A 41,518-nucleotide genomic window follows, 5' to 3' on the forward strand; every position below is an offset into this window, starting at 1 on the left:
TGGGCAGATCTGTTGGCCATCACCGGGCAGTTTTACTGGCCACCAGCGGGCACATCAACTGGCCGCCCGTGGGCAGAAACCAATGGCCATTGACAGTCACGGTTTCTTCAGTCGGGAAGACGCCAGAGCAGGTGCCGCGACGCGTGCGTAAATAGTGACCGACCGTTTGTAGCGGCTGCTCCGGACTTGGGCTCTGCTGCGCAGGGGATTCCGGCCATTTTGTGCAAGGCGGCAAAACCGTGGGTGGAAAACCAGGGTGGAAACCGTCCCAACAGGCACATGTCCAACAAAAAATGATGCCCCCGCAGGACCCTGCGGAGACATCATTCTTGGCTAACCCGGTGACAACCCGTTACTCACACGCGACGCCGTCCTTGTCCCTGTCGAGTGCTGCACGGTATCCGGGCTGCCCGGCGTACAGCGGCGCGGCACCAGCCGCTTTCGCGGCCGCGCAATTGGCGTAGTAAGCCGCAGCCGGGGCGGGCGCAGGAACCACAGCCGGTGCCGGTGCAGGCGCCGGGGCGGGCGCAGGAACCACAACCGGTGCTGGAACCGCCGCCGGTGCAGGGGCTGCGGGTGCGGGCTCAGCTACCGTCGCGGGAACAGTTGCCGGAGTCGGCGTGGGCGCAGGTGCTGGGGCCTTTTCGTTGGTTGGCGCAGCCTGGTTCGGGCAATCCGCAAGGATCCGGGCCATGGCATCGTGCTCCGCCTGCGTTACCCAGAGGCTGTAGGTGGCCTTCACGGAAATCTGCCGCGCGACGTATTCACAGCGGAACGACTTGCTCGGCGGCAGCCAGGTGGCGGCGTCGCCGTCGCCCTTCTGCTGGTTGGTGGGACCGTCCGTGGCCTGCAGGTTCAAGGGATCGTTCGCCAGCGCGGTGCGTTGCTCGAGGCTGAGTTGCTGGGCTCCCTTTTGCCAAGCGTCGCTGAGTGCTACCACGTGGTCGATTTGCACGGCGGTGCTGGTGGCTGCACCCCGACGGAAGGCGATGGACTTGGCGGTATAGGGGTCCGCGAGCATCCCACTCTGGATTTTGCAGGGGACGCTGTTGGTGTAAGCCACCTGGGTGAGGTCACGCTTCAGTATGTCATTGCGGGTATCGCATCCGTTGCGGTCAACGTCAGCCCATGCTTGGCCAAACTGTGCGCGGTCGTAGCCCGTCTTCGGGGCACGACCCTTGATGGCGAGGGTTGCCAGGACGTCGAGGGCTTTGGAAGCGTAGGCGGGCTGGGCATGCGGAGCCTTGTAAGTGGCGCTGGCAGCGAGTTCAGTGGTGGTCTCCGGGTCCAGTGGCGCGACCGAATCAGATTCCGAGGCCGTTGGAGACGGAGTAGCGCTGGCGGAGGAGCTGGGTTCCACCAACTTCTGGGCTTCGGCAGCAGCCTGTGATGCCTCAAGGTTCTCCTTGGGCTTGGCCGGGCTCAGGGTAGCCCCCACGACGAACAGGACCAATGCGCCGGTCAGCACGATTGCCCCGGAACGACGACCACCGGGGATCAACGCCCAGGAACGCCGACCCGTGACGGCGACATAGATACCGGTCACCAGGGCAAAAAGCCCCAACATGATGAGCACTCCACCGAAGCCCGAGGCAACAGCGCTGATCACCAGGAAAAGCAAAGCAACAATGCCCACGCAAACGGTGGAGGTGGGCAGCCGGAATGAACCCGTTCCGGGCGGTGTGTGATTAGACAAGAAAAATCCCCATTTCGAACATCGGACCGTGAGTCGACGGCCGATAAAAAGCGCCTGTGGCTGGACGCCCTCGGGGATTCTAGTATCGAAATTACAAGATTGTGATTTGCCGCGGATTGTTACAGGAACTACAGGGGAGATCCGGACTGCGCGCGCAGCCTCGGAATCCAGCACTGGACGTTGGCCCGGTAGCGACGGAAGTCTTCCCCGAACCGTCCCTCCAGATCGGCCTCCTCAAGGGGACGTACGGCATAGTTCCACACCAGGGATCCCGCCGCCGCGTAGGTTATTACCATCCACGAGCCCAGCATCAGGCCAACCGCCACTCCCTGCCCGATCCCCGCTACGGCCATGGGGTTTCGCACCCATCGGTACGGTCCGGCAATCACCAAGCGGTTAGGCATCGCCGAGGGCAGCGGAGTCCCGCGCCCGAGCGTCGACATCGTGATGGCAGAGGACACACCGAGCGCACTCCCCAAAAGGAACACCGACGCCCCGACTGCCCCTACCCATGCTGGAAGCCCGGCCGTAACACCCCACCGCTGTTCCAGAAAAGCCAGAATCCAGGGGATCAAGCCAAGGAACAACCCCCAAAAGAACAGCAGTTGCAGCATGGTGCTGGCCACGTGGGGCACCGCGGTGACCCGCTCGCCGGCGGCGCGGAACGCGAACGGCCCTTTGAGGATCCACTCTGTTGGAACACGCCCAAAGATCATGAGACACGCGGCCACCAGCGACCCCGCGCTGGCGGCTCCCATGAGAAGGACGCCCCACCCAGCTTGCGTCGTGATGGTCGCGTACAGGGCAAGTACGACGGCGACAGTCACGGTCCAGCCAGCCGTCACCTTCACGGCTACCCGGCTTCCCAGCGCTGCCGCGGCAGAGGCGATGACGAACAGCGGCACGTCGAAGATGGCGACGAGTACCGGATCCAGCCCTCCCAGGGTGGTATCCCGAACCCAGATGGACCCGAAGACCAAGATCCACCAAGCCAAACCGGCCATGGATTGAAACGCGAAGTAGCATCGCCCCCAGGAAGCGTGGGATGCAGGAACCGTGCTCGGCATGAAAGTGATGCTACTGCAGTGTCCGGGTCCCGGTTCAGCGCGGGGCTCTACAGATTCGCCTCCGCGTAGACCCGGAGCGCGTCCCGTACGAACGCGGCTCCGGCTTCCCCACCGTAGTTGGCCGCAAAGCGCGGATCGGCAACGTACATCTCACCCAGCCCTATGACGTAGCCCTTCACGTCACCGCCGGGTGCAGCCGAGGGCGTTCCCGGGATACCTCGCAGCCATTCGACGTGCCGCCGTGCGAGATCCTGCGCCTCGGCACTGTCCGGAGCAACGCCCGAACCAGCGGCGGCGATCCAGTCGCTGCCCAGCTTCTGGGCCCTGTCTTTCCAAGCCTGCTTTTCTTCGGAGCTCATTCCCTGCCACCACGCGTCACTCGCGGCGTAGGCGTCCTTGCCCCATCGCTCCTCCACCTCGTCCTTGTACTGAGTGTGGTCGAAGCCGTCAAACATGTCCTGTGCCATGTACTTTCCATCCCCTGTCAATGTCGCAATGGTTTGCTGCACGGACGCGATCTGCCGTGCGAGCCGGTCCCGTTCCTGTCCCAGCCATTCCAGATGGCCGCTCAGGGCTTTGACGGTGTCCGTCTCCCGGGAAAGAACGTCCGATATCGCCGGCAAGCCCAGCCCGAGCTCCCGCAGGAGCAGGATGCGCTGGAGCTGAACCAGTGCCGGACCGTCGTAATAGCGGTAGCCATTGTGGGCGGTCCGGCTTGGCTTCAGCAGCCCGATGTCGTCGTAGTGACGCAGCGTGCGACTGGTTGTGCCTGCCATCTTGGCGATTTCCTGGATTGACCAGTCCATCCGTCCTCCGTCCTGTGCTTGTTCTTCGACAGTAGAGGTTGACGTTACGTCAAGGTCAAGGGGATGAATTCGGAACTAGTCAGCCAGGATCAGGTAGAGCGCACGACGTGTCTCGTCGAGCTTTTCGATGGCGGCCTGGCGCTGCTCGTCGGTGGCGGCGGAACGGAACTGGTGGATGACGCCCATGAGCTTTCCAACGCTCTGGTGGAAGGCTGCGCCAGTGGAGTCGGCCTCCGTGTTCCAGGCGTTGGACAGTTCTTCCTCGTGCTCGGCGATGTACGCGCGGCCGTCTTCTGTAAGGGTGAATTCGGTGCGACGACCCTCGCCGACGGCGACGATCAGCCCTTCATCGACCAACTGCTGCAGCGTGGGGTAGACCGAGCCGGGGCTGGGACGCCAGGCCCCGGAGGTCTTTTCGGCAATGGTCTTGATCAGTCCGTAGCCGTTCGAGGGAGCCTCTGCCAGGAGCGACAGAATTGCTGCCCGGACGTCGCCGCGGTTGCGACGCGGACCACCCGGGCCGAAGCCCCGTGGGCCGAACCCGCCGGGTCCGAAGCCTGGTCCAAAGCCGGGACCGAAGCCCGGACCAAAACCGCCTCCGCCGTGGCCGCCCGGGCCGCGCCGGCCCTTCCCTCGGTTGAATCGGCCGCGTCCGTGGGAGTCGGCGCCATGCTCGGGGAAGGAATTTTCGTGGTGTTCGTGGATGCCTTTCATAACAGCATCGTCCTTTCGATAGGTACCACCGATCGAGTATCGGCGATAGTTAACGATATATCGGTAACTATCGTGTCGTCAAGGGGCGTTGGGAGAGGGTTCGGCGGGAAGGGGGTGTTTGGTGGGAGAGGGCTCGGCGGGGAGGGGGTGTTTGGTGAGAGAAGGTTCGGCGGGAGGGGGTGTTTGGTGGGAAAGGGTTTGCGGGAAGGGGGTGTTTGGTGGGAGAGGGTTCGGCGGGAAGGGGGTGTTTGGTGAAAGAGCGCTGTTAAAGCCCGACGGCGGGTGCGGACTTCGCGTGAAGTCCGCACCCGCCGTCGTGATTAAGGCAGCGCTTCGGCCGGTGGTCGATCGGCAGTCAGCGAGCCGATTAGTGCGCCCGGGCGAGGGCTATTTCCACCAGGTATCGAAGATCGTGACCGGGACGGTCCGCTTGTGGCGGGTCCGGAGGTACTTCTGCTCAATGAGCTCGGCTGCGTCCTCGGCGATGTCGCGACCCTCCAGATAATCGTCGATCTGGTCGTAAGTGATGCCGAGCTCGTCCTCGTCGGTCCGGCCGGGCTTGCCGTCCAGGAGGTCGGCAGTGGGGACCTTTTCCCACACGCGGGAGGGGGCGCCCAGTTCAGCCAGGAGTTCGCGGTTCTGGCGCTTGTTGAGGCCGAACAGCGGGAGGATATCCGCGCCGCCGTCGCCGAACTTGGTGAAAAAGCCCGTCACTGACTCGGCGCCGTGGTCGGTGCCGATCACCAGGTAATTGTGTTCGCCGGCCAGGGCGTACTGGGCGATCATGCGGGCGCGGGCCTTGGTGTTGCCCTTGTGGAAGTCGGAGATCGCGGCACCGGTGGTCTTCTCGAACTCTTCCTCGAAGCCGTCCACGGCCTGGGAGATGTTGAAGGTCCACTCGGTCTTGGCCTTGATGAAGTCGAGCGCGGCCTGGGCGTCGTCCTCGTCGTGCTGGACGCCGTAGGGGAGTCGGACGGCAACAAAGTTGGCGTCAACGCCCGCGGCTTCAAGCTCCTCGACGGCCAACTGGGCAAGCCGGCCTGCCAGCGACGAATCGATGCCGCCGGAAATGCCGAGCACGAAGCCCTTGGTGCCCGTGGCCTTCAAGTATTCCTTCAGGAAGGCAACCCGTTTGCGAACCTCCTCTGCAGGATTGATCCGGGGCTGGACGCCCATTTCCTCAATGATCTTGGCCTGGAGTTCGCGCATGTGTTCAACACTAGCCAGCGCTGTTGTGACCGCTCAACCATATTGCCCCGCGCGGCCCAACTAAGTCGCAGATCAGGTCGTTCCCAGCGCTGGGAGCGGCGCGAACTGCGACTTAGTTGGGTGCAGCCCCGGTGGAGCCTCGGACGGTGAGATGCGTGGGCATGACCGAACGGCTCCGGCTGCCGCCGCCGGCCAGGGGATTGAGCTGGGCCAAAAGCATGGACACCGCCACTCGGCCGGCCTGTTCAATCGGCGAGCTCAACGTGGTCAGTGGCGGGTTGCAGAAGTCGGCACCGAAGATGTCGTCGCAGCCCACGATGCTCATGTCTTCCGGCACGCGGATACCCCGTTCGCGCAGGCGTTGCAGCATCCCGATGGCGATGAGGTCATTGAAGACAATGCACGCGGTAACGCCGCTGTGGACGGTGGCGTCTGCGGCCGCTGCCCCGGATTGGGTCTTCGGGGCGAACGGGCCAAGGAGGCGCATGTCGATCCCGCGGTCCTCCGCGGCTGCGGACAGGACGGCCCAGCGGCGGGAGCCTGATTGGGAGACGACGGGGCCGGAAAGGTAGGCCACGGACGTGTGCCCCAGCGAGATGAGGTGGTCCAGCGCCTGCGTCATGGCCGACGGCGTATCGATGATGACTGCCGGCACACCGTCCACGTCCCTGTTGACGGTGACCATGGGCATCCGCAGCGCCGCGTCGGAAAGAGCGGAGTCATTGAGCCTGGACGCGGCAACAATTACCCCGTCGGCGCTTTTCCGGAGTTGCTCCAGGGTGCTGGCCTCAACCTCGTCCGACTCCTCGGTGTCCACCAGGAGCTGCGTGTAGCCGGCGGCTTTGAGCTGGAGCTGCGTCCCGCGGATGAGGTCGAAGTAGAACGGGTTGGTGATGTCCGGGACCAGGACACCCACGGCCCCGGTCTTCCCGGAACTCAGTGCCTTCGCCTGGGAGTTCGGCGTGTAGTTAAGTTCGACGGCGGCAGCCTGGATCCGCTGCCGGGTGCGGACATTCACGCGGTCGGGATTGGTCAGGGCCCGTGAGACGGTTGACGCTGCGACGCCGCACAGCGCGGCAATGTCATGGATGGTGGCAGGACGGTCTGCTGCCACGGGTGGCGTCGCCATGGGCGTTCCTCTCTGAACAAAAGGATTCCGTGAGCGTGGAATCCTGCTGTGACCGCTGCCACAGTGTGGATCAACCGTGCCACACTTGCAAACTTTTGGCAATCGGTTGTCAATGGCGTGCCAAGCTAGCTAGACTCAAACGGACAAGACCCGCTGTGAACTGCATCACCGCGCACCAGCCCTGAGCTTGGGTGCCGCCCCATCAAGGAGAATTTGTGACTCAACCCAGCGCCGTGTGGAGCCTGTCAGGTTTCGGCGATGAAGTAGACCCCGACCCCGCCATCCAGGCCGCCGTGCTGCTCGCGCTCGGAGCGAGCCATATCGAGGTGCGCAGCGCCTGGGGGACCAACGTCTCGGAACTGCAGCCGGCCGACGTCGAGCGCCTCAAGGCGATCCTCGACGAAAAGGGCCTGAAAGTTTCGGCGGTGGCCAGCCCGATCGGAAAAGTGGACGTCAGCCTGCCCGTTGAGCACGAGGTGGAACGGCTCCGGCAGATCATCTCCGTGGCCAAGGGCCTGGACACCAAGTACGTCCGGATCTTCTCCTTCTACCGTGCTGAGGGCCAGAGCCAGCAAGACATCCGCGACGCCGTGATCGAACGTATGGCAGCGCTGGCCGCGGAAGCTGCAAGCGAGGGCATTGTGCTCCTCCACGAAAACGAAAAGGGTATCTACGGAGATACCCCGGAGCGTGTCCTGGACATCATGGAAGCCGTGAACTCGCCGGCGCTCCGGGTTGCCTGGGACAACGCCAACTTCGTCCAGGTGGGCGTCAAGCCCTATACCCAGGGCTATGCCATCCTGCGCCCGTACCTCGAGTACTTCCAGGTGAAGGATGCCCTGGCGTCCACGGGCGAGGTTGTACCTTCCGGCGAAGGTGACGGCGAATTGGACGAGACCATCGCCGCGCTGGCAGCAGATGGCTTCTCCGGTTTTGCCTCGCTTGAACCCCACCTCGCCCAGGCCCACGAGCTCGGAGGGTTCTCCGGACCGGTGGCATTCGGTGTTGCTGCCCGGGCGTTTGCCGGGCTCGCCGCCAAGAACGGCGTCAGCCTGGCCTGATGCCAGGGCGTCCGGCACCCGGCGCATTCGCTAGCCGTGGCGTCCGCCAACCTGGGCCCCTGGTGTGCACGGCACATAACACCGCCGCGCACACCAGGGCGGCCCAAAACCAACCCATTCCTTCGAAGGAGCAGGAACATGCCAACAGCGGCCGTCATCGGTTGTGGTGACGTATCGAGTGTCCATTTAGCGGCGCTGGCAACCATGGCTGATGCCGAATTGGTTGCGGTCTGCGATACCAATCCCGAACGTCTGGAAGCGGCGGCAGCTGCCCACGGCGTCCCCGGGTACGCGAGCCACCTCGACCTGCTCGAAAAGGTGCGTCCCGACGTCGTACATATCTGCACGCCACACCACCTCCACGCCTCAATAGCCGCCGACTGCCTTGAAGCCGGGGTGGGTGTCATCGTCGAGAAGCCGCTGGCGCACACTCTCGAAGAGGGGCGGCGCCTCATCGAGGTGGCGGAGCGGAGCACGGCGAAGATCGCCGTCTGCTTCCAGAACCGCTACAACGCGACGTCGCAAGCCATGCGGGAACTGCTCGACGGCGGCACGCTGGGCCAGGTGCTGGGAGCGTCGGCCACTGTGATGTGGCACCGTACGGGTGACTACTACCGCGACCGGCCGTGGCGTGGCACGTGGGCCGGAGGTGGTGGCGGGCTGATGATGAACCAGGCCATCCACACCGTGGACCTGCTGCAATGGCTGGTGGGTGACGTGGCGAAAGTTGAAGGCCATGCCTCCACCCGGGCGCTTGCCGGCGTGATCGAGGTGGAGGACACCACCGAGTTCGTGGCTGAGCATGAGAACGGGGCGCGCAGCGTCTTCTTCGCAACGCTGGCCAATGCCGTGAACGCACCCGTGACGCTGGACATCGTTACGGAGAACGCCACCCTTAGCCTCCGGGGCGAGCTGACCGTCACGTACGCCGACGGCAGGGTGGACGTGATTCCCGAGCGCACCCTGGAGTCCGGAGGCCGGGCTTATTGGGGTGTTTCCCATGAGCTGCTGATCCGGGACTTCTACGCCAAGCTCCACCATCCGGAGCCGTTCTGGATCAGCCCTGCCGAGGCGGCCAAGTCGCTGCGGATCGTGAAGGACGTCTATGCCCAGAGCTACCCGGACATGCTGGACCGGGTGGGCTGACCTTCCGCCTGACGCACCCAAGTAGGTCGCAGTTGTGCACGTTATGAGCCCCGTCAAAACGCGCACAACTGCGACCTACTTGGGTGTTCGCGCACTGACTCCAGAAAGCAGCTTGGCAACAACTTTAGAAACTTTTGACAATCGGTTGCCAAAAGCAGCCAAAGACCGTACTGTAAATCCCACACCCCAGAAATATGTGGCCCAGGCCACACCTTCTAAGCTCTGATCCGATCCCGTTCGCATCAGGCAAGACTCTTTAGGAGCCGACAATGAAGTTAGGTCCCAAGGCGGCAGCAGCTGCCCTTGTACTGAGTGCCTCTCTCGCGCTCACGGCCTGTGGCGGCGGTGGAGCCGGCGCCGGTTCGAACGCCGGCGGAACCACCGTCACGGCACTCACGTTGGGAACCCTCCGCGACCTTACCTCGTGGGACCCGGCCCAGGCCCACGTTGGCCACGCGCTGCAGCCCTACCAGGCGGCGTACGACTCGCTGATCCTTCGCGAACCGGACGGCAAGCTGAGCCCCATGCTGGCCACCGCGTGGAAGTACAACGACACCAACACCAAGCTCACCGTGGACCTCCGCACGGACGTCACCTTCAGCGACGGCGCCAAGTTTGACGCCGAAGCGGCCAAGGCCAACCTGGACCACTTCAAGAAGGCCAACGGTCCCCAGATGGCCCAGCTCAGCTCGGTATCCGACGTTGCCGTGGTTGACGCGGACACCATCGACATCAACCTCACCGCTCCCGAACCCGCCCTGGAGTTCTTCCTCAGCCAGGCCGCCGGCCTGATGGGCAGCCCCAAGGCCTTGGGCACCGACGCCATCAAGACCGTCCCCGTCGGCTCCGGCCCGTACGTGATGGACAAGGCAGCCTCCGTCAAGGATTCCCAGACGGTCTTCACTGCCCGTGAAGGCTACTGGAACAAGGACCTCCAGAAGTACAAGAAGCTGACGCTCAAGGTCCTGCTTGATCCGACGGCCCGCACCAACGCGCTGGTCTCCGGCCAGATCGATGCCACGCTCCTTGACCCCAAGAACGGCAAGCAGGCCGAGGGCGCCAAGATGAAGCTCGAAACCAACCAGGTTGACTGGTCCGGCCTCCTTCTCCTGGACCGCGACGGCACCAAGAATCCTGCTCTGGGCAACGTCAAGGTCCGCCAGGCCATTAACTACGCCTTCGACCGCAAGACCATCCTGGACCAGGTGATGCTCGGCCAGGGCACGCCCACCTCCCAGCCGTTCGGCAAGGACAGTGGTGCCTGGAGCGAAGAGTTGGAGAACTACTACAGCTACGATCCTGCCAAGGCCAAGCAGCTCCTGAAGGAGTCCGGCTTCGAGGGCAAGGTCAGCCTCGACGTTCCTACCCTTCCGGGCGCTGAAACCCTGATCTCCGTGCTCAAGCAGCAGCTGGCCGATGTGGGCATCACGCTGAACCCGGGCGCCGCCATCACCAACACCTTCACCGCGGACGTTGCAGCCCAGAAGTACCAGGCACTGTTCTTCAACCTCTTCCAGGGCGAGCCCACGGTTGCGATCGACCAGATCGTTTCCACGAAGGCCCTGTACAACCCGTTCAAGTCCACTACTCCTGAGCTTGAGGAGAAGATCCAGGCTGTACGCACCGCCGGTGACGCAGCTGGCGACAAGGCCAAGGAAGTCAACAAGTACGTAGTTGAGCAGGCCTGGTTCGCCCCGCTGTTCCGTGTGAACCAGATGTACTACCACAACGACAAGGTGAACGTGGTTCCCCAGGCCCAGCAGGCCGTTCCGTCCATCTACAACTACTCGCCTGCCAAGTAGGACCCCATGATCAAGTTCATTGCGAAAAGGCTGGGCAGCGGGGTGGTGGTGCTGTTCGTCGTCTCGGTGCTCACCTTTACCCTGCTGTACACAGCCAGCGGAAGCATTGCGCAAAACATCCTGGGCGACCAGGCAACCCCTGAACAAGTCGCCGCTAAGGAACACGAACTGGGACTCGACCAGCCCCTCTTCGTTCGCTATTTCGCCTGGTTGGGCGATGCCTTGAGCGGAAACCTCGGAGCCTCGTGGTTCACGTCCGAGCCGGTGGCCAACTCCCTGGCCACGCGGATCCCCGTGACCATGACCATGGTTTTCGCCGCAATGATCCTGATCGCCCTCTGCGCAGCACTGATTGGTGTTGCGGCAGCCGTAAAGCGCGGCTGGGTGGACAGGGTGGTCCAGATTGGCGCGATCATTGGCGACTCCATTCCGGGGTATGTGATCGGCGTGTTCCTGGTTACCATCCTGGCCATCCAGCTGGGCATGTTCCCCGCTACCAGCACCATCTCGCCTGAGGTAGGGCCTGAAGCGTGGATCGTCTCGATGACCTTGCCGGTCATCGCCCTCCTGATCAACGGCGTGACCGGCGGTGCCCAGCAGATCCGCAGTGCCGTCATCAAGCAGCTCGAACGCGACTACGTCCGCACCCTCCGCAGCCGTGGCATCGGCGAGCGGGAGATCCTGTTCAAGCACGTCCTGCGCAGTGCCGCCCCCGCCGGCTTGACGGTCCTGAGTCTCCAGCTGATCGGCATGCTGGGCGGCGTGGTGATCATCGAGCAGATCTTCGCCCTTCCGGGCATGGGTCCGCTCGCAGTTGCGGCCACTGGCCAGACTGACCTTCCCGTAGTCATGGGAGTGGTGATGTACACCGTGGTGGTGGTCATCGTGGTGAACCTCTTGGTGGACATCCTCAATGGTTGGCTCAACCCGAAAGTGCGTGTGTCATGAGCGATTCCATAAATTCAACAGCAGACCTTGCGGCCAACCCCGCAACAGGCCAAAGCGGCACCGTGGTCCGTTCCACCGTGATGCGCCGGCTCATCAAGAACCCCCTGGGCATCGCTGCCCTCGTCATCCTGACAACCATCGCGTTGCTGGCCATCTTCGCCCCTGTGCTGGCTCCGTTCGAAGAGAACTTCGCCAACATCAGCAAGACCCTGGCGGCCCCGGACTCCACCAACATCCTGGGAACGGACAGCGCAGGGCGGGACACGTGGAGCCGGTTGCTCTTCGGCGCCCAGCTGACCCTGCTTTCGGCCTTGCTCTGTGCAGGCGTGGCCATCGCCATCGGCCTCCCGGCAGGACTCATCGCCGGGTACTACGCCGGCAAGTTCGAGGCCGTATCCAACTGGGTGGTCAGCATCCTCATGAGCCTGCCCGGCCTGATCGTCCTGCTCACCATCCGTGCAGCGTTCGGCCCGTCCGTGTGGATCTCCATGATCGCTTTCGGCATCCTGATCAGCCCGTCCTATTTCAGGCTCACCAGGGCTGCCGTCCAGTCGGTGCGCAATGAGTTGTACGTCGACGCGGCCCGGGTTTCAGGCCTCTCCGACGTCCGGATTGTTGCCCGCCACATCTTCTCCGTGGTCCGCGCACCGATCATCATCCAGACCGCCGCGATCGCCGGTGTGGCCATCGCCATCCAGTCCGGCCTGGAATTCCTGGGCCTCGGCGATCCCACTAAGGCAACGTGGGGCGTCATGCTCTCCGAGGGCTTCAAGAACGTCTACCTGACGCCCACGCTCCTCCTCTGGCCGGCCCTCGCCATGGCTTTGACCATCGGCGGACTCGTCCTGCTGGGCAACGCCATCCGCGATGCCCTGGAAGACGGCGAAAAGATCAAGCACCGCAAGAAGCGCACCCCTGCTTCGGGCACAGCCGGCGCCAGCACGACGGCGGAACCCGCCAAGGCGCGCCCGTCGCGTAAGTCGGTTGCCGCCGTCGAGCTTGGAACCGAGCACCACCTGGTCAAGGTGACCAACCTCGGCGTCGGGTACCCGCAGGCGGATGGTTCCATCAAGAAGGTGGTGGACGATGTGTCCTTCCACGTGGACCGCGGCGAGATCCTGGGCATCGTGGGGGAGTCCGGTTCGGGCAAGTCGCAGACCGCATTCTCCATCCTGGGCCTGCTGCCGGACAACGCCCGGATCGTGGCCGGTTCCATCCAGTTCGACGGCAACTACACCGTGGCCCCGGGCGAGGACCGCGTCAGCCAGGAACGGTTGTCCAAGCTGCGCGGCAAGCGGATCTCCTACATTCCGCAGGAACCCATGAGCAACCTGGACCCCGCGTTCACCATCGGGTACCAACTGGTCACGCCCATGGTCCGCGTCCTGGGCATCTCCAAGGCGGAGGCCCGGACCCGGGCGCTCAAGCTGCTGACCGACGTGGGAATCGTCAACCCGGAGCGGACGTTCGCCGCCTACCCGCACGAAGTTTCCGGCGGTATGGCCCAGCGGGTGCTGATCGCAGGAGCGATCAGCTGCGAACCGGACCTGGTGATCGCCGATGAGCCCACCACAGCCCTGGACGTTACCGTGCAGGCCGACGTGCTGGACCTGCTGCGCGAGCTGCAGCAGCGGCTGAACATTGGCGTCATCCTGGTGACCCACAACTTCGGCGTTGTCGCCGACCTCTGCGACCGGGTGGCCGTGATGCAGAACGGCCGGCTCGTGGAGGAAGGGACCGTCCGGGACATCCTCCGGAACCCGAAAGAGAAGTACACGCAGACCCTGCTGGGGTCCATGCTTGAAGGTAAGACGCCCATGACCATGCTTGTCTCCCCGCCGGAGGGGCCCGTTTCCCACGCAGATTCCGGTACGGGCCGCGTAGCAGAGAAGGAGCCGGTGGCATGACTGCTTCCCAGAATCCAGGGCAGGAAGCCCCGCTGCTGTCCGTGGAAAACCTGGTGGTGGAGTACCCCAGCAAGAGGTTCCGCGCCAAGCCGTTCCGGGCGCTGACGGACATCAACATCACCATCGGCCAAGGTGAAACCCTGGGGCTGGTGGGGGAGTCCGGATCGGGCAAGACCACCCTTGGCCGGGCCGTGCTTGGCCTGGCTCCGGTCACGGCCGGGAAAGTCATTTTCGAAGGCAACGACATCAGCAACGCCTCCCGCAAGGAGCGGCGCACGCTGAGCAGGGACCTGCAGGTGGTCTTCCAGGACCCCTACACCTCGCTGAACCCGGCCTTGGAAATCGGCGACATCCTGGCCGAGCCGCTTGGCGTGCAGGGCATGGCAGCGGCTGAAGCGAAGAAGCGCGTGCGCGAGCTGCTCGACCAGGTGGGACTGCCGTCGGACGCGATCCACCGGCTCCCGCGGGAGTTCAGTGGAGGCCAGCGGCAGCGTGTGGCAATTGCCAGGGCCCTGGCGCTCTCTCCCAAACTGATCGTGTGCGACGAACCCGTCAGCGCCCTGGACCTGTCCACGCAGGCCCGCGTCCTGGATCTGTTCCTGCAGATCCAGAAGGACACCGGGGTCTCCTATCTGTTCGTTTCCCACGACCTCGACGTGGTGCGGCACATCAGCCACCGAGTCGCCGTCATGTACCGCGGAGAAATCGTGGAGCAGGGACCTGCGGAAACCGTCACCCGCGACCCCGAACATCCCTATACACAGCGGCTGTTGTTGGCTTCGCCGGTGCCTGATCCGGACCGCCAGGAACAACGCAGGGCCGACAGGCACCGCTTGCTCGAGCAGCAGCGCCAACAGACCGAACAGGCTGGCGCCGCGGCGTAATTGCCGCGCCTTGCCAGCACATCAAGAGGGCCTTAGCGGGCCGGAACCACGGAGGAAAACAGTGGCCAAGATAGGCGTACAGGCGATGATGCTCAAGGAGAGCTTCGCCGAAGTGGGAGCGTTCGAGACCCTGCGCAAGGTCAGCGCAATCGGCTACAACGCGGTGGAGGTCTCCCAGATCCCCATGACCCCGGAGAACGTGGACGAATTGGAGCGTGCCCGGACGGAACTGGGCATGGACATTGCTGCTTTGTCCGTAGCGGTGGAAGGCCGCAAGGGCTTCCCTGTGGAGTCCCTGGCCGAGAACTTCGACAAGATCGTGGATGACGCCAAGCGCCTGGACTCCACCCTGCTGCGCATCGGCATGCTGCCCTTCCCCGCCATGAAGTCTTTGGAAGCCGTGGTGGACTTCGCCAAGACGGCCAACGGGTATGCCGAGCGCCTGCAGGAGCACGGAATCAGCCTGTACTACCACAACCACCACGTGGAGTTCGCGAAGTTCGATGGCAAGTACATGCTGGACGTCATTGCCGACAATTCGCCCGCCATGGGCATGGAAATCGACGTGCACTGGGTCCAGCGCGGCGGTCTGGACCCGGTCCGGACCCTGCAAAAGTACGCCGGAAAGACTGCCATGGTGCACCTGAAGGACTACCGGATCGGGCAGATGCCCGAGTCGTCCTTCGCGCTTCTGGAGCAGGGCGATTTTGCCGGGTTCATGGCCGAGTTCAAGAACGTGGTCCAGTTCGCCGAGGTGGGTGAAGGCAATCTCGACTTCCCGTCTATCGTGCCCGCCGCCGTCGAGGCCGGGGCGCAGTACCTCCTGGTGGAGCAGGACGAACTCTACGGCCGCACGGTGTGGGACGCCCTCCAGACCTCACACGACAACCTGGTGGCCATGGGCCACGGCGACCTTTTCTAATTCTTCAACTGACGGAGATTGATTTCATGAGCAAGAAAGTACGCCTCGGCATCATCGGCCTGGGCCAGCAGGGCGGCGCCTACGCCAAGTTCATCAAGGACGGCATGGTCCCGAACATGGAAATCGGCGCCATCTGCGACACCGATCCGGCCAAGAAGGAACTCGCGGCTTCCCTTTACCCGGAAACACCGTTCTTTGACGACTACATCGCCCTGCTGGAAAGCGGTTCGGTGGATGCCGTGGTCACGTGCGTTCCGCACTACCTCCACCCCGAAATGGGCATTGAGTCCCTGAAGCGGGACATCCACGCCCTCGTGGAGAAGCCTGCCGGCGTCTACACCAAACAGGTCAAGGAACTCAACGAGTTCGCCGCCACCAAGCCGGAACTGACCTTCGGGATCATGTTCAACCAGCGCAACAATCCGCTGTACAAGAAGTTGAAGGAAATCGTCGACGGCGGCGAGATCGGCAGCATCCGCCGCACCAACTGGATCATCACCAACTGGTGGCGTCCGCAGGGCTACTACAACTCCAGTGAATGGCGTGCCACCTGGGGTGGCGAGGGCGGCGGCGTCCTGGTGAACCAGGCACCGCACCAGCTGGACCTGTGGCAGTGGATCTGTGGCGTTCCCAAGTCGGTGTACTCGAAGGTGGCGTACGGCTTCCGCCGTGACATCGCCGTCGAAGACGAGGTCACCGCCGTCGTGGATTATGGCGACGGCGCCACGGGCGTTTTCGTGACCGCCACCCACGACATCGTGGGAACCGACAGGTTCGAAATCCTGGGCGACCAGGGCAAGATCGTGGTGGAAGACAGCAAGACCGCCACCGTCACGCGCCTGGTCAAGCCTGAACGGGAGATCAGCGATTCCATGGGCATGGACGATGTCCGCAAGCTCTTCATGGGCCAGCTGAACCGCGAGGAGCTCTACTCCACCGAGGTCATCGAGTTCGAGTCCGTCTGGGGCGGCCAGCACGCAGGTGTCCTGGAGAACTTCGCCGCGAACATCCTGGACGGAACTCCGCTGCTCGCTCCGGGTTCCGACGGCATCAACGGCGTCCGCCTGGCCAACGCCATCCACCTCTCCAGCTGGACCGGCAAGGAAGTATCCCTGGACTTCGACGAGGACGAGTTCCTGCAGGAACTTAACAAGCGCGTCGCCGAAGAAGGCAAGTTCCCCGAACGCGCCTAACCCACCCCCTCCCGACGCTCTCTCACCGAATCCCCCTTCACGGTCGGCGCTCTCTCACTTTCCCCACGAAAGTGAGAGAGCGTCGGTCTTAATGGGGGAATCCGTGAGAGAGCGTCGGCCCTAATGGGGGAATCCGTGAGAGAGCGTCGGCGTGAAAGGGGCGGTAGGTGAGAGAGCATTTTGGCAACCGTCCAGCTTTTTGTTGCCATACGGCACTACGATGGTGCCGTGACTGAAGCGACGAACGCCGGAACCTCCACTGCACCCTCCAAGCGCGGCCGGGGAGAGAAGTCCTCGCCCACCATCTACGACATCGCCAAGCTTGCGGGAGTGAACCCCTCCACGGTTTCCCGCGCCCTCAGCAAGCCGGGCCGGGTCAGCGCCAAGACGCAGAAGATCATCGAGGACGCGGCCGAGCAGTTGAACTACCAGGTGAACCCCTTCGCCCGGGCGCTGCCGACGGGCCGGACGCAGACCATCGGCCTGATCGTCGCGGACATCACCAACCCCACGTTCTTCGACATCATCCGTGGCGCCGAGACCACGGGCGCGGCCCGGGATTACACGCTTGTCCTCGCGGAGTCGTCCGAGTCGCCCGAAACCGAAGTCACGGCGGCCCGGCGGCTGCTCGCTACCGTCGACGGGCTCATCCTTGCCAGCCCCCGGATGGACGACGACAACATCCGCTCGCTGGCCGGTGACAAGCCCGTCGTCGTGGTGAACCGGGACATCGACGGCGTGCCCTGCGTGGTCCCGGACGTCAACAAGGGCATCAGCGAGGCGGTGCGGAGCCTCGCCGCGAACGGTCATGAGCAGCTTGCCTACGTTGCCGGTCCGCCGCAATCCTGGATGACGGCCCGCCGTTGGGAGGGCGTTAAGGCCGCAGCGGAATGGTCCAAACTGACTGCCGTCCGCTTGGAGTCGAGCAAACCAACGGTCGACGGCGGCAGGCAGGTTGCGCGCGACGTGCTGGACAGCGGGGCCACCGCAGTCATCACCTACAACGACCTCATTGCCATCGGCTTGATGCAGGAGTTGCAGGCGGGCGGGATGCAGGTTCCCGACCAGATCAGCATTGTTGGGTTCGACGACATTTTCGGGGCGGATTTCACCACCCCCGCACTAACCACCGTGCGTTCACCGTTGCGGGAATGCGGTACCCGGGCCGTCACCATCCTCCTGGACCTGTTGCTGGGGCACGAGGCGCCGGCCCGGGCCGTCAGCGTCGAGACTGAGCTCGTGGTCCGGGGCTCCAGCGGCCGGCTGCTCAGCTAGCCCTTACTCCTCGTTGCATTGCCCAGTGCAACGACTTGGCAATTTTTGGCAACCGGTTGACAAAATGGCAACGTGAACCCGAAGATTGATCTATGTCACAGTCCCTTGCAGCCCACCCTGACCGGCTCCTGCCCGCAGATCCCGGGACGCGCAGCATCGCGCGGTCCTTGCTGGAGCGCGTCCAGGACCTGCCCATCATCTCCCCGCACGGCCACGTTGACGCCGCAGTCATCGAGCAGAACACGCCGTTCCCGGATCCCGCAGCGTTGCTGGTCAGCCCGGACCACTACGTCACCCGCTTGATCCACGCCGACGGTGTGCCCATGGATCAGCTTCACGCCAGTGAAACCCAGGGCTCACGTGAAGTCTGGCGCCGGTTCGTCGAGGCTTGGCCACTTTTCGAGGGCACGGCGTCCGGCTACTGGCTCCGCACCCAGTTCGAGCAGGTGTTCAGGCTCGGCGCGGACCTCTCCGGGATGTCCGCCGATGCCAGCTACGACGCCATTTCAGCGAAGCTCGTGGAGCCGGATTTCCGTCCCCGGCAGTTGTTCAAGGACTTCAACATCGAGGTCCTGGCCACCACGGATGATCCCCTGGGCAACCTCGCGAGCCATAAGGCGCTCACCGAGGATCCCACGTTCAACGGCCGCGTCCTGCCCACGTTCCGCCCTGATGCCTACCTCAACGTCGCGCACCCCACGTGGGCTGCGAACGTGGAGCGGTTGATCGAAACCGCGGCCGACGGCGGCACTGGCTACGCCGGCTACATCGCCGCCCTGGAAAACCGCCGTCGTTACTTCGTTGAGCATGGCGCGGTGTCCGCTGACCATGGCGTCCGCACGCCCGCCACCCTGAAGCTCGATGCCGCCGAAGCGGAGGCCCTGTTCGAGAAGGCACGCGCCGGCAAGGCCACGCCCGCGGACCGGGACGCGTTCGAGGCGCACATGATGTACCAAATGGCGCGCATGTCCGTGGAAGACGGCCTGGTGATGACCATCCACCCGGGCTCGTACCGCAACCATCACGGTCCCACGTTTGAGTCGTTCGGCGCTGACACCGGCCACGATATCCCGTTTGCCATTAACTACACCGAGGCAATCCGCCCGCTGCTGCAGGACTTCGGCACGGCCAAGGACTTCCACCTGGTGCTGTTCACCCTGGACGAGACCGTGTTTTCCCGCGAACTCGCGCCCCTTGCCGGCTTCTATCCATCCGTGTACCTCGGTGCGCCATGGTGGTTCCTCGATGCTCCGGACGCCATGCTCCGCTTCCGCTCGGCCGTCACCGAGACCGCCGGTTTCTCGCGCTCCTCGGGCTTCATCGACGACACCCGCGCTTTCTGCTCCATCCCGGCCCGGCACGACGCGTCCCGCCGCATCGAAGCGTCGTTCCTTGCTCGCTTGGTCGCTGAGCACCGCGTCAGCGAGGACCGCGCGCACGAGCTGATTCTCGACATTGTGGATGGCTCGCCGCGAAGGGTGTTCAAGCTGTGAGCGGGCTGCTTCGCCGGACCGATCCCGCCGCCCCCGTCCGCATCGTCCACCTGGGCCTCGGGGCGTTCCACCGCTCCCACCAGGCCTGGTACACCCAGCATGCCGGGGATGCGGGGGAGTGGGGCATCGCCTCCTTCACTGGAAGACGACCGGACGCCGCCACGGTCCTGGCTGCCCAGGATGGCCTGTTCACTGTGGTGGAACGTTCGGATTCCGGGGACTCCTTCGAGGTTGTGGGCAGCATTGTCGAGGCCGTTGATGGGGCCGATGTTGCCCGGTTCGTTGAATTGCTCGCCGCTCCCTCCACCGCCGTGGTCACCCTCACCATCACCGAAGCCGCTTACGGTCTGGGCGCCGACGACCTTCCCGTCCTGCTCGCCGGAGGGGAACCCACGACGCCGATGGGCCGCTTGGTGGCGGGCCTCGCCGCCCGCAAGACGAACGACGCCGGACCGCTCGCCGTCGTCAGTTGCGACAACCTCTCCGACAACGGAAACGTAGCCCGGAACGGGGTTCTCTCGTTGGCTCGCGAGTTCGACGCTGCGCTTGCTCTTTGGATAGACATGAACGTGAGCTTCGTCAGCACCTCGGTGGACCGGATCACGCCGCGGACTACCGCTTCCGATATCTCCGCCGTGGCTGCCGCGTGTGGCTACCGGGACGAGGCACCTGTGGTCACCGAGCCCTTCCACAATTGGGTGCTGAGTGGCTCCTTCCCCGCCGGGCGACCGCGTTGGGAAGACGCCGGAGCCGTGTTCGTGGACGACATCGAGCCGTACGAGAACCGCAAGCTCTGGCTCCTCAACGGCGCACACTCGATCCTGGCCTACGCCGGGCAACTCCGCGGGCACACCACCGTGGCCGAAGCCTTGGCCGATCCCGTATGCCGCGACGCCGTGGAGGAATTCTGGGACGAAGCATCGCGGCACCTCCCCGGAGAAGAACTTCGCATCACCGAATACCGGGCTGCCTTGCTGGAGCGCTTCGGGAACTCCCGGATCGCCCACCACCTCGCCCAAATCGCACTCGATGGCAGCACCAAGCTGCGGATGCGGGCCGTCCCGGTGCTTCGCGCGGAGCGAGCCGCCGGCCGAACCGGGAAGGCCGCGGCCCGGATGATCGCGGTGTGGGCTGCCTTCCTGGCCGTACAATCTGGCTTGCAGGACCCCCTGTTGGACGCCGTAGCTCAAGCGTCACTCCTGTCCGGTCAAGCCCGAACGTCGGCGCTGTTGGCGCTGCTCGACGCCGAGTTGGCCAGGGATGCGGACGTGGTGGCGCTGGTCCACGAGCTCGGCGAGGGCTTCGCTGGCGTGTCCGCTGAGGCAGGCTCGGGGACGGCCGCGTAGCCCTCAAAGCACCTTCATCTCGCCCTTTGATTGGCCCAGGCCGCCGGTAAACCCGGGTTGCCTGGGCCTTTCTGCGTTGTGTGGCCCGCTTTGCGGGGCATTTCGTGGGTTTGGGGCGCAAAGCGGGCCCCGCAAGGTGGGTGCCCGGCTCCGGCAAGCAGGAACGGGCCGAAACGTGCTGAAGCAATTTGCGGCAACCGATTGCCAAACCTTTGCCAACGTGACTAGAATTACATCAGCTGCAGGCCGGGCCCAAAGCTCCAGTGGCTCACAACGACTGTTGAGACGCCCGGCACGCAATGACGCAATGGGTAAAGGAGCCCGCATTGAACAAGCTCAGCAAACTCAGCATCCTCGGCTACGGAGCCGGTGATGCCGCCAACAACCTGGCCTTCACCACGGCCACCATGTTCCTCTTGGTCTACTACACCGACGTTGCCGGCATCTCGGCGGCGGCAGCAGGCACGCTGCTGCTGGTGGTCCGGGTGTTCGACGCCTTTGCCGATGTCTTCGCGGGCCGCCTCGTGGACCGCAGCTACAGCAAGCGCTTCGGTAAGTTCCGCCCCTTCATCATGTTCGGTTCCATCCCGCTGCTGCTTCTGAGCGTCGCAACGTTCTCCGTTCCGCAGATCGGCGAGACGGGCACCCTCCTCTACGCTTACGTCACCTATGCCGCGCTCGGCCTTGCGTATTCCCTCGTGAACATTCCCTACGGCTCACTCGCAGGGGCCATGACGCAGGATCCGGGCGACCGCGCGAAGCTGGGCTCGGCCCGCATGGTCGGCGCGCTGTTGGTCGGCTCAGGCTTGGGCATCTTCGTGGCCCCGCTCATCAAGCCAGGCGCCAACCTCCAAGGGCTCTTCACCACCATCACGCTGGTTTTCGTGGTGATCGGCGCGGCCCTCTACTTCTTCACGTTCGTCACAGCCAAGGAGCGCGTGCACCGCTCGGTTCCCAAGGTTTCGTTCAAGCAAAGCATGGACACCCTGAAGACCAACCGCCCGCTGCTTATGCTGTGCCTGAGCTCGTTCCTGTTCCTCACGGGCTACATGGCCTTGTCCTCCGTGCAGCTCTACTACCTGCGCGATGTCCTGGGCCGCTTGGACCTGTACGCCGTCATGTCCATCGTCCAGCTGGTGATGACGTTCGTCCTCGCCGCCTTCATGCCCCGCCTGGTCCACGCATTCGGCAAGAAGACCGTCTACGTTGCGGCCGGTGCCTTGAGCGCAGTTGGCGGGGCGATCATTTTCTTCACTCCGGCGAGTATGACCTGGATCGGTTTCTCCGGGCTGCTGGTCAGCATGCTGGGCGTGATGGCCGTGAGCATCGTGGTGTGGGCGCTTGAAGCCGACACTGTGGAGTACGGCGAATGGAAGACCGGCGTCCGCACCGAGGGCATCACTTATGCCCTGTTCTCCTTCACCCGCAAGACGGGGCAGGCCGTCGGCGGCGCCCTCGCTGCTTACGCCCTCGCCATGGGTGGCTACAAGTCCGGAGCGGCCCAGACTCCGGAGGCTGTGATGGGTATCCAGTTCGCAGCTGGCGCCTTGCCGGCCATCATGGTGGTCCTGGCAATCGCGGTCATGGCCAAGTACGAGCTCACCGACGCCATGCACGCTGAGATCGTCAACGAAATCAAGGCGCGTCGCACCGCTGAGGCAGGCGGCGCGGCGGAGGAGCCTGGCGCCGAACCAAAAGACCCCAGTCTCCTGGCGTCCAGCGCACCCCATGACCACACGTCTCGGGACGGCGCCCGGCAGGACCGTGCACCTCGGGACAACGCACCCCAGGACAGTGCACCCCAGGACAACGCACCCCAGGGCAGTGCGCCCCAAGATAGCGCGCCCCAAAGCAACGCCGCTGGGGCGGGAGGTCGCCGCTGAGGCCGGGCACGCCGCCGTCGTGAATCACGACGGCGGGCTGCCGGGCATGGCGGGTGAGCGCCGCGGGGTTGCGTCCAAACCCTCAGGCGGCTTGGCGCGGCCGGGCCTCTGCCCGAACGGGCGCACTCGCCGGGGTCAGTTCTCCGACCGGCACCCCCAAATCCCGTTGACAGCACCAGTCGTCAATCCTTAATTTGGCAACCGATTGCCAAAAACTGCCAATCGTTTTACACTCAATTCCAATCAACCTCTCGCCGAGGGGCTTGCTCCCGGCTTCCACACATTCGAAGTCTTTCCACCACCAAAGAGCCGAGATCCCACCCTTCGCGGCCCGAAAGGACCCTTGATCATGAAAATCATTGCCGCTGACGTCTTTGTGACCAGCCCGTCCCGTAACTTCGTTACGCTCCGGATCACCACCGAGGACGGGGTGACCGGTATCGGTGACGCGACCCTGAACGGCCGTGAACTCGCCGTTGCTGCGTACTTGAAGGAGCACGTCGCGCAGCTGCTGATCGGCAAGGACCCGCACCGGATCGAGGACACCTGGCAGTTCCTTTACCGTTCCTCGTACTGGCGCCGCGGTCCCGTGACCATGGCCGCGATTGCCGCCGTAGACATGGCGCTCTGGGACATCAAGGGCAAGATGGCCGGCATGCCGGTGTACCAGCTCCTGGGCGGTGCGTCCCGCAACGGGTTGCGCGCCTATGGCCACGCCTCCGGTTCGGATATTCCCTCGCTGTTCGATTCCGTCCGGGAGCACCTGGAACTGGGCTACAAGTCGATCCGTATCCAGACCGCGATCCCGGGCATCAAGGCCGTGTACGGTGTCGCCGCGCAGGCCCAGGCCTCGGGGGAGCGCTATGACTACGAGCCCGCCGGGCGTGGTGCGTTCCCGCAGGAAGAAGACTGGGACACCCGGGCGTACCTGCGGCACCTGCCGACCGTGTTCGAGGCTGTCCGGAATGAGTTCGGCCCGGAAATCCCCCTCCTGCACGATGGCCACCACCGCATGACGCCCATCCAGGCCGCGAAGCTGGGCAAGGCCCTGGAACCGTACGACCTGTTCTGGCTCGAGGACTGCACCCCGGCCGAGAACCAGGAGGGCCTGCGCCTGGTCCGCCAGCACACCACCACCCCGCTGGCCATCGGGGAAATCTTCAACACGGTGTACGACTACCAGACGCTCATCAAGGAACAGCTGATCGATTACGTCCGTGCCGCGTCCACGCACTTTGGTGGCATTTCCCCGTTGAAGAAGGTCATGGACTTCGCCGCGCAGTACCAGATCAAGTCCGGCTTCCACGGCCCCACGGATATCTCCCCGGTGGGGTTCGCCGCGCAGCTGCACGTGGGCCTGGCTATCCACAACTACGGCATCCAGGAGTACATGCAGCACTCGGACAAGACCAACGAGGTCTTCCAGCAGTCCATGACCTTCAAGGACGGCTACCTGCACCCAGGCGATGAGCCCGGCATCGGCGTTGAATTCAACGAGGAAGCTGCGGCGGCTTACCCGTACCAGCAGGCCTACCTGCCCTACAACCGCCTCGTGGACGGCACCGTCCATGACTGGTGACCCGTCAGTGAACGACGGCGGCACCCGCCAGAGTGCCCCCACCCGCCACATTGTGGTGATGGGCGTGGCCGGGTGCGGCAAGAGCACCGTCGGTGCAGCCGTCGCCGAGCGCCTCGGCGCGGAATTCATCGACGGCGACGCGCTGCACCCTAGAGCGAACATCGACAAGATGGCTGCCGGAACGCCCCTCAACGACGACGACCGGGCACCTTGGCTGGCCAAAATCGGCAGGCGATTCTCGACGTCGGACGCTCCCTTGGTGATTGCTTGCAGCGCGCTCAAACGCGCGTACCGGGACATCATCCGCTCCGGGGACCCCTCCGTGGCGTTCGTTCACCTGCACGGCACCCGGGAACTGCTGAACGAACGCATGAACTCCCGCCCGGGCCACTTCATGCCAGCCTCGCTGCTGGACTCCCAGCTGGCTACCCTTGAACATCTCCAAGCCGACGAAGAAGGAGTGGTTGTGGACATCGAAACGCCCGTGCAGCAGATCGTTGACCAATCCGTGGAGTCGCTGCTCGGCCCGCGGGATGATGCCGCCAGGTTCCTGGTGGACCTCAAGGCCGCGCCATTCAACCTGGACGATTCCGCCGTGAAATGGGTTGAATCCACGCTGGCGTCCATGACTCTCGAAGAGAAAATCGGGCAACTTTTCATTAACCACAACAACGACTACTCGCCCGAGTACCTCGACGGTGTCCTGGAGAACTTCCATGTGGGTGGCATGCGGTACCGCCCCGGTCCGTCCGCGGCGGTGCAGGAACACATCCGGTACGCGCAGTCCAAGACGCGGATTCCGTTGTTGGTGGCATCGAACCCGGAGATGGGCGGCGCGGGAAGCTGCGATGACGGCACGTTCGTCTCCACGCACCTGCAGGCCGGTTCGCACCCGGACAAGTCGATCGCACGCCGCATGGGCGAGGTTGCCGGCGTCGAAACCGCTGCCCTTGGCTGCAATTGGGCATTCGCGCCGATCGTGGACATCCACTACAACTGGCGGAACACCGTCATCTCCACGCGCGCCTTCGGCAACACCCCGGAGATTGTGGTGGAGCGGGCCAAGGAGTACTTCGACGGCATCAGCGAGTCGCCCACGGTCTGTGCCATGAAGCACTTTCCCGGCGACGGAATCGACGAGCGCGACCAGCACGTAGTCACCTCCTACAACACCCTGGGCTACGAGGAATGGAACCGCACGTACGGGCACGTGTACCGGGAGATGATCGGGCACGGCGTGCAGTCGATCATGGTGGGGCATATTGGTGCGCCCGAGGTTTCCCGGCATTTCCGCCCCGGGTTGGCGGACGCGGAGATCCGTCCCGCGACGCTCGCGCCTGAGCTGCTGCAGGACCTGCTTCGCGGCGAACTGGGCTTCAACGGCCTGGTGCTCACGGACGCTTCGCTCATGGTGGGCCTGACGCAGGCCATGAAGCGGCGCGACCTGGTGCCCGCGACGATTGCCGCCGGTTGCGACATGTTCCTCTTCTTCCGCAACCCGGAGGAGGACTTCCAGTTCATGCTCGATGGCTACAAATCGGGCGTCATCTCCGATTCCCGCCTTGAAGATGCCTTGCGGAGGATCCTCGGGCTGAAGGCGAGCCTGGGGCTGCACGTTCGCACCCAGCTGGTTCCACCAGCGGAAGGGCTGGCTGTGATCGGCAGCGAAGCCCACAAGGCGATCGCCGCTGACATCGCGGACAAAACTGTCACCCTGGTCAAGGACACCGCCCACAACCTGCCCATCACGCCGGAAACCCACAAGCGCATCCGGCTTTACGGCATCTCGGGTGGGGCGGACTTCACACGGGCCGATCCGCTGGCCTATCTGGACACTGTCAAGGAAGAGCTCGAAGCCGCGGGGTTTGCGGTTGACGTGTTCAAGACGGCCGAGCAGCGGGAAGCCGCGGGGGAGGCGGGCATGAACTTCATGCGGGTCCTCTCCGAGGAAGCCACTGCCGACTACTCCGAGCGTTATGATGCTGCCTTCGTTTTCGCCAACGTGAAGGGTTTCGCGCAGGAAGCGGCCATTCGTATCAAGTGGTCCTCGCCCATGGCTGCCGAGATCCCCTGGTACGCCACGGAGGTGCCCACGGTGTTCGTTTCCTTGAACCAGCCGAACCACCTGATCGACGTGCCCATGGTCAAAACCGCCATCCACGCCCACGCTGGGACGCTCGAAGCAATCCGTGCCACCATCCAGAAAATCCAAGGAAAGTCCGAATTCCAGGGAACGTTCAACGAGAACGTCTTCTGCGATTCGTTCGACACCCGCCTCTAGCTCCTGGCTCTCAGCCGGGAGGCTTTGATACGGGGGCGCGCCCTCCCCGCCATCACGGAGGACGCGCGGAATGCCCGGTACTGCCCACAAGGCCGTGCCGGGCATTTTCCATTCCGGCGTCACGATCCGGAGGGCCGCGTCTCTCACCTAAGTGAGGCCTTAGAGCCTGACGGAGCTTGATGGGAGTGTCGATCTGCAGTGCAGGAAAAAGGTAGAAGAGCGCAGCTGGGTTTGATCCTGCTGGGAAGTCATGTGTTTGTTGGATCGGCGACCGGCCTTGTCGTCTCGGGGTGGATGGCCGATGACTACCACTTGCACACAGACCAGACCCTCCTGCATCCTTTGTGGCTTGGCCTTATGAGCGGTGCCCTTCTTGCTGTTGTCGGTGTGCTTTGGCGGGGCCTGCGGCGTCGGGCACTTGCCAGGGCTTTCGCGACGAGGGGCGCGGGGGCCGCTCAGAACGGCTACCCACCTTCCGTAGAATAGGAGCCATGACTTCCTCGCCTGAGACCTCCGTTGCCCGCGCCCGCCTTCTTGAACTCATCAAAGAACTGGCGGTGGTCCGCGGGAAGGTGATCCTCTCCAGCGGGAAGGAAGCCGACTACTACATTGACCTCCGCCGCATCACCCTCCACCACGAAGCCTCCAAACTGGTGGGCCAGGTCATGTTGGCAATGATTGACGACGCCGGGATCCCGCTTGAGTGCGCTGGCGGGCTCACCATGGGTGCCGACCCCGTCGGTACTGCCGTGATGCACGCCGCCGTTGACGCAGGCCGCGTGGTTGACGCGTTCGTTGTCCGCAAGGCACAGAAGTCGTACGGCATGGGTCGCCAGGTGGAAGGTCCTTCCGTTGAAGGCCGCAACGTGGTGGTCCTCGAGGACACCTCCACCACCGGCGGGTCCGCGCTGACCGCCGTCGAAGGTGTCCGCAAGGCGGGCGGCAACGTAGTGGCCGTCGCCGTGATCGTGGATCGCAACACTGGCGCCAAGGAAAAGATCGAAGCCGAAACCGGCGTTCCGTACCTCTTCGCGTTCGGCAAGGACGAACTCGGCCTCGACTAAGGAAAATGCGGCAGGGGGCGCCCTCAAGGGCGCATCCTACGGGCATCCGCGGTGCACTTTCCACGGGGCTGTAAGGCCGTGCTTTCGAAGCCTATGCTTGCTGCGTGGGCGTTCAGGTAGGGAAACTTCCGGCACCGCCGGAAGTAGAGGAAGACCTCCCGCTGCCCGCCACGCCTGCACCGGGCCCTGAGCCCGGAGCGGGGACGGAGCCGGCGGAGGATCCGGGTTCATGGGCCCGGATCCTGCCTTATGCTGCCCGGTTGAAGAAGACGTCCCGACGTAACTTCCTCATCACCGCCGGCGCCTCTGCCGCGCTCGCGGGGGACATGCTCTTCACCCGCCATGTGCAGGCCGAACGCCGCGCTCCGAAGATCCTCCGCGTTCCGGACTCCTTCGCGGACCTGTACTTCCCGAAGGCCAGTTGGATCCTCTTTCCGGGTTACAAAACCAGCTGGGAAGAGGCCCAGTGGATTCTCAACTCACTGCGGCCTGCCCTGCACCAGCGGGGACGCCTGGCCGCCGTCGGATACTCCAACCTGGGGTTGGACGTTGACGAGGTTGTCCGCGAACTCGTCCTCCACGTCCGCGAGCTGGGCCTGGAGAAGCTGTACTTCTACGGCCACAGCTTCGGCGGGATGCTGGCCACACAGGTCGCGGCCCGCTTGCTGGAATTGCACGGTGTGGAAACCGAACTGATCGTCCTGGATTCCAGTCCCTTCAGCCGGGCCGATGTCTTGGACCAAAGCTGGTTCGACGGCGTGGTATTCCTTTACGAGAACGGCTTCCGCATTCCGTCGGTCCTCCGCGGCGGCTACGAATTGGGGGAGCGGCTGGTCCATAAGGACGAGCGCTCCTGGCGGCAGATCCTGGACCAAACCGCCGAGCAACTCTCGCCGATCGCGCCGTCGAGTGTGCTGGTCCAGACTGAGTCCGCCTACATCTACCATTTCGATGGGCTGCGCTTCGTGGGAAAGCTGGGCCCGGCAAAGATGGCCTACATGGGCAACTCAGCTGATGCCACCGTGAACTACGTGACGGCCCGTGCCGGGTGGAGCAGGGTGTTCGCCGAGAACATGAAGCTGCCCATCCTCAGTACCGAGGGAGCACGGCCGGCCCACGCCAGCCCACAATGGAACGCTGATGTCTACAGGCCGTTGTTGGAGCATGTGCAAAACCAGTTGGAGCCGTTGCCTGCCACCCCCGAAGAGCCGTCCTACAAGGAACCGAACGGCCGGATTATCCGCCCGGCATAGGTCTAGGAGCCGTGGCGCAGGGTTTCAACCTCGACGGCGGTCAGGCCCGCCTCGCGCAGGAAGGCGCCGGCGTCGCCGAACTCGCGGGCAAAACCAACCAGGAAATGCCGGATGGCAGCTTCCGGGCTTTGCAGGATCATGAGATCGGGGCTGAAGTATTGGGCCGGGGTTGAAGGTACGTGCAGCCGCCACGTGGCAGCCATGGTTTCCAGAACGCTAGGCAGGTTGGCAGTGGTTGCCGTGTAGTCGTTCACCACGGCTTCGTTTGAAGCGCCGGAGGCCATGAGCGCCAAGGCCGACACCACACCCGTCCGGTCCTTGCCCAAGGAGCAATGGATCAAAGTCCTTTTTCCTTGCGCCACAGGTCGCAGCGCATCCGCAGCCCATTCAGGCCGGATACGGAGCCAGCCCAGGTAGAGATCGCCCAAATCTTCCGGCGTCTCCACAGCCTGCAGCGATCCGGCAACTGCGTTGGGATCCAGCGGGTTGTTGATCAGTTCCGGCGAGCCCTCGCTGACCAACCACGGAACCATGGTCCGCTCGAGTTCGCTTCGGAGGTCGACGATGGCCTGGATGCCGTGTTCCGCCAAAAAATCCGACGTTGACGCGGCATCCAGGCCAAATGGCTGGCTCCCCCTGAGAATCCGGCCGCCGGCCAGGGGACGCAGATTGAGCACAGCCATGGTGGAGTCCTTAGATCTGGCTCTTGAGGTCGGCCACGGAGTTCAGGACCTGGTTGGGCCGGAACGGGAAGGACACGATCTCATCGCGCTGGGTGATGCCGCTGAGGACCAGGACGGTGTGGAGGCCCGCTTCCATGCCCGCGATGATGTCCGTGTCCATGCGGTCGCCGATCATGGCGGTGGTTTCGGAGTGGGCATCGATCTGGTTCATGGCCGAGCGGAACATCATGGGGTTCGGTTTGCCCACAATGTACGGTTCGCGGCCGGTGGCCTTGGTGATCATTGCCGCGATGGCGCCCGTCGCGGGGAGGGGGCCGTCCTTGGAGGGGCCGGTGGCGTCCGGGTTGGTGGCGATGAAGCGGGCGCCGGCCAGGATGTGGCGGACTGCCATGGTGATTGCCTCGAAGGAGTAGGTGCGGGTTTCGCCGAGGACCACGAAGTCGGGGTCGGTGTCCGTGAGGATAAACCCGGCCTCGTGCAGGGCGGTGGTGAGGCCTGCTTCGCCGATGGTGTAGGCGCGGTTTCCGGAGTCCGAGGACTTGACCTGGTCCTTAAGGAACTGGGCCGTGGCCAGGGCAGAGGTCCAGATGTTTTCTTCCGGGATCTCAAGTCCGGAGGCGCGCAGGCGTGCTGCCAGGTCCCTGGGGGTGAAAATCGAGTTGTTGGTCAACACGAGGAAGCGCTTGGAGGTATCCACCCAGCGCTGGATGAGCTCGGCGGCTCCGGGGATTGCCTGGTTTTCGTGGACCAGTACGCCGTCCATGTCCGTCAGCCAACACTCGATTTCATGGCCGTTGCGGTACACGGAGTCGGACGTCTGGGGCGTGGATTCTTCTGCCATATTTGCCTCCGGCTGGGATTGTTCATGCACTGCGTCCCAGTCTTTCATTATTCGGACCGCCAGACACCCCGGGGTCTTGCTATGTGGATAGATCTCCCCATGCCGAAAGCGGACTTTGACTTGCGGCCACCTCCCTCGGCTGCACTACCCTTGTGGCTGCGCAGGCGTCCCGCAACCGTGGATCGGGGGATCGACACGGTGACTTCAGAGGCGTCGGCGCGGACCAGGTCCCCTGTTCTGATCGCCATACCGGCATCGCAAGACGCCGGTCTCCTGAAAGGGCCCTGCCACATGAGCAACACCAACGGAGCGCCGCCTCCCTACAACCCCGACGGCGTTCCCCAGCCGCGCTATGACACCAGCCAAGGGCAGTATCAGCAGTACCAGCCAGGCCAGGCGCAGCCGATGTACAGGCCGGAGGAAGAACACCGGGCCAGCCCTCAACAAGCATCGGGCAACCCCCACGAAGCCCCCACGCAGGCGTTCCCGGCGCAGCCTGGGTACCCCGGCCAGAACGAGGCCCCGACCCAGGCGTTCCCAACCCAGCCCGGCGGCGCAGGCCAGCCCCCGTACCCCGGCCAGCCCGGCGGACCCAACCCCAACCCCGGCGGCCACAACAAGAAGGCGCTGTTCCTGATCCTCGGCGGGATCGCCGTCGTCGTGGTTATTGCGCTGGTGGTGGTCTTCGCCTGGCTGATCCCTTCGGCTGCCAAGCCCGTGGCCGTGGACACCGCCACGCCAAGCGCGGAGGCCAACGATGCTGCCTCGGACCCCTCCGCAGAAGCGGACCCTTCCGGGGAGGCCGAGCCATCTGCGGAAGCCGAGCCGTCAGCGTCCTCGGACATCCCCGCCGGCGCCATCCCGCTCCCCGCAGGGTGGGACCAACTGGCAGGCCCCAGCAACGTGCCCGCGGACGGCGATCCGTTGTTCAGCAAGTGGGTGACGGGCGAATCGTCGTTCCAGTACCTGGCGGAATGGACGCACGACGAGTCGTTCGGCATCACCAAGGACCCCTCCACTGGCGAGGAAATCCAGAAGAAGGCCCAAGGCACCACTGAAACCGATGGCGACGGCATCGCGGTGGCATACGCCTTCTTCGCTGAATCCGACGAAGGGAAGTTCGGCAAGGATCCCGCCGATGTCAAGAAAGCCATCACGGACATCGAAGCCCGCTACAAAGGCATGACCGCCACGGAATTGCCGCAGAACCTGGTGGGCCACAAATGTGCGTCGGACTTCAAGACCACCATGCCGGAGACCCGCGAATTCCGCCGCGGGGCAGCTGTGGTGGTCGGGTTCACGTGCACCAACGCCCGTGGCGAAGAGATCCAGGCCGTCAACCTGTTCTCCGTCACGCCGTGGGGTACCCCGCAGATGCTGGGCGTGAGCGGACACAAGACCTACTGGGACGCACACCCGGGCCTCATGCAACAGTTGGCCAACTCCTACCGCATCAACAAGTGGAAGGTGGGCTAGCCGCCCCGTTCGGCTGGGCGGGCACCGGGCACCGGGCACTGGGCACTGGGCGCGCGGCTAAAGTTGAAGGGTGACTGACCTCCCCCCTGAAGCCTTCGGGCCCAACGCAGCCCAGCCCGCCCCTGACGCAACCCCCGCGGAAGGCGAGGCGGAAGCGAAGGCGGAGGTCGGCGTCGGGCCTTGGGAAGGCGAGTGGCCCGAGGGCGAGCACTGGGACCCGGACCTGCTGCGCGACGGCGACCGCCGCAACGTGGTGGACCAGTACCGTTACTGGAAGCACGACTCGATCGTGGCGGACCTGGATTCCAAGCGCCACGACTTCCACATCGCGATCGAGAACTGGCAGCACGACCTCAACATCGGCACCGTGGTTCGCACCGCGAACGCCTTCCTCGCCAAGGAGGTCCACATCATCGGACGACGGCGGTGGAACCGTCGCGGGGCCATGGTCACCGACCGCTACCAGCACGTCCGCCACCACCCGACCGTTGAGGATTTTGTCCAGTGGGCGGAGGCGGAGGGGCTCGCAGTGATCGGGATCGACATCTTCCCGGATTCGGTGCCGCTGGAGACCTACGACCTCCCGCAGAAGTGCGTGCTGGTCTTCGGACAGGAAGGTCCGGGCCTCACGCCGGAAGTGCACGATGCCGCCGTCGCCACGCTGTCCATCGAGCAATTCGGCTCCACGCGCTCCATGAACGCCGCCTCCGCCGCAGCCATTGCCATGCACGCCTGGGTGCGCCGGCACGTGTTCAACCAGAAGGTGTCCTAGCACCCCCCGCCGAGATGGCATTTAATGCCAATCCGGAGCGCCGGGATTGTCATTAAATGGCAACTCGGCGGGGTGATCGCGGCGGGAGCTGTGGATAACCCGGCAGGGTGCCTTGCGGAATAGCAACAATGGGGAATGCGCAGGAAAGAACTACCGGAGCACCTCACATCAGGTTCATTCTCCGTGCGCGCATCGGACAAGGCTGGCGTACCCCGGTCGCGGACCCACGCCAACGACCTGCTCCTGGTTTCCAGGGGTATCCGGGTGCCCGCCGCGTCCGATGCTTCCGGAGCTGCAGCCCTGCGCGCCTACACAGACCTTGACGACACCTCGGTGCTCGTATCCCTCACTGCGGCAAGAATCTGGGGCATTCCCTTGCCTGGTCACTGCAATGGTGATTGGCGTATACACGTCGCCCGCCGTAGGGGGTTCAGCTTTCCCCGCCGCGTGAACGTGGTGGGCCACCTGCTAACTCTCCTTCCGGAGGAGGCCGTTGAGCACGACGGCGTCAGGCTCACCTCGCCTGCCCGGACATGGTTGGACCTGGCCTCGCGATTGACCGTGGATGACCTGGTGGCTGCCGGTGACCACCTGGTGTGCTCCCACGGCGCGGAGTTCCCTGTTCCAAAGGCGGCTTTGTGCAGACTTGACGAGTTGGCCGCGATCGCGGAACGCCATCCTGGCATGCGCGGAGTGCGGGTCGCGAGGGCAGCCCTCGAGCTCATCCGCGTAGGGGCAGACTCGGCGCCGGAATCACACATGCGGCTGTCGCTGGTCAACGCAAACCTGCCAGAGCCCGAATTGAATCACGTGGTGCGCAACAACCTGGGCCAGGCGGTCCTCTGGCCGGACGGAGCGTACCGGGAGTTTAGGGTCTCACTCCAATACGACGGGCAGCATCACGCTGGCCCCGAGCAGCATCTGAGGGACATTGAACGCCAGGAAAGATCGCTTGCCCACGGCTGGTTGGAGGTCCGCATCTCCAAGCGCGACCTCGAAGGTGAGCGGCCCGCCGTCGTACATAAAGTTCGCCGCGCGCTGATCAGCCGAGGTTGGTCGCCGAAGTGACAGTTAATGACAATGTCAAGGCTCAGGACTGTCATTAAATGCCAACTCGGCGCCACTGTTACCAGCCCGCGTGACCGGAAACACGGCGCCCGGATGGTTGTCGCTAGGATGGTGCTAGCCGTAAGCGGTCTACTCCAGGGTCACCAACCCACAGACGAATTCAGCATAGGAGTCACCATGCCCATTGCAACCCCAGAGATTTACTCCGAGATGATCGACCGCGCAAAGGCTGGCGGATTCGCCTTCCCCGCGGTCAACGTGACGTCGTCGCAGACTCTGAACGCTGCGATCCGCGGTTTCGCCGAGGCCGAATCCGACGGCATCATCCAGGTTTCTACCGGTGGCGCTGCCTACTGGTCCGGCGCCTCCGTCAAGGACATGGTGGCCGGTTCCCTCGGCTTCGCCGCGTTCGCCCGCGAAGTTGCCAAGAACTACAACGTCAACATTGCCCTGCACACGGACCACTGCCCGCAGGACAAGCTCGAGGGCTTCGTCCTCCCACTGCTGGCCGCTTCCGAGGAAGCCGTCAAGGCCGGCAAGGACCCCATCTTCAACTCCCACATGTGGGACGGCTCGCACGAGACGCTTGAAGACAACCTGCGCATCGGGCGCGAACTGCTGCAGCGCGCGGCTGCCGCCAAGATCATCCTCGAGGTGGAAATCGGTACCGTCGGCGGTGAAGAAGACGGCGTGGAGAACGAGATCAACGACAAGCTCTACACCACCACCGAGGACGCCCTGGCTACCATCGAAGCCCTGGGCGCCGGCGAGAACGGCCGCTACCTGACTGCTCTCACCTTCGGCAACGTGCACGGCGTTTACAAGCCGGGCAACGTCAAGCTCCGCCCGGAACTGCTCAAGCAGATCCAGGCCGAGGTGGGCGCCAAGATCGGCAAGGAAAACCCCTTCGACCTCGTCTTCCACGGCGGTTCGGGCTCCACCGAGCAGGAAATCGCCGACGCTGTGTCCTTCGGTGTCATCAAGATGAACATCGACACCGACACCCAGTACGCCTTCACCCGTCCGGTGGCCGGCCACATGCTCGCCAACTACGACGGCGTGCTGAAGGTTGACGGCGGCCTGGGCAACAAGAAGACCTACGACCCCCGCGTCTGGGGTGCTTCGGCTGAAGCCGGCATGGCAGCACGCATTGTCGAGGCCGCCCAGCAGCTCGGATCGGCTGGCAAGACGTTCTAATGTCCGACGAATTCCGGAAGAACCTCATGGGGCCGGAGCCCACGCTCCTGCCCGCCGAAACCGATGTGTACCAGCACCTTGCCCTCGGCAAGGAAGCACTGGACCTCGTGGCGCAAAACCCCACGTCGTCCCTCCTGTGGGCCATCCTCGCAGAGGAAGCCTGGGCCGAAGGCCGGACCATCGAGTCCTACGCCTACGCCCGTGTTGGCTACCACCGCGGCCTGGACTCGTTGCGCCGGAACGGTTGGCGCGGCGTCGGACCCATCCCGTGGGAGCACGAACCCAACCAGGGCTTCCTGCGTGCGCTCTACGCGCTGGGCCGTGCTGCAGCCGCCATCGGTGAAGCAGACGAGCCCCAGCGGATCGAGCAGTTCCTGAACGATTCTGACCCGAAGGCCAAGGCAGCGATCGAAGCCCGGTAGTTCAAAAGCAACGCGGGGTCACTTAGGGCCCATCCCGGACGGGATTATGGGCGCTAAGAGACCCCGCGTTGGTTCAAACGACGACGGCGACCCTCACCGAAGTGGTGAGGGTCGCCGTCGTCGTTTACCCGCCCAAGTAGCTGGCAGTAGTGGTTGCTATGAGCGAAGCGCTCAAAACAACAACAAATGCGAGCCAGTTGGGGAAAAGGCGGGAACTAGGCCTTGCGGGGGATGCCCGTGCGTGCCATGGCTTCGGCGTAAGCGGCGTGGATGGCGTCGAGGTATTCCTGCTGGCGCTCGGGGGTTCCGGCGAAGGAACGGCCACCGAGCGAGCGGACCTTGAACGTCTTGAAACCGCGGCGGGCGATGCTCGCAGGGGCGGCCTTCATGAGCTGGTCCGCCAGGCGGTGTGCCTCGTTGCCGTGTGCCACCAGTGCGGACGTGCGCGGCAGGAGCTGGAGCAGGCGCAGGAGCGGCTTGAGGCCCTCGGTGATGTTGGCGGGGGTGAGCTTGCCGGGTTCCTCGTTGGGTTCGATCCACGGGTAGGCGTTCCACGGAATGACGTATTCCGGACGCAGGCCCAGCTGCCACTGCATGCCGAGCATGCGCGTGGTGGCCTCGTCATCCCCGGGCTTGATGAAGCCTTCGCCGGACGTGGTGCGCTGGTTGGAGAAAAGGCTGACGATGCGGCAGTCGTCCATGCTGTGCGCGGGGTCGATGTAGAGGACCTCGCTGCCTGGCTTCTGTTCCTTGAGGGAATCGCACAGTCCATTGACCTCGGCGATGTGGTCTTCGTAACGGCGGTTCCAGAGGAGTTGTTCGGGTGAGTCAATCGCCAGGTCTTGCATCAGAAGTTTGGTCTCCTAGGTGTCACAGCGCGCACCAATCGAACCGGCCGCGGACATGGCGCAGCGGACGCTCAAAGGGTGCTGTTGGGGGCTGGTTAACCTTACCGGACTGTGGAGGTGGTAGTGTCCCGCCTCCGGCGTGCCGATAGATTAAGACGCGGCGTGTTGCGGCCCGGCGTGGCGGAGATCTCGCTGGCAGCAGGATCCTCCCAACGAAACATTTCCGCAGGTCAGCAGTCTTACCGTTGACTTTGCCCCAGCCAAATGATGGGTTGTTAGCAACGGTTTTGGGGGAAACCAGTACGGGCCCCCATATCCCGGCTCCCTGGCCGGGCCGCCGCAAACATCTACCGTGGGGGTACAAAGTGGTTGCAACACATGAAGCATCGCCGGACATCGATCAACGCCCAAGCAATGCTCCAAGAATCCGGGCCATCCTGGCCGGCGGCCTGGTCCTGGGAGTAGGTGCCGCCATCACACTGGCTGCCTGGAACGACTCCGAATTCGCACAAGGCACCTTCACGGCAGGCGCCTTCAACCTCCAAGGAAGCACCGACGGCACCACCTTCGCGGAGCACCCCGTCGGCTCGCCGGCCACGTTGAGTTTTACGGCGAACCCGGGCAACCTCGCACCCGGCGACGTGGTCACCGCGCCCTTCGCCGTGCGGTTGGATGACTCGACCACCAACGACGCAACCGTCACTCTTTCCACCGAGGCGTCCACCGGTTCCCTGACCGGTCTCACGTACTCACTGACACGCTCGACGGCGTTCGGTTGCGGCGAGGCGGTCACCGGCACCTTGGTGACTGCCGGCCAGGCATTGGGCACGACGCCGGGGAGCGTCACCTTCGCGCTGACGCAAGGCGCAGGGACCGACCCGGGAGATGCCGTAAACCTCTGCTTCAGGATCACGGCAGATACCAACCTGGTTCAATCCCAAACCGGGACCACCACCTGGGAGTTCGCGGCGGAATCCCAGTGATCCATGGGCATCCAACACTCAACGACGCGCCGCGGAAAGAGGCAGCGGCGCGAGGTGTTCCTGCGGCTCCGGGCACTCCTTGCCGGGGCCTTGGCGCTGGGCGTTGGTGGCTCGGTCACCTTGGCGGCGTGGACTGACAGCGACTATGCCACGGGGACCTTCGGCGCCAGCGTCTTTGTCACCGAATCCAATGTCACCAAGCCCTACAGTGCGGCCGGAGCGTGGAGTACCAATGACGTGGCGCCTGGCGGGGCCCTGGTCTTCACCGCTACCGCGATGAGCCCCGGGACGGTTGCCTACGCACCATTTGCCATCCGGACCAAGGCGAATTCCGTAGCCGGAGAAGTGGTGCTTGGCGTTCCTGCCGTCACCAGCAGCGGAACGGGCACCTCGGACCTTGGAGCCGCATTGCGGTACCGGGTGGTCCGCTCAGCCACGTGCGACGCTTCCGCCTTTACCGGGACGCCCGCCTTCGTGGTGGGCAGCGACGGGACCAAGCCCTTCACGCAGGGGCAAGCGGCCGGCGTCGTGAATCCGCTGGCGGCTGCCACCGCAACATTGCCGGGGGCGCCCACGCAGTTCTGCTTCGAAGTGACGCTGCCCGTGGGGGCGAACAACGCCCTCCAGGGCCAGACGGCGACGGCCACCTGGCAGTTCACGGCTGCCTCGAGCTCATGAGCAGCAGTCCCTGGCCCCGCCGGCTCCGCGAGGGCCTGTTGAACATCGCGGCCGCCGGTGGTGCCGTGTGCATCCTGGCCGTCCTCGCCGCCGTCGTGTTCAATATCTCCCTGGTCCTGTTCAAGACCGGCTCCATGTCCCCGGCGATTCCGGCAGGGTCGTTGGCGCTGGTCCGCGAGGTACCGGCCGCGGATGTCCGGGTGGGGGACGTTGTCACCGTGGACCGCGCCGGGAAGCTGCCCATCACACACCGCGTGCAGACCATCCAGCCCGCGGAAGGGGAATCCCGGACCATCACCATGAAGGGCGACGCCAACGCCCAGCCAGACCCCGCACCCTACGTCGTGGAACGGGTCCGCGTCGTGCTGTGGTCCGTCCCCGGGCTCGCTTACCCGCTCGCCGCCGCCGCAAATCCAGTTGTCCTCGGCGCCACCACGGTAGCCGTTGCAGCGCTGGTGACCTGGGTGATGTGGCCCAGGTCCCGGCGCCGGCCGCGTGCGGAACAGCAAGGTGGGCGCAAAGGCGGGCGGCATGCGGCTGCGTAGTTGGGGGTTCGGCGTGGCAGGGCTGGCGGTGCTGGTAGCGGCAGCATTCCCTGCCGGTGCTGTGGCGTCGTCCGGCGCGGCTTGGCTGGTTGCGCCCGGCGTGGCGACACCGACGCCGGACGGCTCGCCTGGCGTCCCGCCGTCAGGCTGGTTGGAGCTCGACGGCGGACCGGCCAGCCAGGTGCACCAGCTCACCCCCGGCGGCACTGCCCACTGGACGGTGGACGTGAAAGTCCAGGGTGAGCCGGCCAGCGCCTTGGAAGTGTGGCTGGAACCCGGTTCCGTTACGGCGGAAGAGCAAGTGCTTCGCGATCACCTCAGCGTGGAACTGCAGGCCTGCGGGCAACCGTGGGTGGACGGTGCTTGTGCCGGAGGGCTGCAGGAGTTGCTGGAACCCACCGCGCTCGCCGATGCCGAGGGCGCACGGGTGCAACTGGAGCAGCCCGGGCCCGATGGTTCCCTTGGTACGTACGTGCTTGTCACGGCCTCGCTCGCCAACGATGCCCCGCAGGAAGTCCAGGGAATGCAGACGCGCCTGGTCTTGGGTGTCCACGGCGCGGGCGATGATCTTGGCGGCGCCGGCTCGGGTGGTGAAGACGGGCCGCCCGGAGGTGCCGGCTCAAGTGGCGGTGCTGGCTCGAGTGGCGGCGGCGGCTCAAGTGGCGGTGCTGGCTCCGGTGGCGACGCCGGCAGCGGTTCCGGGGATGGCAGCCACAGTCCCGGCGGCTCCGGGGCGAACCACCCAACCGCACCAGGGCAGGGAACCCAGGCGCCGCCGTCGGGCATTCTTTCCGAAACCGGTGCCAAGCTGGCCGGGTTCGCACTGCTGGGCGCGCTCGCTGTCGGCGCAGGCTTCGCGTTGTCCGGCCTGCGGGGCGGGACGGGACTGCGGGGCGGGAGAGGATTGCGGGCTGGGGCGGGTTTCCGGGGCGGGCGCGCATGAGGGCGCGCTTGGTGCTGGCCGGGCTGGCCGTGGCGCTGGGGATGGTGTTGTCCACAGCAAACCCTCCGGCGGTCACCGAAGCGGTGTGGGAGCGGAACGCCTATGCGACAGGCAGCTTTGGCACCGTCACCATTCCGGCACCGACGCTCAACGGCCAGTGCACCTATAACCCGGGGCCGCTGGGACTGAACTCGTATGTGCGGATCTTCTGGTTGCCACCGGCGGGCTACACCCTGGCCCAGGCCGAGATGCAGGCGTCCACGAGCGGGCTGGGCTCCGCCCTGGCCCCCTTGACCGGATACAACCTGGCTACGAACACCACGGGGGATGCCACCACTGGGTACGTCACGGACGTCCGGACCAACCTGCTGGGCGGACTCCTGGGCCTGGGGACTGAGCTTCAGCTGGCGATCGTGATCAAGGATCCCACCACCGGGTGGACCTCAAAATCCGCCTCCGTGGCGTCCAACGCCGGCCTGATTGGCGGGCTTGGCGGGAACTGCAGGAACCTGCCTGCGGGTTCCTGATGCCGTACAAGACCGCAAGCCGCCCCGCCGCCATCAAAACTTCACGCGACCGCCGTCGAACGCTCCTTGACACCAGACTTTCAGGGCTCATCGGCTAAACTTGGCTGGTAAGAGCCCCGAACCTCTTGCGTTGGCTGCCGTCCTGGTGGCCACACCGGTAACCTCGGGGCATTCTCATGTACGGCGCCCAGCCACAGCGGCTCGGCCCGAAAAGAATGGGGGAGGATCCCATGCCCGCAATCGTGATCGTCGGAGCCCAGTGGGGCGACGAAGGCAAAGGCAAAGCAACCGACCTGCTCGGTGGCCGCGTTGACTACGTGGTCAAGCCCAACGGCGGAAACAACGCCGGGCACACCGTGGTTGTTGGCGGTGAGAAGTACGAGCTCAAGCTCCTTCCCGCAGGCATCCTGAGCCCCAACGCCATTCCGATTATTGGCAACGGTTGCGTGGTGAACCTCGAAGCACTCTTCCAGGAGATCGACGGCCTCGAAGCCCGCGGCGCCGATACCTCCCGCCTGCGCGTATCCGCCAACGCCCACCTGGTTGCGCCGTACCACCAGGTTCTGGACAAGGTGACCGAACGCTTCCTTGGCAGCCGCGCCATCGGAACCACCGGCCGCGGCATTGGCCCCGCCTACATGGACAAGGTGGCCCGCCTGGGCATCCGCGTCCAGGACGTCTTCGACGAGTCCATCCTCCGCCAGAAGGTGGAAGGCTCGCTGCGCCAGAAGAACGAACTGCTGGTCAAGATCTACAACCGCCGCAGCGTTGTGGTTGAAGAGATCGTGGAGTACTTCCTGTCCTTCGCCGAGCGCCTGCGCCCGCTGGTCATCGACAGCACCCTCGAGCTCAACAACGCTTTGGACGAGGGCAAGGTAGTGCTTATGGAAGGCGGCCAGGCAACGTTCCTGGACGTGGACCACGGCACCTACCCCTTCGTCACCTCCTCCAACCCGACGGCCGGCGGCGCTTCCGTGGGTTCCGGCATTGGACCTACCCGCATCTCCCGCTCCATCGGCATCATCAAGGCCTACACCACGCGTGTTGGTGCCGGCCCGTTCCCGACGGAACTCTTCGACGAGATGGGCGTGTACCTGCAGAAGACCGGCGGTGAGTTCGGCGTGAACACCGGACGCCCCCGCCGCTGCGGTTGGTACGACGCCGTCCTGGCCCGCCACGCCTCCCGCGTCAACGGCTTCACGGACTACTTCGTCACCAAGCTGGACGTGCTCACCGGCATCAAGCAGATTCCCGTGTGCGTGGCCTACGACGTTGACGGCGTCCGCCACGACGAGATGCCCATGACTCAGACCGAGTTCCACCACGCCGTGCCCATCTTCGAGTACTTCGACGGCTGGACCGAGGACATCACCGGCGCCCGGACCCTGGAGGACCTCCCCGAGAACGCCCGCAACTACGTGCTGGCCCTCGAGAAGCTCTCCGGCACGCGCTTCTCCGCGATCGGCGTCGGCCCGGACCGCGACCAGACGATCGTGGTGCACGACCTGATCAACGACTAGGGCGTGTCTCCTAAATATCGGGCGCTGTAGCGGGGATCCTTGATGGGTGTCTCGTACTTCTGTTTTGACTGATGGGCAGTGGGCCCGCATTCAGCCGTTGCTGCCGTCCTCTGTTGGCCGCCGGGGTCGTCCTTTCCGGGACGACCGCCGGGTCGTTGAAGGCATCATCTACAGGTACCGGTGCGGGATCGCCTGGCGGGATGTGCCGGCGGAATTCGGCCCGTGGCAGACGATCTGGAAGCGTCACCGCCGCTACAGCGGTGACGGAACCTGGGACAGCATCCTGGCCGCGCTGCTGACGGCCGCGGATGCCTGTGGTGAAGTGGATTGGTCCGTCTCGGTGGACTCGACGGTGAA

Annotated in this window: 37 protein-coding genes; 28 read left to right on the forward strand and 9 right to left on the reverse strand. The window is 64.5% G+C overall.

The features are described from left to right. Positions 1-352 precede the first annotated feature (352 nt). From ACH488_RS20110 to ACH488_RS20135, 6 genes are all read right to left on the reverse strand, one after another. The gene (locus tag ACH488_RS20110) at positions 353-1,696 is read right to left on the reverse strand and encodes a DUF1524 domain-containing protein (protein ID WP_397326335.1); all 1,344 of its coding nucleotides are present in this window, start codon (positions 1,694-1,696) and stop codon (positions 353-355) included. 128 nt (positions 1,697-1,824) lie between these two features. Further along, positions 1,825-2,763, reverse strand: coding sequence for a methyltransferase family protein (locus ACH488_RS20115; RefSeq protein ID WP_397326336.1), 939 nt, complete (start codon positions 2,761-2,763; stop codon positions 1,825-1,827). Positions 2,764-2,810: 47 nt separating this feature from the next. Next, entirely contained in the window at positions 2,811-3,569 is a 759-nt protein-coding gene (locus ACH488_RS20120) for a MerR family transcriptional regulator (protein ID WP_397326337.1), read from the reverse strand. A 75-nt stretch (positions 3,570-3,644) separates the two neighbouring features. Beyond that, positions 3,645-4,283 (reverse strand): PadR family transcriptional regulator, encoded by a 639-nt coding sequence (locus ACH488_RS20125; RefSeq protein ID WP_397326338.1) that lies wholly within the window; start codon positions 4,281-4,283, stop codon positions 3,645-3,647. Between the two features lie 387 nt (positions 4,284-4,670). Continuing rightward, positions 4,671-5,492 carry an ammonia-dependent NAD(+) synthetase gene (gene nadE / locus ACH488_RS20130; RefSeq protein ID WP_397326339.1) on the reverse strand — a complete coding sequence of 274 codons (822 nt, stop codon included), beginning with the start codon at positions 5,490-5,492 and terminating at the stop codon, positions 4,671-4,673. A gap of 112 nt (positions 5,493-5,604) precedes the next feature. Then, complete coding sequence (locus ACH488_RS20135) at positions 5,605-6,621, reverse strand: LacI family DNA-binding transcriptional regulator (RefSeq protein WP_397326340.1); 1,017 nt, start codon at positions 6,619-6,621, stop codon at positions 5,605-5,607. 215 nt (positions 6,622-6,836) lie between these two features. On the opposite strand from ACH488_RS20135, the gene ACH488_RS20140 reads away from it, so the two are divergent. The 16 genes from ACH488_RS20140 (at position 6,837) to ACH488_RS20215 (ending at position 28,658) form a co-directional block, all read left to right on the forward strand. Beyond that, positions 6,837-7,682 carry a sugar phosphate isomerase/epimerase family protein gene (locus ACH488_RS20140; protein ID WP_397326341.1) on the forward strand — a complete coding sequence of 282 codons (846 nt, stop codon included), beginning with the start codon at positions 6,837-6,839 and terminating at the stop codon, positions 7,680-7,682. 138 nt (positions 7,683-7,820) lie between these two features. Then, complete coding sequence (locus ACH488_RS20145; RefSeq protein ID WP_397326342.1) at positions 7,821-8,828, forward strand: Gfo/Idh/MocA family protein; 1,008 nt, start codon at positions 7,821-7,823, stop codon at positions 8,826-8,828. Between the two features lie 269 nt (positions 8,829-9,097). After that, complete coding sequence (locus tag ACH488_RS20150) at positions 9,098-10,630, forward strand: ABC transporter substrate-binding protein (RefSeq protein WP_397326343.1); 1,533 nt, start codon at positions 9,098-9,100, stop codon at positions 10,628-10,630. 6 nt (positions 10,631-10,636) lie between these two features. After that, positions 10,637-11,578, forward strand: a complete 942-nt coding sequence (locus tag ACH488_RS20155) for an ABC transporter permease (RefSeq protein WP_397326344.1) — start codon at positions 10,637-10,639, stop codon at positions 11,576-11,578. After that, complete coding sequence (locus ACH488_RS20160) at positions 11,575-13,485, forward strand: dipeptide/oligopeptide/nickel ABC transporter permease/ATP-binding protein (RefSeq protein ID WP_397326345.1); 1,911 nt, start codon at positions 11,575-11,577, stop codon at positions 13,483-13,485. The genes ACH488_RS20155 and ACH488_RS20160 overlap by 4 nt, the downstream gene beginning before the upstream one ends. After that, positions 13,482-14,369, forward strand: coding sequence for an ATP-binding cassette domain-containing protein (locus tag ACH488_RS20165; protein ID WP_397326346.1), 888 nt, complete (start codon positions 13,482-13,484; stop codon positions 14,367-14,369). Before ACH488_RS20160 ends, ACH488_RS20165 begins: the two co-directional genes overlap by 4 nt. 61 nt (positions 14,370-14,430) lie before the next feature. Further along, complete coding sequence (locus ACH488_RS20170; protein ID WP_397326347.1) at positions 14,431-15,291, forward strand: sugar phosphate isomerase/epimerase family protein; 861 nt, start codon at positions 14,431-14,433, stop codon at positions 15,289-15,291. A gap of 26 nt (positions 15,292-15,317) precedes the next feature. After that, positions 15,318-16,484, forward strand: coding sequence for a Gfo/Idh/MocA family protein (locus ACH488_RS20175; RefSeq protein WP_397326348.1), 1,167 nt, complete (start codon positions 15,318-15,320; stop codon positions 16,482-16,484). Positions 16,485-16,712: 228 nt separating this feature from the next. Beyond that, positions 16,713-17,759 (forward strand): LacI family DNA-binding transcriptional regulator, encoded by a 1,047-nt coding sequence (locus tag ACH488_RS20180; RefSeq protein ID WP_397326350.1) that lies wholly within the window; start codon positions 16,713-16,715, stop codon positions 17,757-17,759. A 92-nt stretch (positions 17,760-17,851) separates the two neighbouring features. After that, complete coding sequence (gene uxaC, locus ACH488_RS20185) at positions 17,852-19,252, forward strand: glucuronate isomerase (RefSeq protein WP_397326351.1); 1,401 nt, start codon at positions 17,852-17,854, stop codon at positions 19,250-19,252. After that, positions 19,249-20,598 (forward strand): mannitol dehydrogenase family protein, encoded by a 1,350-nt coding sequence (locus ACH488_RS20190; RefSeq protein ID WP_397326352.1) that lies wholly within the window; start codon positions 19,249-19,251, stop codon positions 20,596-20,598. Before uxaC ends, ACH488_RS20190 begins: the two co-directional genes overlap by 4 nt. Before the next feature lie 326 nt (positions 20,599-20,924). Further along, complete coding sequence (gene uidB, locus ACH488_RS20195; RefSeq protein WP_397326353.1) at positions 20,925-22,481, forward strand: glucuronide transporter; 1,557 nt, start codon at positions 20,925-20,927, stop codon at positions 22,479-22,481. Positions 22,482-22,830: 349 nt separating this feature from the next. Continuing rightward, positions 22,831-24,060 carry a D-mannonate dehydratase ManD gene (manD, locus tag ACH488_RS20200; protein ID WP_397326354.1) on the forward strand — a complete coding sequence of 410 codons (1,230 nt, stop codon included), beginning with the start codon at positions 22,831-22,833 and terminating at the stop codon, positions 24,058-24,060. Continuing rightward, positions 24,050-26,341 (forward strand): gluconokinase, GntK/IdnK-type, encoded by a 2,292-nt coding sequence (locus tag ACH488_RS20205; RefSeq protein WP_397326355.1) that lies wholly within the window; start codon positions 24,050-24,052, stop codon positions 26,339-26,341. The genes manD and ACH488_RS20205 overlap by 11 nt, the downstream gene beginning before the upstream one ends. 491 nt (positions 26,342-26,832) lie before the next feature. Further along, positions 26,833-27,405: an orotate phosphoribosyltransferase gene (gene pyrE / locus ACH488_RS20210; RefSeq protein ID WP_397326356.1), complete on the forward strand. Its 573-nt coding sequence runs from the start codon at positions 26,833-26,835 to the stop codon at positions 27,403-27,405. A 104-nt stretch (positions 27,406-27,509) separates the two neighbouring features. After that, entirely contained in the window at positions 27,510-28,658 is a 1,149-nt protein-coding gene (locus ACH488_RS20215) for an alpha/beta fold hydrolase (protein ID WP_397326357.1), read from the forward strand. A gap of 2 nt (positions 28,659-28,660) precedes the next feature. Here ACH488_RS20215 and ACH488_RS20220 read toward each other — a convergent pair whose 3' ends face one another. After that, positions 28,661-29,341: a tyrosine-protein phosphatase gene (locus ACH488_RS20220; protein WP_397326358.1), complete on the reverse strand. Its 681-nt coding sequence runs from the start codon at positions 29,339-29,341 to the stop codon at positions 28,661-28,663. Between the two features lie 10 nt (positions 29,342-29,351). Next, positions 29,352-30,182 (reverse strand): HAD-IIA family hydrolase, encoded by an 831-nt coding sequence (locus ACH488_RS20225; protein WP_397326359.1) that lies wholly within the window; start codon positions 30,180-30,182, stop codon positions 29,352-29,354. 291 nt (positions 30,183-30,473) lie between these two features. On the opposite strand from ACH488_RS20225, the gene ACH488_RS20230 reads away from it, so the two are divergent. From ACH488_RS20230 to ACH488_RS20250, 5 genes are all read left to right on the forward strand, one after another. After that, positions 30,474-31,658, forward strand: a complete 1,185-nt coding sequence (locus ACH488_RS20230; protein ID WP_397326360.1) for a hypothetical protein — start codon at positions 30,474-30,476, stop codon at positions 31,656-31,658. A gap of 70 nt (positions 31,659-31,728) precedes the next feature. Next, positions 31,729-32,430 carry a TrmH family RNA methyltransferase gene (locus ACH488_RS20235; protein WP_397326361.1) on the forward strand — a complete coding sequence of 234 codons (702 nt, stop codon included), beginning with the start codon at positions 31,729-31,731 and terminating at the stop codon, positions 32,428-32,430. 183 nt (positions 32,431-32,613) lie between these two features. Further along, positions 32,614-33,498 carry a hypothetical protein gene (locus tag ACH488_RS20240; RefSeq protein ID WP_397326362.1) on the forward strand — a complete coding sequence of 295 codons (885 nt, stop codon included), beginning with the start codon at positions 32,614-32,616 and terminating at the stop codon, positions 33,496-33,498. 177 nt (positions 33,499-33,675) lie between these two features. Beyond that, positions 33,676-34,695, forward strand: coding sequence for a class II fructose-bisphosphate aldolase (gene fbaA, locus ACH488_RS20245; RefSeq protein WP_397326363.1), 1,020 nt, complete (start codon positions 33,676-33,678; stop codon positions 34,693-34,695). Next, a complete protein-coding gene (locus tag ACH488_RS20250; protein WP_397326364.1) occupies positions 34,695-35,117 on the forward strand; it encodes a DUF3151 domain-containing protein in 423 nt (140 codons plus the stop codon). Before fbaA ends, ACH488_RS20250 begins: the two co-directional genes overlap by 1 nt. Positions 35,118-35,332: 215 nt before the next feature. Here the strand turns inward: ACH488_RS20250 and ACH488_RS20255 are convergent, their stop codons facing one another. Continuing rightward, positions 35,333-35,965, reverse strand: a complete 633-nt coding sequence (locus ACH488_RS20255; RefSeq protein ID WP_397326365.1) for a uracil-DNA glycosylase — start codon at positions 35,963-35,965, stop codon at positions 35,333-35,335. Between the two features lie 365 nt (positions 35,966-36,330). On the opposite strand from ACH488_RS20255, the gene ACH488_RS20260 reads away from it, so the two are divergent. From ACH488_RS20260 to ACH488_RS20290, 7 genes are all read left to right on the forward strand, one after another. Continuing rightward, positions 36,331-36,948, forward strand: coding sequence for a SipW-dependent-type signal peptide-containing protein (locus ACH488_RS20260; RefSeq protein WP_397326367.1), 618 nt, complete (start codon positions 36,331-36,333; stop codon positions 36,946-36,948). Positions 36,949-36,951: 3 nt separating this feature from the next. After that, positions 36,952-37,626, forward strand: coding sequence for a SipW-dependent-type signal peptide-containing protein (locus tag ACH488_RS20265; RefSeq protein WP_397326369.1), 675 nt, complete (start codon positions 36,952-36,954; stop codon positions 37,624-37,626). Continuing rightward, entirely contained in the window at positions 37,623-38,171 is a 549-nt protein-coding gene (locus ACH488_RS20270; protein WP_397326370.1) for a signal peptidase I, read from the forward strand. The genes ACH488_RS20265 and ACH488_RS20270 overlap by 4 nt, the downstream gene beginning before the upstream one ends. After that, on the forward strand, positions 38,158-39,114 hold the full coding sequence (locus tag ACH488_RS20275) for a hypothetical protein (RefSeq protein WP_397326371.1): 957 nt from the start codon (positions 38,158-38,160) through the stop codon (positions 39,112-39,114). Before ACH488_RS20270 ends, ACH488_RS20275 begins: the two co-directional genes overlap by 14 nt. Next, positions 39,111-39,641: a hypothetical protein gene (locus ACH488_RS20280; protein ID WP_397326372.1), complete on the forward strand. Its 531-nt coding sequence runs from the start codon at positions 39,111-39,113 to the stop codon at positions 39,639-39,641. Before ACH488_RS20275 ends, ACH488_RS20280 begins: the two co-directional genes overlap by 4 nt. Positions 39,642-39,871: 230 nt before the next feature. After that, entirely contained in the window at positions 39,872-41,161 is a 1,290-nt protein-coding gene (locus ACH488_RS20285; protein WP_397326373.1) for an adenylosuccinate synthase, read from the forward strand. Between the two features lie 46 nt (positions 41,162-41,207). Beyond that, positions 41,208-41,518: transposase (locus tag ACH488_RS20290; RefSeq protein WP_397326374.1), on the forward strand; the 311-nt coding region annotated here is incomplete at its 3' end.

This window comes from Paenarthrobacter sp. NPDC018779, from assembly GCF_044391085.1.
Lineage (GTDB): Bacteria > Actinomycetota > Actinomycetes > Actinomycetales > Micrococcaceae > Arthrobacter.

Bases quoted from the DNA above. Each gene is read 5' to 3' on its own strand.
- ACH488_RS20155 (WP_397326344.1), top strand. From the start codon at position 10,637: ATGATCAAGTTCATTGCGAAAAGGCTGGGCAGCGGGGTGGTGGTGCTG.
- ACH488_RS20225 (WP_397326359.1), bottom strand. From the start codon at position 30,182: ATGGCAGAAGAATCCACGCCCCAGACGTCCGACTCCGTGTACCGCAAC.
- ACH488_RS20255 (WP_397326365.1), bottom strand. From the start codon at position 35,965: ATGCAAGACCTGGCGATTGACTCACCCGAACAACTCCTCTGGAACCGC.
- ACH488_RS20270 (WP_397326370.1), top strand. From the start codon at position 37,623: ATGAGCAGCAGTCCCTGGCCCCGCCGGCTCCGCGAGGGCCTGTTGAAC.
- uxaC (WP_397326351.1), top strand. From the start codon at position 17,852: ATGTCACAGTCCCTTGCAGCCCACCCTGACCGGCTCCTGCCCGCAGAT.
- ACH488_RS20160 (WP_397326345.1), top strand. From the start codon at position 11,575: ATGAGCGATTCCATAAATTCAACAGCAGACCTTGCGGCCAACCCCGCA.
- manD (WP_397326354.1), top strand. From the start codon at position 22,831: ATGAAAATCATTGCCGCTGACGTCTTTGTGACCAGCCCGTCCCGTAAC.
- ACH488_RS20205 (WP_397326355.1), top strand. From the start codon at position 24,050: ATGACTGGTGACCCGTCAGTGAACGACGGCGGCACCCGCCAGAGTGCC.
- ACH488_RS20165 (WP_397326346.1), top strand. From the start codon at position 13,482: ATGACTGCTTCCCAGAATCCAGGGCAGGAAGCCCCGCTGCTGTCCGTG.
- ACH488_RS20115 (WP_397326336.1), bottom strand. From the start codon at position 2,763: ATGCCGAGCACGGTTCCTGCATCCCACGCTTCCTGGGGGCGATGCTAC.
- ACH488_RS20265 (WP_397326369.1), top strand. From the start codon at position 36,952: ATGGGCATCCAACACTCAACGACGCGCCGCGGAAAGAGGCAGCGGCGC.
- pyrE (WP_397326356.1), top strand. From the start codon at position 26,833: ATGACTTCCTCGCCTGAGACCTCCGTTGCCCGCGCCCGCCTTCTTGAA.
- ACH488_RS20280 (WP_397326372.1), top strand. From the start codon at position 39,111: ATGAGGGCGCGCTTGGTGCTGGCCGGGCTGGCCGTGGCGCTGGGGATG.
- ACH488_RS20275 (WP_397326371.1), top strand. From the start codon at position 38,158: ATGCGGCTGCGTAGTTGGGGGTTCGGCGTGGCAGGGCTGGCGGTGCTG.
- ACH488_RS20150 (WP_397326343.1), top strand. From the start codon at position 9,098: ATGAAGTTAGGTCCCAAGGCGGCAGCAGCTGCCCTTGTACTGAGTGCC.
- ACH488_RS20175 (WP_397326348.1), top strand. From the start codon at position 15,318: ATGAGCAAGAAAGTACGCCTCGGCATCATCGGCCTGGGCCAGCAGGGC.
- ACH488_RS20285 (WP_397326373.1), top strand. From the start codon at position 39,872: ATGCCCGCAATCGTGATCGTCGGAGCCCAGTGGGGCGACGAAGGCAAA.
- ACH488_RS20135 (WP_397326340.1), bottom strand. From the start codon at position 6,621: ATGGCGACGCCACCCGTGGCAGCAGACCGTCCTGCCACCATCCATGAC.
- ACH488_RS20230 (WP_397326360.1), top strand. From the start codon at position 30,474: ATGAGCAACACCAACGGAGCGCCGCCTCCCTACAACCCCGACGGCGTT.
- ACH488_RS20250 (WP_397326364.1), top strand. From the start codon at position 34,695: ATGTCCGACGAATTCCGGAAGAACCTCATGGGGCCGGAGCCCACGCTC.
- ACH488_RS20120 (WP_397326337.1), bottom strand. From the start codon at position 3,569: ATGGACTGGTCAATCCAGGAAATCGCCAAGATGGCAGGCACAACCAGT.
- ACH488_RS20125 (WP_397326338.1), bottom strand. From the start codon at position 4,283: ATGAAAGGCATCCACGAACACCACGAAAATTCCTTCCCCGAGCATGGC.
- nadE (WP_397326339.1), bottom strand. From the start codon at position 5,492: ATGCGCGAACTCCAGGCCAAGATCATTGAGGAAATGGGCGTCCAGCCC.
- fbaA (WP_397326363.1), top strand. From the start codon at position 33,676: ATGCCCATTGCAACCCCAGAGATTTACTCCGAGATGATCGACCGCGCA.
- ACH488_RS20220 (WP_397326358.1), bottom strand. From the start codon at position 29,341: ATGGCTGTGCTCAATCTGCGTCCCCTGGCCGGCGGCCGGATTCTCAGG.
- ACH488_RS20145 (WP_397326342.1), top strand. From the start codon at position 7,821: ATGCCAACAGCGGCCGTCATCGGTTGTGGTGACGTATCGAGTGTCCAT.